The following is a 57,671-nucleotide window of genomic DNA, read 5'->3' on the forward strand; positions in this document are numbered from 1 at the left end:
TGCCCTGGCCCGTGCCTATGAAGTGGCGCTGGGCGAGTTGATCGATCATTGCCTGAACCACCCGAGCGGTGGTTTGACGCCCTCCGACGTGCCGCTGGCCGGGTTGTCCCAGGCGCATCTGGACAGCCTGCCGATTGCCGCGCAGCGGATCGAGGACCTTTATCCGCTGGCGCCGATGCAGCAGGGGATTTTGTTCCACAGCCTGTACGACGCCGATGCCAGTGCCTACGTCTATCAGATGCTGCTGGATATCGACGGTCTGGACGTCCCGCGCTTCCAGCAATCCTGGCAGCGCGTGGTGGATCGCCATGAAGTGCTGCGGGCCGGTTTTATCTGGGGCAGCGATGGCCTCGATACGCCGTTGCAGGTGATCTATCGCCAGTTGACCCTGGAAATGCCGGAAGTGGATGTGCGCGGCGAACCGGATCAGGCCGCCGCCCTTGAAGCGCGGGCGCGGGCTGACCTGGAGCGCGGTTTCGATCTGCAGAACCCGCCGTTGCTGCGCTTGTGTCTGTTGCGCACCGCGGATGATCGGCACCGGTTGATCTTCACCTGCCACCACATCCTGATGGATGGCTGGAGCAACTCGCGGATGTTCGGCGAAGTGCTGCAGGATTACGCCGGTCAACCGGTGCCCAGTGCCCAGGGCCGTTACCGCGACTTCCTGGCCTGGCTGCAACGCCAGGACAAAGACGCGGCGCAAGCCTTCTGGCGCGGGCAACTGGCGCAGCTGAGCGAACCGACCCGGTTGGCGTGCGCCTGTCACGGGCAGACCGTGCCGGGGCCGGGCAAGGGCGTGCATCGCCTGACGTTCGACGCGGCATTCACGCAACGGCTGAACGGTTTCTCCCGTCAGCAACAAGTGACGCTCAACAGCCTGGTGCAAGCGGCGTGGTTGCTGGTGTTGCAACGCTACACCGGTCAGGCCAGCGTCGCGTTCGGCGCCACGGTGTCTGGGCGTCCGGTGGATTTGCCGGGTATCGAGCAACAACTCGGGCTGTTCATCAACACCTTGCCGGTGATCGCCAGTCCGCAAGCCACCAGCAGCGTCCGCGACTGGGTGCGCAGCGTACAGGACAAGAACCTGCTGCTGCGCGACTACGAGCAGACGCCGTTGCAGGATATCCAGCGTCTGGCAGAACTCAGTGGCGAAGCCTTGTTCGACACGTTGCTGGTGTTCGAAAACTACCCGGTCTCGGAAACCCTCGAGGCGAATCCGGGCGGCTTGGGTTTTGGCAGCCTGGAACACCGCGAGCAAACCAACTATGCCTTGACCCTGATCGCCGGTGCCGGCGAGGTCTTGAGCCTGGACTTCAACTACCTCACAGCACACTTCGCCGAGCGCAGCATTGTCGGCCTGGCGGGGCATCTGCAAGCCGTGCTGCTTCAGTTCCTCGAAGCGCCGCAGCGTGTGCTGGGTGAAATCGGCCTGTTGTCGTCCAGCGAACTGCTCACCCTGGCGCAATGGAACGACCATCAAGCGCCATACCCGAGGCAGTCGCTGATTCATCACGGCTTCGAAGCCCAGGCGCAACGCCGGCCGCAGGCGCTGGCCTTGAGTCATGGCGGCGTGGCGCTGAGCTACGCCGAACTCAACCGCCAGGCCAACCAGTTGGCCCGGCGGCTGGTGCAGTTGGGCGTTGGCCCTGAAGTGCGCGTGGGCGTGGCGATGCCGCGCTCGGCGCAACTGGTGATTGCGCTGATGGCGGTGCTCAAGGCCGGTGGCACCTACGTGCCGCTGGACCCGGACTATCCGGCCGATCGCGTGGCGTACATGCTCGAGGACAGCCAGGCGAAAGTCCTGCTGACCCAGCAGGCGCTGCTCGCCCAATTGCCGTCTACCGAGGCCCATGTGGTGTTGGTGGAGGCGGGTGGCCTGGCGTTTGTTGACCTCGGCGCGGACAACCTGGAACCCCGGGGTGATTGCGCCAACCTCGCGTACGTGATCTACACCTCCGGTTCCACCGGCAAGCCCAAGGGCGTGGCCATCGCCCACCGTAATGTCCAGGCGCTGATTCACTGGTCCCTCGAGGTCTACAGCGATGAAGACCTGCAGGGCGTGCTGGCCTCGACATCGGTATGTTTCGACCTGTCGGTGTGGGAGATTTTCGTCACCCTGGCGCGCGGCGGCTCGATGATCGTCGCCCGCAATGCGCTGGAGCTGCCGGACCTGCCGGAGCGCGATCAGGTGCGCCTGATCAACACCGTGCCGTCAGCCATCGCGGCGTTGCATCGGACCGGGCAGATCCCGCCGGGTGTGCGGATCATCAACCTCGCCGGTGAACCGCTTAAGCAGACCCTCGTCGACAGCCTGTACCGCGTCACGTCGGTGCAGCACGTCTACGACCTGTACGGGCCGTCCGAAGACACCACCTATTCGACCTGGACCCGTCGCGACGCCGGCGGTTTGGCCAACATTGGCCGGCCGCTGGTCAACACCACGGCGTATTTGCTCGACGCGCAACTGCAGGCGGCGCCCATCGGCGTGGCGGCCGAACTGTACCTGGCTGGCGACGGCATTACCCGGGGCTACCTGTTCCGTCCAGGCCTGACCGCCGAACGATTCGTGCCTGACCCGTTGGCGAGCAACGGCGAGCGCATGTACCGCACCGGCGACCTGACTCGCTTGCAGGACGGTGGCGTGATCGAATACGTGGGACGCATCGACCATCAGGTCAAGGTCCGTGGTTTCCGTATCGAGCTGGGGGAAATCGAAACCCGAATGCTGGCTCATGCCAGCGTGCGTGAAGGCGTGGTACTGGCGGTGGAGGGCAACAATGGCCAGCGACTGGTGGCCTACGTGGTGCCCGTGCAGACCGACCTGAGCCTGCAGGAGCAAGACGAACTGAGCGAGGCCCTGAAAGCCGCGCTCAAGGCGCACTTGCCCGAGTACATGGTGCCGGCGCAGTGGCTGTTCCTCGACCAGTTGCCGCTGACTCCAAACGGCAAACTCGACCGCAAGGCCTTGCCGGCCCCGGACGCCAACCCCCTGTCGCGCGATTACGTGGCACCGCGCACGGCGCTGGAACAGCAATTGGTGCAGATCTGGCAAGACATCCTGAAAATCGACCGGGTCGGGGTGAGCGACAACTTCTTTAGCCTGGGCGGCGATTCGATCATTTCCATCCAGGTGGTCAGCCGTGCGCGCCAGGCGGGCATTCGCTTCACGCCCAAAGACCTGTTCCAGCAGCAGACCGTGGAGGGGCTGGCGACCGTGGTGTCCTTCGATCCGGCGCTGCTGTCGGCCGAACAAGGCGCCGTGATGGGCAGCACGCCGTTGCTGCCGTTGCAGCAATGGTACTTGCAGACCCCGCAAACACAGCGTCCGCGCCATTGCTCGATACGGCTTGAACCGCAGGTGCCGCTGACTCTGGCGTTGCTCGAACAGGCAATGCAAGCGTTGGTGGGTCAGCACGACAGCCTGCGCCTGACATTCGCCGACGGCGTTGCCCGTTATCAAGAGCCAGGTGCCGCGCGGGTGCGACAACAGCGGGTGAGCGATCTTGCGCAACTGCAACGCCTCGCTGAACAGGCGCAAGCGGAGCTGGATCCGGCACACGGCCCGCTGTTGAGCGCGGTGCTCTTCGAGCTGCCGCAGGGTCAACAACGCGTACTGGTGGTCGCTCATTGGCTGGCGGTGGACAACGCATCATGGTCGCTGCTGTTGCAGGACTTGCAGCGTGTTTGCCGGCAACTGCTGGCCGGTGACCGCGTGACGTTCCCGGTCAAGACCACCTCGTTCCAGCGCTGGAGCGAGCAACTGCTGGAGTTTGGCCGCAGCGATGCGTTGCTGACGCAAGTGCCGTTCTGGCAAGCGCAACACAGCGGCGATGCCATGCTGTTGCCGCTGGATTCGCCGCAAGGTCAATCCGCCGCGGCGACGCGGGTCACTGCGCTCGATCCAGCTGCCACCCAGCAACTGCTTACCAAAGCCCCAGACGCTTACCGCACCGGGCGCAATGAACTGCTGCTGGCCGCACTGACGCGGGTTATCTCGCGCTGGAGTGGTCAGCCGACGGTTGTCTTCGAGCTTGAGGCCGACGGGCGTCAGGCGTTGGGCGAGGCGCTGGACCTGAGCCGCACCGTCGGTGCTTTCCGTCATCGCTACCCGGTACGCTTGACGGCCGACGCGCTGATGGCGGACTCGATCAAACAGATCAAGGAACAACTGCGGGCGGTGCCGGATCAGGGCATTGGCCATGGCTTGTTGCAGGATCACCTGCACGGGCCGGTGCCTTGTATCGGTTTCACCTTCCACGACACCCTCGACTGGGTGGGCGATGGCGTGTTGGTGGCGGACGATGACGCCTTCGAGCACCTGTCGGCGCCTTCCAGTCAGTGCCTGAGCCTCGATGCACAGTTGCACAACGGTGCGTTGCAGCTGCGCTGGTCGTTCAACCCGCAGCAGTTCAATGCCTCGACCCTCCAGCGCCTGGCGCACGAGTATGTGCAGGAACTGCGTGCATTGACCGAGCACTGCTGCCAGCCGGATAGCCGTGGCCTGACACCATCGGACTTCCCGCTGGCGGGCCTCGATCAGGCCCAGCTCGACGCGCTGCCGGTGACGGCGCCGGACATCGAAGACATCTATCCGTTGTCGCCGATGCAGGAAGGCATGTTGTTCCACACCCTGTCCGACAACGGCAGTAGCCTGTACATGCAACAGGTCAGCCTGCCGGTCAAAGGGCTGGACGTGGAGCGCTTCCGTGGCGCCTGGGAATTCATCATCGAGCGCCAGGCCATTCTGCGCACCAGTTTCCACTGGCAGGACGGCTTGGCCAAACCGTTGCAGATCGTCCATTACCATGCGCCGTTGCAAATGGCAGTGCTCGACTGGCGTGATCGGGAGGTCAGCGAAGCGCAGATCGCCGAGTTTGCCACCGTGGACCGTGCGAACGCATTTGACTTGTCGAAGGCATGTCTTCAGCGGGTAACGTTGCTGCGCCTGAGTGACGAGCAGTTCCAGATGATCTGGACCAGCCACCACATTCTGATGGACGGCTGGAGCAGTTCGCGGCTGTTCGGTGAGGTGTTGCAGTACTACTCCAAAGGCCAGGTCAGTGGAGAGAACGGGCGTTACCGCGACTTCATCGGCTGGCTGCAAGCCCAGGACCAGAATGCCCAGGAGGTGTTCTGGAAAGCCCGTCTGGCGCCGGTCACCGAACCGACGGCGCTGAGCCAGGCGATGCACCCGCGCTTCTCGGCCGATGTGTCCGGGCACGATGCGATTTATTCAAACTGGAACACGTCGCAGACCGCGCGCTTGCAACAGTTCTGCCGCGACCTGCGGATCACCCCCAACACCTTGATCCAGGGCGCGTGGCTGTTGCTGTTGCAGCGTTACACCGGCCAGCGCACGGTCACCTTCGGCGCCACGGTGTCCGGGCGTCCCGAGAGCCTGCCGAATGTCGGCAACATGCTTGGGCTGTTCATCAACACCTTGCCGATCATCCAGACCCCGGAACCGGATCAGCGCCTGGCCGACTGGCTCAACCAGGTCCAGGCCTGCAACCTGGACATTCGCGATTATTCCCAGGTCCCGCTGGCTGATGTGCAGCGTTGGTCCAACCTGGGCGGCCAGGGCTTGTTCGACAGCATCATCGTGTTTGAGAACTTCCCGATCGATGACCGCTTGCAAGAGGAAAACGACACGGAGCTGACCTTCGGAAAATCCATCGGCCATGGAGTGACCAACGTGCCGATGGACCTAGCGGTGATGCTCGGCGACGAGTTGTCCATCGAGTACCTGTACCTGCGCAGCCACTTCAGCGCCGAGGCCGTGGAAGGCATTCGCCTGACAATGGAAAACACCCTTGAGGCGATGATGAGCGCGCCTTACGAACGCCTGGGTAACTTGCAGCGTTTGTCCTGCGAGCAGTGGCACGCGATGCAGGCCTGGAGCGCAGAACCGGCCGCTGATCATCAGGCGACGCTGTTGCCGCAACTGATCAGCCAGCATGCGCTGCACCAGCCCGAGGCGATCGCGCTGCAATGCGCCGGGTTGAGCCTCAGCTATGGCGAACTCGAACAGCGGGCCAATCGTCTGGCGCATTGCCTGATCGAACACGGCGCCGGCCCGGAAGTGGTCATCGGCGTGGCACTGCCGCGATCCCTGGAAATGGTGGTCAGCTTCCTCGCGGTGCTCAAGAGCGGGGCGGCCTATGTGCCACTGGACATCGATTATCCGCCGGAGCGCCTGGCGTTCATGATCGAAGATTCGCGGATGGCGCTGCTGTTGACTCAAAGCAGCCTGCGCGGCACGTTGCCGGCCCCCGAAGGCCTGCTGCGCCTGGAAATCGATCACCTCGACGAAACCCGTTACACCGATGCGGCCCCTGTTTGCCGCGTCCAGGAGCAGGGGTTGGCCTATCTGGTCTACACCTCCGGTTCCACCGGTCGGCCAAAAGGCGTCGCGGTGACCCAGGGTCCGTTGAGCATGCATTGCCAGGCGATCGCCAAGCTGTATGAAATGGACACCGACAGTTGCGAATTGCACTTCATGTCCTTCGCCTTCGACGGTGCCCATGAACGCTGGTTGAGTACGCTTTACAGCGGTGGTCGCCTGGTGATTCGTGACGGTTGCCTGTGGACCCCCGAACAGACTTATCAGGCCCTGCACGAGTACGGTGTGACGATTGCCTGCTTCCCGCCGGCCTACCTCAAGCAACTGGCCGAATACGCCGCCGCCAGTGGCATCGCGCCGCCGCCCGTGCGCATCTACTGCTTCGGTGGCGACGCGGTGCCGGATCAGACGTTCGAACAAGTGAAGGCGGCGCTGCGCCCCGAGTACTTCACCAACGGTTATGGCCCGACGGAAACGGTGGTCACGCCGATGCTGTGGAAAGTGCCGGTAAGCCAACACTGTGAAGCGGCTTATGCACCGATTGGCCGAGCCGTGGGTGGTCGCTCGCTGTATGTGCTGGACGAAGACCTGAATCCGCTGCCGCCCGGTTTTTCCGGCGAGTTGTACATTGGCGGCTACGGTATCGCCCGTGGTTATCACCATCGGCCGGACCTGACCGGGGAGCGCTTCGTGCCCAACCCGTTCGCGGCCGGCGAGCGGCTCTACCGCTCCGGCGACCTGGTGCGTCTGCGGCCTGACGGCGTGCTCGACTACGTCGGGCGTATCGACCATCAAGTCAAGGTGCGCGGGTTCCGTATCGAGCTGGGTGAAGTCGAGGCCAGCTTGCGGCTACTCGAGCAGGTCAGCGATGCGCTGGTCATCGCCCGGGACAATGCCAGTGGCAAGCAGTTGATCGGTTACGTCGTCACCCCTGACGGACAGGACCTGGGCGATGCGCTCAAGGCCGGTCTGCGGGCGACGCTGCCGGAGTACATGGTGCCGGCGCAGATTGTCTGCCTCGACGCTTTCCCGGTCACGCCCAACGGCAAACTGGACCGCAAGGCACTGCCGGAGCCGGAGTTCAAAAGCGAGGACTATGTCGCGCCGCGCAATCAACAGGAGCAACTGCTGGCCGAGATCTGGGCCCAGGTGCTGCAGGTGGAGCAGGTCGGTATCAGCGACAACTTCTTTGAACTGGGCGGTGATTCGATTCTCAGCCTGCAAGTGATTTCCCGGGTGCGCAACCACCCAACGTTGAAGATGGACCTGAAGCTGCGCGACCTGATGCGTCTGCAAACCATCGCCGGGATTGTCGAGCAGGACGGGGCGAAACCGGCCACGCAACAGCTGTCGGAGGACATCACCCATGTGGCCAGCGAAGGCCTGTTCAACCTGTTGCCGATCCAGGAGTGGTTCTTCGCCGAAGGCATGTCCGAGGCGCACCACTACAACCAGTCGCTGTTGTTGAGTGCGCGTCAGGCGTTGGATCTGGATGCACTGGAACACGCCTTGGGCTGGATCGAAAAACACCACGATTCGCTGCGCCTGCGCTTCTGCCAGGAAGGTGGGCGTTGGTTGCAGCGATACGCGGCGCCGACCGATCAACGCGAGCCGCTGCTGTGGCGGCGCGAGGCGCAGGACCGCGAGCAGGTTGAAGCCCTGGCGAACCTGACCCAGCGCAGCCTTAAACTCGATGACGGCCCGGCCTGGCGCGCGGTGCACATCGCGTTGCCGGACGGCCAGGCACGGCTGTTGATGGTCATTCACCATTTGGTGGTCGATACGGTGTCCTGGCGGATTCTGCTCGACGATCTGAAAGTGGCGTACGAGGCTTGCGTCATGGGCCTGGAACCCCAATTGCCGATTCGCACCAGCAGTTATCGTGCATTTGCCGAGGCCTTGCAGGCGCAGGCACCGGTGATTGCCGAGCAAGAACTCGGGTATTGGCTGGAGCAACTCGATCAGCCAGGCGTGGATCTGCCGTGCGACAACCTGCGAGGCAAGAACCAGGTGCGGCAGCAGGCGCAGGCGCGGCTCAAGTTGTCCCGCGAGCACACCGAACAGTTGCTCAAGCAGGCCCCGGCGGTCTATCGCACGCAGATCAACGATTTGCTGCTGACCGCACTCAGCCGTGCATTGTGCCGCTGGAGCGAACAGTCATCGGCGCTGATTCTGCTGGAAGGGCACGGTCGCGAAGACCTGTTCGAGCGCATCGATCTGAGCCGCAGCCTGGGCTGGTTCACCAGCATGTTCCCGGTGCGCCTGAACCCGAGCGAGGACATCGGTGCGTCGATCATCAATGTGCAGGCGCAACTGGCCGCGGTACCGCGCAAGGGCATTGGTTATGGCGTGTTGCGTCATCTCGCCGGTTCGCAACTGGCCACCCAGTTGGCCGGGCTGCCGCAGGCCCGCGTGACGTTCAACTACCTGGGGCAGTTTGACCAGAGCTTCGATGAACAGGCGCTGCTGGTGCCGGCACTGGAGGAAACCGGCGACAACTACAGCCTCAAGGCGAACCTGGGCAACTGGCTGGAAATCGTCGGCCAGGTCTATGACGGTCAGTTGGCATTGCGCTGCATCTACAGCACCCAGCGCTACCGGGCACAGACCATGGACGGCTTCATGCAGGGCTATCAGCACGAGCTGGAAGCGTTGATCGAGCATTGCATGGCGCGGGTCAATTGATCGGTCGTCAGCCGGCAATCTTGTGGGAGCAGGCTCGCTCCCTCCGTTTTTCTATTTTGTGGGTACGAGGATTTTATCGATGGCGTTACACCCTGATCTGGAAGCCTTCCTCGACCTGGCGCAAGACAGCCAGGACGCGGGCTTGCCGGCCATGCATCAACTGACCCCGGCCCAGGCCCGGGACACCTTCGAACAAACCACCGCGCAGTTGCGCTGGCCCGCACCCCAGGACCTTGAGGTGCTGGAGGTCAACACGCCGGCCCGCGATGGCGCACCTCTGGCTTTGCGTTTGTATCGGCCCAACGGTGCGCCGGCGTCGATGCCGGTGTTGGTGTACTTTCACGGCGGCGGGTTTGTGGTTGGCAGCCTGGACTCCCATGATGGCGTCTGCCGCGAGTTTTGCCGGCGCACGCCGTGTGCCGTGCTCTCGGTGGGGTATCGCCTGGCGCCGGAACACCGCTTCCCGACGGCGCTGGAGGATGGCGAGGACGCGTTATCGTGGTTGGCCGAGCACGCGCTCGCACTGGGTCTGAATGCCAGTCGTGTAGCGTTTGGCGGCGACAGCGCCGGGGCGACACTGGCCACCGTGCTGGCGTTACAGGCGGTGGTCCAGCCGCACACCGTGGCCATCGCGCCGAAAGCCCAATTGCTGTGTTACCCGGTCACCGATGCCTCGCGCACCCGTGATTCGCGGGCCTTGTTCAGCGAAGGTTATTTGCTGGAGGACGAGACGCTGAACTGGTTCTACCAGCACTACGCCCGCACGCCGGCAGACTACCTGGACTGGCGCTTCTCGCCGCTGCTGGCCGAGGATGTGCGCGGTGTGGCGCCGGCAATTGTGCTGCTGGCCGGCTTCGATCCGTTGCTGGACGAAGGCCAGGCGTATGTCGACAAACTGCGCGAGCAGGGCGTCAGTGTAGAGCTCGAACATTGCCCCGGCCTGACCCATGACTTGCTGCGCATGGCCTCGGTGATGCCGGATGTCCTGGCCGTGCACGAAACCTTGAGCCGTGCGCTGAGCCGGCATTTGCGGTAAACCGGAATTAACACCGCTTTGGCGAGCAAACCGGCTCCCTCATAAACGCTAAAAGCAGCGTTGGGTGGGTTCCAAGACACAGGCATAAAAAAACGCCCCGCAATGCGGGGCGTTTTTTATGGGGGGTATCAGAAGTCGGCTTTGACCGACATCACGAAGTTGCGCGGATCGCCATAGAAGTTACCGAAGCCTTCGGTACCGATGGTGGAGTAGTAGCGCTTGTCAAACAGGTTGTTGCCGTTGAGTGCCACCGACCAGGTGTCATCGATGCGGTAGCCGATGCGACCGTTCCAGACGGCATAGCCGGACTGAGTGATCTTTTTGCCGCTGGTTGGCGAGGTGCGGTAGTTATCGCTCTGGGCGTTGACGCCGGCGCCAATCGTTACACGATCCAGCGGACCGCTCAGGCTGTAGTCCCCCCATACGCGCAGCAGGTGGCGCGGCACATACGAGTTGTACGACAGGCCGTCCTGGCTGGCATCGGCGTCTTCCAGCACCTTGGTCTGGGTGTAGGTGTAGCCGGCCAGCAGTTGCAGGCGATCAATGACTTCACCGCTGACTTCCGCTTCGAAGCCTTGGGCGCGGACCTTGCCGGAGTTCATGGAGCAGCTGCCGTCTTCGCACGCCGGGTCGTCCTGGGCGGCGTCTTTCTGGATCGTGCGGAACAGGTTGAAGGAACTGTTGAGGCGACCGTCGTACCAGGCGCCCTTGATCCCCAGTTCATAGCTCTGGCCAATCAACGGCTTGAGGGTGCTGCCGTTGAGGGTCTTGTAGCCGCCCTGCGGGGTGAAGATGTCCGAGTAGCTGGCGTAGGCCGTCAGGTTGTCGTTGATGTCGAACAGTAACCCGGCAAACGGTGTGACTTGTCCGGTTTCAGTCGCCTTGGTGTTGACGGGCGTGCCTTCACCGCGGAAGAACTGAACGGAGTCGGTTTCGGATTTGTACCAGCTCACGCGGCTGCCCAATACGAAGGTCAGCGGTTCGGCGAGCTTCAGGCGAGCGGTGGAGTAGACGCCATATTGCTCGATGCGCATGTCCACCGGACCACCGCGGGACGCATTCGCCAGGTAATAGCTATCGTCGGGTTTCGGGAGGTGGTGATCAGGGTTCAGGACGTTCTGGCGCTGGGGCAGGGCGGCCACGGCGTAGAAGTCGTCCTTGTGGGAACGGCTGGCGTTGGCGCCGACGGTCAGTTCGTGCTCCAGGCCGAATGCCTCGAATTTGCCGTCTACGTACGTATCGAAACCGTAGTCGACCTGATCGTAGTCGTACGTGCTGCCCAGCATCAGAGTGTTGGAGCTGGTGGCGCCGACCGGCACCGAACCGCTCGGGAACGCATATTCCATGTCCTGGGTGTTGCGCGAGTAGACCCCGGCCACTTTCAGTGCCCAGTCGTCGTTGAAGCGGTGGGTCAGGTCGCCGAAGTAGGTGGCTCGCTTGCTGCGCTGGTTGTTCCAGGCGGTGTTCAGGCAAGTGGAACGCTTGAGGTGCAGGTCGCTGCCATCGGCGTAGCGCGGCAGACCGCCCCAGCACGGTGTGGCATCGACGTCTTCATATGAGATGCCCAGGCCCAGCGTGGTGTCGGGGCTGAGGTCGAAGTCCAGGGCGCCGTAGTAGATTTGATCCTTGCGGCTGGCGACGTCGTAGAAGTACTGGCGCGTCTGCTGGGTGACCACGGCGCGTCCACGGATGGTGCCGGAGTCATTCAGCGGGCCGCCGGTGTCAACCTGGGCGCGATAGTTGTCCCAGGTGCCCGCGGACAATTGCAGTTGAGTGTGCGGGGTATCCTGGCCGCGCTTGCGCACGAAATTGACGCCACCCGCTGTGCCACCGGCCCCTTTCATCATCCCGGCCGCGCCGCGCAGCACTTCGACGCGGTCGTAAATGGCCATGTCGCTGTTGAAGCTGTCGGCCTGCACATAGCTGCTGCCGATATCCAGAGGCACGCCGTCGTATTGGTACTGGCCGGTCATGCGGAAACCGCGGGAATAGAAATACTTGCCGCCCATCGGCGAGTCGTAGACGGTGATGCCCGGGGTCTTTTCCATGACCTGTTCGATGGTGTTCAGGTTCTGGTCATCGAGCATCTTGCGGGTCATCACCGTGACCGATTGCGGGGTTTCCTTAAGGGAGTGTTCACCCTTGCCGATGGTCACCGCACCCGTGGTGTAGGAGTTGCTGCCCTCGGTGGTGGCCGCCAGTTGCTGACCGGTGACGCTGGTCGGCGCCAGTTCCATCGCGTTGCCGGTTGCGGGTGCCAGCAAGGTCACGGAGTTACCATCGCGCTGGTGACGCAGGCCGGTGCCCTTGAGCAACGCACTGAGCGAATCATCGTCCTTATAACGACCGTTGAGCGCGCTGGAACGCAGGCCCTGGATGCTTTCAGGGCTGTAGATGATTTGCAGGCTGGTCTGCTGACCCAGCACTTGCAGGGCCTGGGCCAACGGCTGGGCCGGGATGTTCAAGGTCCATTCCTGGGCCTGAACATACGGCGTCATGGCCATGGACATCGCCAGGCCGAGGCCGGTGCTGGCCAGTCGGGAGCGCGTTGCGCCTTGCAGCAGCAAGGCTCGGGTCAGAGGGCGGAGCATGAAACGGGATGCGGACATGAGGTTAAGACCTTGGCAGGTATAGTTGTTAATGGTTCTTATTCATCTCATTAAGACGAGGACGCCGCGGTAAACCGGAAAACTATTTTTCCGGTTGATCCGCGGCGTCTTCAATCAAGCAGGTTGCAGTTCGCTTTTGACCTTGCCAGCCTCCATGCGTACGAGTTGATCGGCGACGTCGAAGTAGCGGTCATCGTGGGAAATCACGATGATGGTCTTGCCCAGACGCTTGAGGTCGGGCAGCAACTCGGTGTAGAAAATCCGTCGGAACGTCGGGTCCTGATCGGCCGCCCATTCATCGAACACCAGCACCGGGCGCTCCTCGAGCCAGGCATTGACCAGCGCCAGGCGCTTGCGTTGCCCGGTGGACAGGTCGATGGTGCTGAAGGCGCCGTCGCGGACGCTGACCTTGTGCGCGATCTCCAGGCGTTCGAGGTAGCGCGTGGCATCCTGCGGCACTTGTTGATCGCCCTGGATCAGGTCGTCGAACAGGTAGTAGTCGGCAAACACCGTGGTGAAGTTCTGTCGGTAATCGTCACGGTTCAACGCCGTGATCGGCTGGTCGTTGACGCGAATCTCACCCTCGGTCGGCGCATACAGGCCCAGCAGCAGTTTGATCAGGGTGGTCTTGCCGCAGCCGTTCTCGCCGACGATGAAGACGATATCGCCTTGTTCGATTCGCAGATTCACCGGGCCGAGACGGAACGGTTCGCTGCCTTCCACGGCTGGGAAGGCGTAGCGCACGTTGCTTAACTCCAGGCTGTTCACCGGCCCGGCCTTGCGGCCCTGGTCTTGCAGCAGCAGGTGCGGCTCAGGCGAGGAAAACTGCTCGCTCAGCTCGGCAATCCGGCGGAAGGCAATCTGCGCCCGGCTGATGATCGGCAGGGTGCTGACCAAGTGCTCCAGTGGCCCTTTCATGTACAGCAGCACCAGCACAAAACCGCTCATTACCGCTTTGTCGGAACTCGGCCAGAACGATTGAAGGGCCAGCGCGAGGCCGATCACCACGAAGAACAGCATCGAGCCGAACGACTTGGCGATCACGAACGTATTGATCGACTTGATCTGGGTGTCGCAGATTTTTTCCGAGGTTTTCTGGATGCCGGCCACGAACATGCGCTGGCGCCGCGGGCGATGGATACGCAGTTCCTTGGCGCCTTCGGCAATCGCGTTGTAATGCTTTTGCAGTTCATCCTCGGAGTCCCGCGCGGCATAAAAACCGCGCATGCCCTTGGCCCGGGCAATCGCCTGGATCGTGGTGCCGATGGCAATCGCCACCAGCATCATCAGGAACATCGGCCAGGACAGCATGGCCAGATAACCGAGACAACCGAAGGTTACGGTCAGTGAAATGGCCAGCGGTGCGAACGCGAAGGCGAAGTCGCTGATGGTGTCCACGTCATGGGTCAGCACCGGAATCAAGCGGTGGCTGCGGTAGCGCTCGATCTGGTCGATCGGCGCCGACAGCACTTTCTCCCCCAGTTCCTTGCGCAGCCTGGCAATGATGTGTTGGCCGACATAGTTGGTGCCGATGTCGGACAGGATCTGGGTCAGCAACGCCACGACGCACAGGCCGGCGAAGATCATGACCACGGTGCGGGTCAGGCCGTCGGCAGAGTGCAGGGCGTTGTTGATGGTCGCCAGCAACACGGTGACGCTCAGGCCTCCGATCATGCCGAGCACGATGGACACAGAGACGATCAGGCGGAAGGGCTTGAGCAGGGCGAACAATTCGTTGATCGCCCCACGCGTTGGCTTGGTCATGGAGGATTCCTGCTTCGATGCGGAGGGAGTGCCGGTACTTGGAAAAACGAACGATTGCGCTGTTTCTTTAAACGACCGCAGGCAAGGCTACGGTCGTCAGGCGTTGCATCAGAGATCGCGGACTACGCGAAAGCCCAGCCAGTCGCCTTTGCTGGTCGGCCAACTGCTGTTGCGATTGCCGGAACGGGAGAACACCGGGGCTTCGCCCCAATCGTTGCCGCGCATGACCTGGCGTTCACAGTTGGCCTGCACCCACGGGCTGCCGTCGGTGGGTACGCCGGAATAGTCCTTGTGGTAGCAATCGGCGGTCCATTCATAGACGTTGCCGTGCAGGTCGTACACGCCGAATGCGTTGGCCGGGAAGGTGCCTGCCGGCGAGGTGAAGTTGTAGCCATCGGCAGCGCCGTAGGTGTTGGCGTGTCTGGAAATCTGATAGTCGGCACCTTCATCGAACGGGAACGGGAATGAGCCCGTGCTGCCTGCACGGGCGGCGTATTCGCGGATCGATTCGCTCTGCAGGCGATAGGCCTGGCCGGTTTTCTTCGACAGCCAGTCAATGTAGCCCTGGGCTTCGGCAACGTTCATGCACACCGCCGGGTCCCGTGGTGTTTGCGCGAAGGTCGGTTTGCCGGCCGTGCAGCGGCGGCCCGGACGATCATCGAAATCGTAGGGTTTGTTCCCGGTGGCCTTGACGTAGGCGTCCCATTCGCTGACCAGCACCTGGAAGCGGCTGATGGCGAAGGGTTTGGTGAAGGTCACTTCGTGGCGCGGGCCTTCATCCGGCTCGCGTCCGACCTCATCGTCCGGCGTGCCCATGGTGTAGCTGCCGGTGGGCAGCACGACCATTTCCGGGCAGTCCTTGCAGTCCTTGAACACGTTGCCCGGTGCCGGCGGGGTGGAGGCCTGGGCGACAGCGGGCATGAGGTAGCCGAGCAGGGCCGTCAGCGCCAGGGCTGACAAGGTCTTGAGGGAGGATGACAGGAGGGGCTTTTTCATAAGTCGTCTCTAGTAAAGGAAGCTGTGTCTGCAAAGAGCGGGGCGCCACGCAACCCTGTGGCGGCGGTTCAGGCCTTCAGCTTTTTGCCGAGGATCGCCATGAACCGGTCCACTTCGTTCTCGGTGTTGAGCAGGCCAGGCGCGGTGCGTATCACCGGGCCGACGTCACGACTGACCGCGTCGCTGATGACGCGGTTTTCCATCAGGTACGCGGCCACTTCATCGCTGTCCTGGTTCTTGACCCGGAAGAAACTGAACCCTGCGGAAAACTGCGGATCGGCCGGGGTTACCAGTTCGATCTGAGGTTGCTCCTGCAGGCGTTGCTTCAAGTAGCTGTTGAGCTGATGGATGCGCGCCTGCACCTCGGCCGGGCCCAGTTCCAGGTGCAACTTGAAGGCTTCATCCACGGCCCAGCGGTGTTCGAAAGCGTGATAACCGCCCGGGGTCATGGTGTTGGAGAAATGCGTGGCTTCGGAGAACGTCGGCACGCTCGGGCTGACGTACTTCAGCTCTTCGCTGCGGCTGCACACCAGACCGGTGCCGCGTGGTCCGAACATCCATTTGTGGGTGCCGGCGATAAAAAAATCGCAGTTCATGGCCGGGAAACGCAGGTCTTCGACCCCAAAACCATGCACGCCGTCGACCACGTAGATGATCCGGTCCTTGTCGTCGCGTTGCCGATTGTGTTCATCCACCAGGCGCGAAATGTCGCTGATCGGCAGCTTCACGCCACTGCCCGAATGCACCCAGGTCATGCCGAGCACTCGGGTTTGCGGGCGGATATTGCGGTTGATGGTGTCGAGGACCTGATCCGTCGAAATACTCTGCGGGTTGTCGAACAGCGTGATCTTGCGCACCTGGGTGCCGTCGCGCTTATTGCGAAAATCGAGGATGTTGCGGGTCGAGTAATGCTCGTGAACCGTGGTCAGGATTTCCTGGTCGGGGCGCACGTGCACGCCACCATAAATCATCGCCAAGCCTTCGGTGGTGCTGCCAGTGAGGGCAATCTGCTTCGGTGTGGCCTGCAGGTATTTGCCGGCCCAGATCCGCACGTTTTCTTCACGCTGCTCGGTCACACCGAGCTCCCAGTCCATGGCCAGCCCCGGATTCAGGTCGAGCGCCGCGCGATGCCGGTCGATGGCCTCGCGCACAGGCCTTGGGTGCGAGGTCACCAGAAAGTTGGCGAAGTGAATGTAGTCCGGGTCCTGGTTGAACAGTTGACGCAATTGCGCCCACTTGTCCCGGGGCAGGGCTGGCTGGGGGGCGGCGAGCGCCGGGTGACCGAGGCTGGCGCCCAGCGGCAGGCCGGCGGCCAGAACGCCGGCCTGTTTCAGAAACGTGCGACGATCACTCATGGCTTGGCTGAATCCTGGCGAGATAACAGCGCTGGCTTCGCGGCTTTTTGTACCTGTTCCCAGACCCGCAGGAAGTTGCCGCCCCAGAGCTTGGCGATATCGGCTTCGGAGTAACCGCGCTGAATCAGCTCGGCGGTGACGTTGCGGATTTCGCCAACGTTTTCCCAACCCTTGATCCCGCCACCGTCGTTGAAGTCCGAGGCGATGCCAACATGGTCGATGCCGATCTTGCGCACCGTGTAGTCGATCGCATCGCCGAGGTCCTTGAGCGTCGCCTTGGGTTCTTCTTCGAGAATCGCGTACAGGCCGCTGGCGTACTGACCGAGTTTTTGTTCGGACCAGGCGGTGATAATCGGATCGCCCGGCATCAGCGCCATGGCCAGGTCAGGCAAGGGCGGCAGGTCGAAACGTGCGCGCAGGGCGTTGAGTTTGTCCTGGGTACTCTGGGTCAGCGGCTTGAGGTATTGCGAGAAGCCCACCACTTGAACCACGCCGCCGCTGTTCTTGATCAGCTGCAATTCCTTGTCGCTGAGGTTGCGCGGGATGTCCACCGACGCCCGGGGCGCCGAGTGCGAGGCGACCATCGGCGTGCGGCTCAATTGCGCCACTTGCTCCAGGCCTTTGGTCGACATCTGCGAGACGTCGATAATCACGCCCAGGTCGTTGAGCCGGTGCACCGCTTGCTTGCCGATGTCCGACAGACCGTCGAGGGCATCGGGCGAATCATTGAAGAACGGCAGCGGCCGGGAGGAGTCGGCCCAGCTGTTGTTGCCGATGTAGCTGAAGCCAAACATGCGCATGCCGCGGGCGGCCCACAGGTCCAGTTTGCTCAGGTCATTACCCAGCGGGTAGGCGTTGAGCATGCTGATGAAAATGGCGAACTTGCCTTCGCCGTGCAGGCGGCGGAAGTCGTCAGGGGTGTAGGCGATCGCGACCTGGTTTGGGAAGTCGCGCACCAGCCCGGAGATGATCCTGTAGCGCACCTCCTGCTGATTGCGAGCTTCTTCGACAAAACCCTCGGTGGGGCGGTGCGGGGCATTCGGACCGTTCCACATTTCCGGCCAGCCGAACACTGTGAGCGCGGCTCCGGACAGGCGCCCGCGGCTGGCCTTGACCAGGTCGAACTGGCCGGAGCCATCCTTGTCGGCCTCGTTGCCATGGGCGCCAAAGCTCAGCGGTACGGTGATGTGGCTGTCGAAAGAGAGGATCCGCTCCTGCAGTTCGCTGGCCTGTTTCATCACCTTGACCGGATAGCCGGGGTTGTCCCGGAACCAGTAATCCCAGGCCAGGAAGCCAGCACCTGCACCGAGGGCCAGGGCCAGTGGCAGGCCAAGGTACACAGCCTTTTTCGAACGAGTTTTTGTCATTGCCATCTCAGTCAGGTTCGCCGTCGAGGTACAGGCGCAGGGGCCTTTGCTATCTGGGAAGAACGAGCGGCTGGCGAGGGAATTTAGGTGCGCGCTGAAAACATCGCTGTGAGCGATGGGCACTCTCTTTCACGGCGGCCATAAATTTCCCCCGCGAACAAACGTTCTAGCTTGGATAAAGCCTGCTTCATGGCTGACACAGGTAGGGCAATGACGATTTCTCGACGCTGGTTCATGGCGGGCCTGGCACTCACGGGCGCTGCGCTGCCTGCCGCTTTTTATGCACATCGTGAGCTAACCCGCGAGGAAGAGCCCATTACCCCGGGGGAGGCCACGGTCGATCTGGCGGACACTGCCGGTCAACACCTGGCTGACAGCCTGCGCGGGGTCTGGGACATCCGTTTCAGCGGCACCGACGGCGGGCTCGAAAGCCTGCCGCACGAGGGGCTGGAGCTGTTTATTGACATCGCCCACCGCGGGCGCGGTATGCGCGGCTACCTCGACACCGGTACCCGGCTGCGCGCTGAACAGGCGCCGGTTTATCAAGTGATCGGTGATCTGGCGCCGGGCAATGGCGCCGAGTTGTACTGGCGGCTGATACGCACCGACACGCCGATGGCGCCGCCCGTTTATGAATTCAAAGTCAAACTCGACGAGGTCTGGGCGGCGTTCGGCAATGCCGGTAGCGGCACGTTCAGCGGTCAGGTCATGCGTCTTGATCGGCCGCTTGCGTTGCCGGAACTCGACAACCGTTTTATCGCGATCAAGCGGAGGTTTCCCGAGGCGCGGGAGCGAACCGGCCTGAACCCGGAGCTGCTGGCGTGGCTGGTGGCGCCCGAGCACCGTTTGTTTCATCAGTTGTGGCATGCGTCCCGGGACAAATGGCACAAGCTCTCGGAAAAAAAGCGCGACGCGTTGCGCGGCATCGGCTGGCAACCCGGACCACGAGACAAGGAACGCGATGCCCGCGGCCCGCGCAAGGATCGCAACGGCTCCGGCATCGACTTTTTCTTCATGCACCGGCGCATGCTGGGGCTGGCTCGTTCCAAACAGGATCTACCGTCGTGGTCGGCCTTCCCGATGCCGCAACCCGAGCTGGAGCGCGACCGCCAGGGTTTCGCCCGTTATTTCGACAACCACGATGGCAACGCGTTGCCGCCAACCTGGTTGACGGAGGGCGACGACGAATACACCAAGTGGGTCAGCGACATCAAAGCCGCCGAGACCTACCACAGCAACTTCCAGGTCTGGGAGTCGCAGTACCGTGACCCGCGTTATCTATCGAAGCTGACCCTGGGCCAGTTCGGTTCGGAAGTCGAACTGGGCTTGCACGACTGGCTGCACATGCGCTGGGCGTCGGTGGCGCGTGACCCCTCCAACGACATCGCGGTGCCAATGGCCCGAGATCAGGCGGACTTCGCCGCCCGCTGGTACGCCCCGGAAAACGACTTTCTCGGCGATCCGTTTTCGTCTCATGTGAACCCGGTGTTCTGGCGTTTCCACGGCTGGATCGATGATCGCATCGAGGATTGGTTCCGCGCCCATGAACGCTTTCATCCGGGCGAGCTGAATCGCCTGGAAGTCAACGGCGTGCCGTGGTTTGCGCCGGGGCGTTGGGTGGAAGTCGATGACCCGTGGCTCGGGCCGGATACCCATGGCTGCAGTACCGTTGCGGGATTGCAGATCGGGCGCTCGGTGGAGATGGACCCGGAGACCATGAAGCTGGCGCTGCGCATTACCTTTGGCGACGAAGACAACATGACCGACCTGTTCCGCAAGGTGCCGCAACGGCCGTGGTATGCGCGACATCTGAAGGTCAAGGGCTGGAGGGTTTAATCCTCCAGTCCGCGTTATCGTTCAATCGCGAGCCGGCTCGCGAAAGGGGTATCAGGATTCACCCCGTCAGATAACCTGCCAACCCCCACCCAGCGCCTTGTACAGCGCAATGCTCGCCTGCAGCCGCGACAACCGCAGTTGCACATTCATGTCTTGGGCGGCATACAGCGTGCGCTGGGTCTGCAGCACGGTAAGCAAGTCTTCGGCGCCTGCCTGGTAACGACTCTGGGCGATGTCGAAAGCGGTTTGTGCCTGGATCAGTTCTTCGGTTTGCCACTGACGTTGTTCGTCGAGGCCGCGAATGCTGGTGAGGGCTTTTTCGACATCGGCGAACCCGTTAATGATTGCACCGCGATACGTTTCCAGCAGCTCTTGCTGGCGCGCCGTGGCCTTGTCGCGCTCGGCGCTCAAGCGGCCATTGTTGAACACCGGCGCCACCAGCCCCGAGGACAGGTTGTAGAACGTCGTGCGCAGCAGGTCCGAGGCCATATCGGCACCGGTGCCGAGGCTGGCAGTGAGGGTGACCTTGGGCAGCATCGCCGCGCGGGCGACCGTCACGTCCGCCTGGGCCGCGGCGAGTCTGGCTTCGGCACTGGCGATGTCCGGGCGGCGGCGTAGCAGCTCGCTGGGCACGCCGCTGGCGATTTCTGGCCATTGCAGTTGCTCGAACGGTTGCGGCGATAGTGCCAACCCTTGCACCGGTTGGCCGAGCAACGCGGCCAGCGTGATCAGGGCTTCCCGCGCCTGTTGGTGCACCCGTGGCAATGTGCGTTGCCGTTCGGCGACCAGGCTTTTTTGCTGGGCCAGTTCCAGTGCGGTGGCGCTGCCGGCGTCGTAGCGGGTTTGCACCAGGTGCAGGACGTTCTGCGCGTTCGCCAGGTTCAGCTCGGCGATCCGCGCCTGTTCGCGCAGCGACAGGGTCTGGGTGTAGCTGTTGGCGACACCGCTTTGCAAGGTCAGCTCCACGGTGGCGCGCTCGAATTCACTGGCCTGCACACCGAATACGGCGCTGTCCCGGGCGGCCTGTTTGCCGCCCCAGAAATCGATTTCGTAACTGGCGCTGAGTTCGGCGTCGTAGTAATCGAGTGAGCGATTGTTCGGGTTGACGTCCAGTTGGCTGTAGCCCTTGCCGTGCAGCAGGCGTTGGCGATTGCCATTGAGTCCGGCCTTGACCTCGGGCAGCAGGGGCGCACCGGCAATGGTCGCGCTGGCCTGGGCTTGCCGGACGCGGGCAACTGCGGCAGCGAGGTCATAGCTGCCCAATCGCGCTTGTTCGATCAGGCGATCCAGCTCCGGGCTGCCGAAGTGGGTCCACCATTGCCGATTGCCGTGCGCGGCCTCGGCGTTATTCGGCGACTGCCACGCAGCGGGGGGTTGCAAGCCGCTGTCGGGACGCGGCGCAGGGTTGCTGCAGGCCGCCAGCAAAAGGCTGGCGGCCAGGAGGGTCAAGTGGGCTTTCATAGGTCGATCATTCACTGGTAAGGGCCGTGACCGGGTCGAGCCGGGCAGCCTTGCGGGCAGGCATGAAGCCGAAAATGACACCGGTGACCAGCGCGCAACCGAAGGCGCCGAACACGGCGATCCACTCGAATGCCACAGCCACATCGCTGAGTAGCAGCACGCCGCCGACCAGCAACGCCAGGCCGATCCCGGCGAGTCCGCCGATCACCGAGAGCATCACCGCTTCGGTGAGGAACTGGCGCAGGATGTCGCGCTGACGGGCGCCGGTGGCCATGCGAATACCGATCTCGCGGGTCCGTTCGCGCACGGTCATGAGCATGATGTTCATCACACCAATACCGCCCACCAACAGCGAAATCGCCGCGATGGAACCGAGCATCAGCGACAGCGTGCCCTGGGTCCGGGCCTCGGCCTGGATCATCGCGGCGTTGTTGGTCAGCTCGAAGTCCTTTTTGTCCTTGTGCCGGTGCAGCATCGTTTGTTCGATGGCCTGCTCGGCCTCCTTGACCTTGCGGGCATCCTTGGCAGCAATCACCACGTATTCGGGATTACGGTTGCCGAACAGGCGCACGCTGGCAGCCGAATAGGGCACGGCGATGCGGTTGTCACTGTCGGAGTCGCCGGAGCTGGAGCCTTTTTCGGCGAGGACGCCAAGCACCTGGAATGGCACGTTTTCAATCAGGATGTATTGGCCAATGGGGTCGGCGACGTCCTTGAGCAGCTTGTCGCGGACCTTTTTGCCGATCACCGCAACTGCGGCGCCAGTGTCCTCATCGGCCTGGGTGAAGTAACGGCCCTCGACCACCGGCCAGTTGAAAATGACCGGGAAATTGGTGTCGTTACCTCCCACATAGCTGGTGTGGTCGACGTTGCCGAAACGCACGCCGGCCGTCGCGCCGTTGACCGGCATGATGCGTTGCACTTGCGGCAACGCCGCCAGCGCGGCGACGTCGTCGAGGGTGATGATCCCTGGCGGCGTGCGCGGATTGGGTGCGGCGCCGCTGAGATAAATAATGTTGGAGCCGAAGGCGCCCATTTGCGCCATGACCTGACGTTTGCTGCCTTCGCCCACCGCCAGCATCACCACCACCGAGGCGACCCCGATGACGATCCCCAGCAGGGTCAGCGCGGTGCGGAAGCGATTGATCCACATCACCCGCCAGGCCGCTTGCACGGCATCCACCAGTTCACCTTTCCAGGCCCCGGTGTTCTCGCTGCCGACACTCAGGCGCTGGCGCAGGTCCACGGCTTGCAAGGCGCCCGGCCTGGCGCTGCGCGGCGGTGCCGAGGGGGCGTCGGCGGTGTCGCTGATGATCAGGCCGTCGCGAATTTCGATGAGGCGGTTGGCGCGTTGAGCGACGTCCCTGTCGTGGGTGATCAGGATCACCACATGGCCCTGGCTGGCGAGCTCGTCGAGCAGGGTCATGACCTCGGCACCGCTGTGGCTGTCGAGGGCGCCGGTGGGTTCATCGGCGAGGATGATGTGGCCGCCGTTCATCAGTGCCCGGGCAATCGAGACCCTTTGCTGCTGGCCACCGGACAGCTGATGCGGGCGGTTGCCGGTGCGGCTGGCCAGGCCCAGGCGGTCCAGCAGGGCGGCGGCGCGGGCGTGACGTTCGGCCGCCGGGGTACCCGCATAGATGGCCGGCATTTCAACGTTTTCCTGGGCCGAGCCGGAAGGGATCAAGTGATAGCCCTGGAACACGAAGCCGAACGCTTCGCGGCGCAGCCAGGCCAGTTCATCGCTGTCGAGGCGGGCGACGTTTTCGCCGGCGAATAGGTATTCGCCGCTGGTGGGGCGGTCGAGGCAGCCGAGAATGTTCATCAGCGTCGATTTGCCGGAGCCGGAGGCCCCGACAATCGCCACAAATTCCCCGGCGTGAATCGACAGGTCAATGCCCCGCAGCACTTCCACCAGGGGACTGTCATTGCCGCCGTAAGCTTTGCGGATACCGCGCAGGTCAATCAGGGGCGTTTGCATTCAGCCTCCACTGCCGGTGACCGGGGCGCTCAGCACGTGATCGCCTTCGGCCAGGCCATTGAGGATCTGCGTGCGCAGTCGGTCACTGATGCCGGTGCGCACTTGTCGCGGCTGCACATCGCCGTTGGCCGCGACCACATGTGCCACCTGCGTGTCGGTCTCGGAGCCTCTCTGCAGTGCGGCGGTCGGTACGGTCAGGACGTTTTGCGCCTGTTGCGCGACGAAGAAAACCTGGGCGGTCATGTCGGTCATCAACGCGTTGTCGGCGTTGTCGACGTCGAGCAGCACGGTATAAAGCACCACCCGTTCGGCGCCGCTGCGTCCACTGGTGGGACTGCCGCCCTGGGATTGTTCGAGCGGGCGCGGTGGCACCGGGAGGATCTGTCGTACGGTGCTGCTCCAGCGGCGGGTGCCGCCACTAAGCGTGGTGAAATAAGCCGTCATGCCCGCTTTGACCTGGCCGATATCGGCTTCGGAGACTTCCGCCCACACGGTCATCGGTGACAAACGGGCGATGCGCAGGATCAGCGGGGTTTGTTGTTGTGCGTTCAGTGTCTGGCCTTCCCGGGCACCTACTGCCACCACCGTGCCGGTCATCGGCGCAAAGATCCGCGTGTAGCCGAGTTCGGCTTCGTCGCTGCGCAGGCTCGCCTGGGCCTGGCGAATCTGCGCCTGGAACATGTCGATGCGGGCCTGGGTGGCGCGCACTTCGGCGCGCGCGGTCTGCACGTCTTCTTCGCGCGTGGCGCCCCCGGCGGCCAGATTCTGCTGGCGTTGGTATTTTTGCTGCGCCAGGTCGTGCTGGGCGCGCTGCTCTTGCAGTTGGGCCTTGAGGTTGTCGATGGAAAAACGCCCGGCATCGAGCTTGGCTTTCTGCGTCGATGGATCGATCTCGACCAGCAACTGGCCTTCCTTGACCTCATCGCCAGCCTCGACGTGGATTTTCTGGATCTGCCCCGAAGCCTGGGCACCCACATCGACATAACGACGGGGTTGCAGGGTGCCGAGGGCGGTCACGCTGGTTTCGATGGTGGCGCGGGTGACCTGGGCCGTGGCCAGTTTTTCGCGCCCGGGGGGCAGCACTTGCCAGGCGGCGACCGCGATCGCGGGGATCAGGCAGAGTGCTACAAGCAGGGCGCGTCGGGTCGGACGGGGACGTTTCATGCAGGGTTCCAGCCAGAGTAAATCGGCCCGTCGTGCGGCGGCGCACACCGTTTGGCGCGCAACTGGACGCTGTCGGTCGGCCGACAGACACGGGAAGCTGTCCTGTAAACGAGAACCCTGGCCGGGAATTTAAGCCTTGATACAGGGGGGTTACAGCTGCGCTGCCAGGCTATTTCTCCGGCAAATGGATCAAGTGCTTTAAATCTATATGAGAATTACTATAAATTACGCGACTCAAATTGCCACCATCGTGCTACTGCTCATTTGGCGGTCGCCGATCTGGCTCAAGGATAGAAACCGCCTGCGTGCGGCCGGGAGTCATGTTGGAAAACTACTATCGCGAGCTGGTGTGCTTTCTGAACGCCAAGCTGGGCAACCGTCAGGTGGCCGAAGATGTGGTGCATGACGCTTATCTGCGGGTACTGGAGCGTTCCAGCGACACGCCGATCGAGCAGCCCCGGGCCTTCCTTTATCGCACCGCGCTCAACCTGGTGATCGACGACCATCGGCGCAATGCCCTGCGGCAAGTCGAATCCCTGGAAGTGCTCGATACCGAAGAGCGCTACTTCACCCCGTCACCGCATACCAGCCTCGATCACGGGCAACGCCTGGCCATGCTCCAGCGCGCCCTGGCGGAATTGCCCAAGCTGTGCCGCGAGAGTTTTCTGCTGCGCAAGATCGATGGCCTGTCGCACCCCGAGATCGCCGAACACTTGGGGATTTCCCGGGCGCTGGTGGAAAAACACATCGTCAACGCCATGAAACATTGCCGGGTGCGTATCAAGCAATGGGACGCCCATTGATCCCCACCCATTAAATTTTTTTTCATTGTCCTCGTTCCTACTCAACAGACGATCTGCTGTCCCCCCAAGGCCGGTCAGGTCACCCAGGCTTTATCCCCGCTGCTCCGGGGTTCATCCAGAGGACACTGGAAATGACACAGGCAATTGCATCGCCCATCGTTCACGACCTGATCGGCATCGGTTTCGGCCCTTCGAACCTGGCCCTGGCCATCGCCCTGCAAGAGCGCGGGCCGAGCCAGGGTGAACTGGATGTACTGTTTCTCGACAAGCAGGCCACGTACAGCTGGCACGGCAACACGCTGTCGACCCAGAGCGAGTTGCAGATTTCCTTTCTCAAGGACCTGGTGACCCTGCGCAACCCGACCAGCCCGTACTCGTTCGTCAACTACCTCAAGCACCACGGGCGCCTGGTGGACTTCATCAACCTGGGCACCTTCTACCCGTGCCGCATGGAGTACAACGACTACCTGCGCTGGGTCGCCGGGCAGTTCACCGAGCAGAGCCGCTACGGCGAAGAAGTGCTGGCCATCGAGCCGGTGCTGCACAACCAGCACGTCGAAGCGCTGCGCGTGATCTCCCGCGATACCCAGGGCCAGCAACACGTGCGCACCACCCGTTCAGTGGTGGTCAGCGCTGGCGGAACCCCGCGTATTCCGGAGGCGTTCAAAGCGCTGAAGGATGATGGCCGCGTGTTCCACCACTCGCAGTACCTGGCGCAGATGGCCAAGCAGCCGTGCGTGGACAACCAACCGATGAGCATCGCGATCATCGGCGGCGGGCAGAGTGCGGCGGAAGCCTTTATCGACCTGAACGACAGCTTCCCGTCGGTGCAGGTGGACATGATCCTGCGCGGCTCGGCCTTGAAGCCGGCGGACGACAGCCCGTTCGTCAATGAAGTGTTCTCGCCGGAGTTCACCGACCTGGTGTTCCAGCAAGCCAGCAGTGAGCGCGAGCGCCTGGTCAACGAGTACCACAACACCAACTACTCGGTGGTGGACATCGACCTGATCGAACGCATCTACGGCATCTTCTATCGCCAGAAGGTTTCCGGGATTGCGCGCCATGCGTTCCGCACCCTGACCACGATTGAAAAAGCCACCGCCACCGAGCAAGGTATCGAGCTGGCGGTACGCAACAATGCCACGGGCGAAGTCACGGTTCGACATTACGACGCGGTGGTGCTGGCCACCGGTTACGAGCGGCAGATGCACCGCAAGCTGCTGGCGCCGCTGGAGGCGTACCTGGGCGACTTCGAAGTCGACCGCCATTACAAACTGATCACCGACGAGCGCTGCAAGGCCGGCATCTACATGCAGGGCTTCTGCCAGGCCAGCCACGGCTTGAGCGATACCTTGCTGTCGATCCTGCCGATTCGCGCCGATGAGATTGCCGGGTCGCTGTATGACCATGGCAAGTCCCGTGGGCATACTCGTTCGGTGATGGATTTGTTACTCGCGACTGCCAGCTAACCCTTCTCCCTGATTGTTCCCACGCTCCGCGTGGGAATGCAGCCCGGGACGCTCCGCGTCCCATTGGAACGCAGAGCGTCCCTGGAGGCATTCCCACGCGGAGCGTGGGAACGATCAAGCCCCCTCGCCACAGTTTTTTGATCATCCTGAACCCTTCCTGAAGAACCTGCCGATTCTCCCGGCACTCGCCCAAGCATCGTTTACTCTCCAGAAATCGGGGCGTAAGCTTCGCGCGTTTTCATCAATAGCGGAGACCCACAGTGGGTACTTGTTCGAGTGACAGTCGTCGGCCGGTTTCAGTGACCGGCATTTTCTCGGCAAGCTAACGCGCAATTTTTTTGTGCCGTTACCTTGCTGACAAGCGAGTAGCGGCATCCCGATCGCGGCCAGTGGCGGCGCGATACCCGAGGTCCCTCTCATCGACGCTGAACCGTGCGTGATGTTCGACTTGCCTGTCGTCATCGCGGCGACTCGACGCGCCTGCTCGACGGTTTCCCGGCTGACCCTGGGGGCAACTGCCATGAACCTGACCTTGCTCAAGGAATTCTTCGCCGGATTCCTGCGCACCCGCCACATCGCCCGGCACTTCCGTCGCCTGGCCTTGCTGGAAAGCATCAACGACACCACGGTCAGCCGTGAAGTACCGCCGACCCTGGCGCAGACGTTGGTGTCCGCCGCCAACAGCGACACCGGCCATCTGCTGGACAGCCTCGGCAGTCACAGCGATGGTTTGAGCGAACTCGAAGCCGACACCCTGCGCGAGCAATTCGGCCTCAACGAAGTCGAGCACGAACAGCCGCTGCCGTGGTGGGTGCACCTGTGGCACTGCTACAAAAACCCGTTCAACCTGCTGCTGACCTTGTTGGCGGCGGTGTCGTGGTTCACCGAAGACATCAAGGCCGCCGTGGTGATTTTCTCCATGGTGGTGCTCTCGACCTTGCTGCGGTTCTGGCAGGAAGCCAAGTCGAACCAGGCCGCCGACGCGCTCAAGGCCATGGTGAGCAACACTGCCACCGTGCTGCGCCAGGGCGCGCAGCGCATCGAGTTGCCGATCAAGCAATTGGTGCCCGGGGACCTGATCGTGCTTTCGGCCGGCGACATGATCCCCGCCGATTGCCGGGTACTCAGCGCCAAGGACCTGTTCGTCAGCCAGGCGGCGATGACCGGCGAATCCATGCCCGTGGAAAAATTCCCGCGCCAGCAGGACCGCGACACCGCCAACCCGCTGGACCTGGACAACATTCTGTTCATGGGCACCAACGTGGTCTCGGGTTCAGCCATTGCGGTGATCCTGACCACCGGCAACAGCACCTATTTCGGTGCCCTGGCCCAGCGGGTCAGCGCCACCGACCGGGCGCCGACTTCGTTCCAGAATGGCGTGAACAAGGTCAGTTGGCTGCTGATCCGCTTTATGTTCGTGATGGCGCCGCTGGTGTTGTTCATCAACGGCTTCACCAAGGGCGACTGGATGCAGGCGCTGCTGTTCGCGCTGTCGATTGCCGTGGGCCTGACCCCGGAAATGCTGCCGATGATCGTCACCTCGACGTTGGCCAAGGGCGCGGTGTTCCTGTCGCGCAAGAAAGTCATCGTCAAGCGCCTGGACGCGATCCAGAACTTCGGCGCCATGGACGTGCTGTGCACCGACAAGACCGGGACCCTGACCCAGGACAAAATCTTCCTCGCCCGGCATGTGGACGTCTGGGGCGAAGAGTCCGATGACGTACTGGAAATGGCCTACCTCAACAGCTACTACCAGACGGGCCTGAAAAACCTGCTGGACGTGGCGGTGTTGCAACACGTCGAAGTGCACCGGGAACTGGAAGTGGCCACGGCGTTTGCCAAGGTCGATGAGGTGCCGTTCGACTTCACCCGCCGACGCATGTCGGTGGTGGTGGCCGAGCATGATCAACAGCACCATTTGCTGGTGTGCAAAGGCGCGGTGGAAGAAATCCTCGCCGGTTGCACCCGGGTTCGCCACGGCGACAACGACGAACCGTTGACCGATGAGCTGCTGGCGCGGATCCGTGAAGTGACCGCGTCTTTCAACGAAGAAGGCTTGCGCGTGGTGGCCGTGGCGGCGCGGCACACGCCCAAGGATCAGGCGGTCTACAGCATCTCCGATGAACAACAGATGACCCTGATCGGCTACGTCGCCTTCCTCGATCCACCGAAGGAAAGCACCGCGCCGGCCCTGCGGGCGCTGGCCGAACATGGCATCGCGGTGAAAGTGCTGACCGGCGATAACGAACTGGTCACCGCCAAGATCTGCCGCGAAGTCGGCCTGGAGCAACAAGGCCTGTTGATGGGCAACGATGTCGAACGCATGAGCGACGCCGAACTGGCGCTGGCGGTGGAAACCACCAATGTCTTCGCCAAACTGACACCGTCGCACAAGGAACGCATTGTGCGTCTGCTCAAAGGCAACGGCCACGTGGTCGGCTTCATGGGCGACGGCATCAACGACGCCCCGGCGTTGCGCGCAGCGGACATCGGTATTTCGGTGGACAGCGCGGTGGACATCGCCAAGGAAGCGGCCGACATCATCCTCCTGGAAAAAAGCCTGATGGTGCTGGAGGAGGGCGTGCTGGAAGGACGACGGACCTTCGCCAACATGCTCAAGTACATCAAAATGACCGCCAGTTCGAACTTCGGCAACGTGTTCTCGGTGCTGGTGGCCAGTGCGTTTATCCCGTTCCTGCCCATGCTGCCGATGCACCTGCTGGTGCAAAACCTGCTGTATGACATTTCGCAGATTGCCATCCCGTTCGATAACGTCGATGCCGAGATGCTGAAGAAACCCCAACGCTGGCAACCGGCGGACGTCGGGCGCTTCATGCTGTTCTTCGGGCCGATCAGCTCGATCTTCGACATCACCACGTTTGCCTTGATGTGGTACGTGTTCGACGCCAACACCCCGGATCACCAGACGTTGTTCCAGTCCGGCTGGTTTGTGGTGGGGCTGCTGACCCAGACCCTGATCGTGCACATGATCCGCACACCGAAGATCCCGTTCCTGCAAAGCCGCGCGGCCATGCCGTTGATGATCATGACCGGGGTCATCATGGCCATCGGTATCTTCCTGCCGATGGGGCCGTTCGCGCACTACTTCAAACTGCAGGCGCTGCCGTCGCTGTACTTCGTGTTTTTGCCGGTGATTCTGCTGGCGTACATGGGCCTGACCCAGGCGGTGAAGGGCTTCTACATTCGCCGGTTTGGCTGGCAATAAAACGCTGTTGTGGCGAGGGAGCTTGCTCCCGTTCGGCGGCGAAGCCGTCGTCGAAGGGGGCCGCTTCGCAGCCCAGCGGGAGCAAGCTCCCTCGCCACAGGTGTTGCGCCAACGCCACATCGGTGTTGGACCTGCTGAAGACACATTTCAGAAGCGTCCTACATCGGTTTCAAGGTGTTTCGTCTAGCGTTAGGAAAACCCCGAACCAGTCGAAACCCATGTCGCTTCAACCCCTGCACATCCTGATCGCCGAACCCCAGCCACTTCTGCAACAACGCATGGCCAGACACCTCAACGAACTGGGCTATCGACGCATCACCCAGGTGACCTCCCTGCGCGAACTTCTGGACTTGACCCACTATTCCTACGAACCCTTCGAGGCATTCGACCTGCTGATCATCAACGGCGAGTTACTGAGCAGCGCCGGTGCCGATCCTCACCGGTTTTTCATGCGCAATGCCCAGGTCCGCCACGGTTTGATCCATGACGCACGTCGCGGCCAGGAAAAGCCCGAGCTGCTGTTTACCTCGTGCCGACGACAACTGAGCCTCATTCGTACGCCGGATCGGCAAACGCTCCAGGCTTTTATGCAAAGCCTTGAGTGGTGATCCAGTTCTACCGGCACTAGAAGGTTTATGGGACGTTTCCTACAGAGTTTCAGACGTTTCCTAATTAGCTTGCCCCGTGGTTCCTGGACAATCGTCGCACCCCAACCGACGAGTCGACGCCTTCCATGCCTAACCTGCCTCTGCGTGTCCTGGTGCTCGAAGATCACACCTTTCAGCGTTCCGTCGCCGTGAACATGTTGCGCACGCTGGGTTGCCACGAGGTATTCGAAGCCAGCGACGGCGCCGAAGCGCTGGAGGTCCTGGACGCGGTCGGCGCGGTGGATATCGCCCTGTGCGACTTGCAGATGGAAGGCATGGACGGCCTGGCCTTTTTGCAGCGGGTCGGCGCTTCGGGGCAGGTGAAGTCGATCATCATCAGCAGTGTGTTGTCGGCGGATTTGCGTCGGGCGGTGCATCAGATGGTGTCGCTGTCGGGCCTGGCGCTGCTCGGCGATGTCGGCAAACCGTTGCATGGTGAGGTGCTGGCGCAATTGTTGAACAATTACCTCAACAGCCCGGTTGCCAAGCCTTGGTCGATGCAAATCCCGGAGCTGGCCACCGAGCAGGAAGTGCGTGGGGCGCTGGCCGCCCGGCAATTGCAGGCCTGGTATCAACCCAAGTTCAACCTGCAAACCGGTGGCGTGTGTGGGGTCGAGGTGCTATGTCGCTGGTTGCATCCGCTCAAGGGTGTGTTGTCGCCTGCGGTGTTCATGCCGGTGCTGGAGCGATGCGGGTTGATGGATGAGTTGCTGTTTGCCCAACTGGATCAGGCGTTGAGCCTGCAACAACAGGCCAGGCAACATGGCTTCACGCTGAACATGGCGTTCAACCTGCAAACCTCGCAACTGGCCAATAGCGAGCTGACGTTCACCATCAAGGACATCCTGGCCCGGCACGCCACAGTGGGCGCGAGCCTGACGTTTGAACTCACCGAAAGCGGTCTGCTGGAGGCCCCGGCCACCAGCCTCGAAAGCCTGGTGCGTTTGCGGATGATGGGCTGTCGGTTGTCCATCGACGATTTCGGTGCCGGGTTTTCCTCGCTGCAACGCCTGTGTCAGTTGCCGTTCAACGAGATCAAGCTCGATGCCGAATTTGTCCGCACCCTGGAACACGAACCTCGTTGCCGCGCCGTGATCAGCAGCACCCTGGCGTTAGGTGAGGCGTTGGGGATGTCGGTGGTCATCGAAGGCATCGAAACCGAGGCGCAACGCCAGCAATTGTTGGCGCTGGGTTGCACCCAAGGGCAGGGCTACTGGTACGCGCGACCCATGAGCAGTGAGGATTTGCTGCAATGGTTGCCTTTGCGTGGGGCGGTGAGAAGTGATTTTTAGGAAAGGTCCTACAGAAAATTCAACAGGTGTTCCGTAGCCTTGCGCGACATGAATCTCTCACTCTCCCGAGGCAATGATGCCGAATAAAGCCTTACGAATACTGATCGCCGACGAGCAGCATTTCCATCGGATGAAAGTCGAGCGGCTGTTCAATCAACTCGATTACTTCCGTGTTGCACCCGCGCAAAATCTCGAAGAACTGCTGACCCTGGTGGAGTACGGTTGCGAGCCGTTCGATCTGGTGGTGGTCAATGCCGCCATGGCGCACGGGGCGCTGGACTGGTTGGGATTCTTTCTGAACAACCCGCAAGTTCATTACGCCTTGATCTATGACGGTGAGCGGGCCCAATTGCCGCCGATTCCGGGATGTGCGCAACAAAAGGTTCAGGTCAGCCATGGGGTACTGCCCGATCTGGGCACCCTGGTGCAGTTGATGACGGTGGTCGATCCGCCGATGCCGGCTGAAGACCAACCCTGGTTGACCCGCTTGTACAAGCAACAGCAGGGTTGACCGTTCGTCGGAACTGTCAGATCTGACAGGTGGTTTTGCCTGATCTCCCATGCAAAAGTCATTGCGCAGCCGTTGCGTCTACACCGGGCTAATCCCGGTGGTATTCGGTGTGCAGTCGTCATGTCTTTGCACAAGGAGTTGCCATGAAGTCAGCGTTGATTGTGGACGATCATCCGGTGGTACGGGCCGCAGTCAAAATTGTCCTTGAGCAGAAGGGCTTCAGACGCATTTTTGAGGCGTCGAACGGTAGCGAGGTGATGTCGCTGTTGCGCGAGCATTCGCCGGAGCTGTTGGTGCTCGATCTGGTCATGCCGTCCCTCGACGGGCTTGATGTGCTGGAGCGAATCAGGGCCAGTGATCAGTCGTGCCGGGTGCTGGTTTTCTCGTCCCTGGACCCGCAGCATTTTCAAGAGCGTTGCATGCGTGCCGGGGCCCTGGCCTATGTCTCCAAAACCAACGACTTGAGGCATTTGCACGAAGCGGTGCACGCGCTCATGGCCGGCTACACCTATTTCACCCAGTTGCCAGCGGTATCGCGGGACAGTCTGCAAAGTACCGAAAAACAACTGATCGACTTACTCTCCAATCGCGAACTGACCATCTGCCAGCACCTGGCTCGCGGCATGAGCAACAAGGATATCGCCAGGGTCATGCACCTGAGCCACAAGACCGTCAGCACCTACAAGACGCGCCTGACTGAAAAACTCAGAGTGCCTTCGTCGGTGTACTTGCGTGAATTTGCCAAACGCAACCATCTGATCTGAACGAGCCAGACCATGCGTGCCTGTCTTTTGCTGCTGATGCTGTTGACCATGACGCATGCAGCGGCCGAGCCGGTCAGCCAGCATCTGCTCGGACGCTCCACCGTGGACGGCTTCGATGTGCGCCTCGATGACAAAGACTGGGAATGGCTGCGCAACAAGCGGGTCTTGCGTCTCGGTGTAACGGGCCCGGACTACCCGCCGTTCGAGGTGACGCGCAATCACGATGAACTGGAAGGCATCACCGCCGACTACGCCGATCTGCTGGCCCAACTGCTGCACGTCAAGATCGAGGTCCGGCGTTACGCCACGCGCGACGCCGCCATGCAGGCACTCAAGGTCGATGAGCTGGATCTGCTCGGGACGTCGAACAACTTCGAGGCGGCCGATCCCGAACTGATGAGTTCGCGGGCCTATGCCGAAGATCAACCCATGCTGGTCACCCGGCTGGACGAGCAAATGCCCGAGGACCTCGCCGGCAAGCGCATCGCCATGGTCGATGACTATCTGCCCGCCGCAAGCATCACTGCGTTCTATCCCGAGGCGAGTCTGCACCTTTATCCCTCGACGCTTGAAGCCATCGGCGCCGTAGCGTTCGGCCAGGATGACGTCTACCTGGGCGACTTCATCAGCGCCAATTACCTGATCAACAATAACTACCTGAACAACGTTCACCTGGCGGGGCCCTCCGGGCTGGACGCCAATCCGTTTGGCTTTGCCCTGGCCCGCAGCAATGCGCGGCTGACGAGGATTGTCGATCAGGCACTGGCCGCGATTCCCATGGACCGGCGCGATGCCATCGAGCGGCGCTGGAGTGCGGACCGGGCCAACATTTCCGGCCAGCAACGTGTTCGATTGAGCCCCAGCGAACAACACTGGCTGGCTCTGCACCCGACGTTGACCGTGGGCGTTGTCGAAGACTTTGCGCCACTGACATTTTTCGATGCCCAGGGGCGCTTCAGCGGCTTGACCGCGCAATTACTCACCTTGATCAGCCAGCGCAGCGGCTTGACCTTCAAGGTCCTGCGCAGCCGTTCACTGGATCAGCAGGTCCAGCAACTCAAGGCCGGGGAGATTGATCTGTTGCCGGCGATTATTCCCAGCCGCGAATGGGAAGGCGAGTTGCGCTTCACCCGCGCGTACCTGAGCAACCCGTTCGTGCTGGTCAGCAGCGCGACCCCGGGCAGCCCGAAAACCCTGGATGATCTGGCCGGAAAACGCCTGGCGATCTACCACAGTCATCCGTTGCGCGAGTACATTCGGGCGCGCGCGCCGGACATTCGCCTGGTGGAGGTGCAAGGCCCGGCCCAGGGCCTGGAGTCGGTGATCAAAGGGCAGGCTGATGCGGCCCTCAGTTCACTGATCCTGACCCGTTACCTGATTGCCCGGCATTACCGCGAGCGCTTGCGGATCAACAGTACCGTGGGCGACGAACCGGCGCGCATCACCCTGGCCACCGAACGCGGTGCGCTTGAGCTGCACTCGATTCTGAACAAGGCCTTGCTGAGCATTCCGCCCCAGGAACTGGACGAACTGGTGGCGCGCTGGAGCAACAACGAGGTGGTGGACGACAGTTATTGGCTGCGTCATCGCCGCGCCATTTTTCAAGGTTTTGCCGCTGTCGGCGCCTTGCTGTTACTGGCGTTAGGCTGGATCGCCTGGCAGCGCCGACAGATTCGCCAACGCCAACAATGGTTGCAGCAGTTGCAGGACGCCAAGGATGCCGCCGACGACGCCAACCGGGCAAAAACCACGTTTCTGGCGACCATGAGCCATGAAATCCGCACGCCGATGAACGCCCTGATCGGCATGCTCGAACTGGCCCTCAAACGCTCCGAAGAGGGCATCACCGACCGTTTCGCCATTGAGGTGGCGTCCGGTTCCGCGCAGCAGTTGCTGGCGTTGATCGGCGACATTCTGGACATCGCCCGCATCGAGTCCGGGCATTTGTCGCTGACGCCGGAACGGGCCAATCTGCACGAATTGACGGCATCGGTGTGCCGGGTTTTCGAAGGGCTGGCGCGGCAGAAAGGGCTGGATTGGCGGGTCGAACTGGACGAGCACAGTGACTGCGATGTGTTGATCGACCCCCTGCGTTTCAAGCAAGTGCTGTCCAATCTGTTGAGCAATGCCATCAAGTTCACTGAAGAAGGTCAGGTAAGCCTGACCTTGCGCGCCGAGCCCGGGATCTCCGGCCATCGGTTGGTGAGCGTGGTGATTGAAGACAGTGGCATCGGCATCAGCGCCGCCGACCAGCAGCGGCTGTTCAGCCCGTTCGTCCAGGCGGGCAAGACGCCGCAATCCGGCCGCAGCGGTTCAGGGCTGGGCTTGGTGATCAGCCGTTCCTTGTGCGAAATGATGGGCGGGCGATTGCAGCTTCACAGCACGCTGGGTGGGGGCACGCAGGTTGAGGTCAGTCTGGATGTGCCAGTCCTTCAACCCTTGGTTGGCGACGTTGTGCCGCCCAATGGATTGTTACTGCCGACCCGGCAGTTAACGATTCTGGTGGTCGATGATTACCCGGCCAATCGGCTGTTGCTGTCGCGACAACTGAGTTATCTGGGGCACCGGGTGCTGGAGGCCGAGGACGGCGAACAGGGGCTGGGGCAATGGCGCCGCCAGCCGCTCGATGTGCTCATCACCGACTGCAACATGCCGGTGCTCAGTGGGTATGAACTGGCGATGGCGATTCGTGATGAAGAACGCGCCCAAGGCTTGCCCGCCACGCTGATCCTGGGCTTTACCGCCAATGCCCAGCCCGAGGAAAAGCGCCGTTGCCTTGAGGCCGGCATGGATGATTGCCTGTTCAAACCGATTCGTCTGGGGGATCTGAGCGCGTGGCTGGCGGCCAGGTTTCCAGGCGAATTGAACGCTGCGGATATTCCGTCACCACCGGCATCAGAGATTGACTTGAGTGGCCTTGAGCAATACGTCGGCAGCGACCGCACCTTGATCAATCGCCTGGTGCACGATCTGGCGGTGACCAATCGTGAGGATCGTCAACACCTGCTTCAGGCGCACGCGGCGGGCAATCGCCAGGACCTCCAGGACCTGGCGCACCGCATCAAGGGCGGTGCGCGCATGGTCCGGGCGATCCGGCTGGTCGAGTGTTGCGAGCAACTGGAAATGGCTTGCGCCGAAGGCCGTGCGGTGTTGATCGACGAGGCCGTCGAACGCTTGCAGCAGAGCATGGCGCGCCTCGACCAGAGTCTTGGCTAGCGCACGATCAATCCCACTGCGGCGCGATGCCTTTAGGGCTGGTCAAGCGCTGACCGCGATCCAGACCGGCGATCAGCGCCATGTCGGCGTCGCTCAAGGTCAAGGCGCAGGCCTGCAGGTTGCTTTCCAGGTTGGCGCGTTTGGTGGAGGAGGGGATCACCGCGTAACCCAACTGCATGGCCCAGGCCAGGGTGACGTGTGCCGGGGTCGCTTGCAGGCGCTCGGCGATCTGCTGGATCACCGGGTCCTTCAACACTTCGCCGTAGGCCAGGGTCATGTAAGAGGTGATCTGGATGCCTTGGCTCTGGGCGAATTCGACGACCTTGCGGTTTTGCAGGTACGGGTGCAGCTCGATCTGGTTGGTGGCGATGTTCTCGGCGCCGACCGCGGCGATCGCCTGTTTCATCAGGTCGACGGTGAAGTTGGACACGCCGATCTGGCGGGTCAGGCCTATGTTTTTGGCTTCAAGCAGTGCGCCCATGAATTCTTCGACGGGCACCTGGTCTTCCGGGGACGGCCAGTGGATCAGCGTCAGGTCCAGGTAGTCGGTCTGCAGGTTGCGCAGGCTCTGTTTGAGGCTGTCGATCAAGCGGTCCTTGGCGAAGTTGGCGACCCAGATCTTGCTGGTGATGAACAACTCTTGACGCGGGACACCGCTGGCGGCGATGGCCTGGCCGACTTCGGCTTCGTTCTCGTAGATTTGCGCGGTGTCGATGACCCGGTAGCCCAGTTCAAGACCGGTGCTCACCGAATCGATGACCACCTGGCCTTGCAGGCGAAACGTACCAAGACCGAATGCGGGAATAGACATCAATGACTCCAGGGTTGCAGTGGGAATGGCCACCAGTATCCGCGCCGATGCCCTCGAGAAAAACCGCAGGTAGGTCAAGTCAATGTTGACGGGAAGTCATGAATGGGTGGCTGGTCGATGAAATTGTGGGTGTTTGGTCTGGCCTGTTCGCGGGCAAGCCTCGCTCCTACAGGTTTGAGATTTTCCGCGAAATATCGGCACGACACACATCCTGTAGGAGCAAGGCTTGCCCGCGATAGCCGTAACGCGGTTTCGGAGCCTTACCCCCGCGCCTCAAGAATCATGCAAGTCGTCGACCCGGTCGCCTACAACCGCCCATCCACGTCATAAATCCGCCCCTCGGCCAGCGCCGTAGAACGTCCCGGATGCACAATCTTACCCTCGGCCCGCCCCGGTCTGCTGGCGCCGGTCAACGCGCGGACATAACTGATGCGCAAATCCAGCCTCGTGTAGCCCTGGCCTTTCTTCAATGGCGTGCATTGTCCTACTGGTGGAACGCTGAGGCTGGTTGTTGCCCTCTAGTGCTGAATTGAGCGCAGATTTAAGCTGGGTTCATGTTTCACCCACCTTTTTCGGAGGCACGATGAAAAACATCATCGGTATCTACACCAGTCCACGGGCCCATTGGGTCGGCGACGGTTTTCCGGTTCGCACGCTGTTTTCCTACGACACCCTGGGCAAACACATCAGCCCGTTCCTGCTGCTCGATCACGCCGGCCCCGCCGAATTCACCCCGACCACTGAGCGCCGTGGTGTGGGCCAGCATCCGCACCGCGGTTTTGAAACCGTGACCATCGTCTACGACGGCGAAGTGCAACACCGGGACTCCACCGGCAGTGGCGGCACCATCGGCCCTGGCGACGTGCAATGGATGACGGCGGCCTCGGGGATTCTTCATGAAGAATTCCACTCGGAAAACTTCGCCAAAACGGGCGGCAAACTGGAAATGGTGCAACTGTGGGTCAACCTGCCGGCCAAGGACAAAATGGCCGACGCCGGTTACCAGACGATCCTCGACCGCGACATCCCGAGCATCCCGCTGCCGGACAACGCGGGCAGCCTGCGCCTGATTGCCGGTGAGTTCGACGGCCACACTGGCCCATCCCGCACCTTTACGCCCATCGACGTCTGGGATATTCGCCTGAACGCCGGCAAGTTTCTGACCCTTGATCTGCACGAAGGTCGCAACACCGCGCTGGTGGTGCTGCGCGGCACGGTGCAGGTCAATGGCCTGGAACTGGCGCGGGAAGGGCAGTTGGCGCTGTTCGAGCGCGACGGTGCTCAGCTCACCCTCGAAGCCAATGGCGACGCGGTGGTGTTGCTGCTGAGCGGCGAACCGATCGATGAACCCATCGTCGGTCACGGGCCGTTCGTGATGAACACCGAGCAGGAAATCCACCAGGCCTTTGCCGACTTCCAGTCGGGGCGGTTTGGGCGGATGCAAGGGTAACCACCCAACGAGCTGCCGAAGGCTGCGATCTTTGATCCGGCCTTTGGTTTCGGCTATCTCAAAAAGATCAGGATCAAAAGATCGCAGGCTTCGCCAGCTCCTACAATGTGTGAGATCTTCGCGCTATTGGCCCTCGCTGGAGTTGCTTGATGCTGTCACTGCTCACCAATCACCCACTGCTCGTCGCCGTAGCCTTGATCCTCATCGATCTGGGGCTGTGGCGCTTGATCAGCACCAATGGCAGCAACTGGAAACTGGTCGTACGGCTGGTGATTTTCGGCTTGTTCAGCGTCCTGCTGTTCAACGAAGGCCTGAACCCGATGGAGCCGGCGCCCTGGGCCGACAACGTGCCGCTGCACCTGGCGGCCACCGGTTTGCAGATCGGCTGGTGGCTATTCGGTGCGCGGACCCTGACGGTGCTGATCGGCGCGGTGATGATGCAACGGGTCGGGCACACCGGGCGTTTGCTCCAGGATTTGCTGGGCGCGGTGATTTTCCTGATCGCCATCATCGCGGCCATGGCCTACGTGCTCGACCTGCCGGTCAAGGGCGTGCTCGCCACGTCCGGCGCGGTGGCGATCATCGTCGGCCTGGCGCTGCAAAGCACCCTCAGCGACGTGTTCTCCGGCATCGTTTTGAACACCACCAAGCCTTATCAAATCGATGACTGGATTTCCATCGACGGCACCGAGGGCCGGGTCACCGACATCGACTGGCGCGCCACGCGCATGCAAACCGCCCAAGGCAGCCTGGCCGTGATCCCCAACTCCCTGGCGGCCAAGGCCAAGATCATCAATTTCAGTCGGCCGAGCGACATATTCGGCGTGTCCATCAGCCTGCAACTGAGCCCGCACGCGCGGCCCAACACCGTGGTCGAAGCCCTTGAACGGGCGATGCAGGGTTGCCGCCTGCTGCTGGATCACCCGGCGCCGAGTGTTGCGCTAAAAAGCTCCAGCAGCACCGGCGTGGAATACGAAATCAGTGGGTTTGTGGTCTCGATGGACCAGAAGCGCGCGGTGCGCAATCTGTTGTTTGACCTGGCGTACCGGCACTTGCAGGCCTCCGGCATCAATATGCTGTCGAGCGTGGAACCCCTGGCGCCGAACAGTTTCTCCCGACCACGGGCGCTGTTGGAAAGCTCGGCGATTTTCTCGACCCTGCGCCAGGAAGAGAAAGAGACCTTCAGCCAGAACATGACCCTGCAAACCTTCCGTGCCGGCGAGACGATTCTGGCGGCGGGGGAGGTCAGCGATCATTTGTTCATCATTGAATCCGGGGTTATTTCGGTGACCCTGACCCGTCACGGCACCCCGTTCGAATCCGGACGCATGGGCCCTGGCGAGGTGATTGGCGAGGCCGGCATCCTGTCCGATACCTCGGTACCCGCCGCGTTTACCGCCAAGACCTTTTGCGCCCTGTACCGCATCGAAAAGGCCTACCTCAAACCGTGCCTGGACGCTCGTCACGACATCAACGATGCCATGAAAGCCTTGCTGGATTTCCGCTTGCACAAGGCGCGGACCTTGACCCAGGACGAACCGGTGGTGGTGCCGAAGAAGGGGTTTTTGCAGTGGTTGCGTCATCGCGCGTGAGTGGGATTTGCGGTGGATGGCCGCTGCGCGGTTCGCGGGCAAGCCTCGCTCCTACGGGGTTTGAGGTTTGCCGCGACATGTTTGGATGACACAAATCCTGTAGGAACGTTGTCCGATGTCTTTTTGGGTGGCCTCGCAATGGCCTCCTCGTCTTCTCGAATATTGGCTATTTGTCGAAACCACGGGCGGGATTAACTTAACGCCACACCCCCTTGTGACGGAGCCCTGCCATGAAACCTCGTATCGATTTCTACACCGCTTCCCCGGACGCCCTCAAAGCCATGATCGCCCTGGAAACCGCGGTGTCGAAACTGCCACTGGAAAAGAACCTGATTGAACTGGTCAAGCTGCGCACCTCGCAAATCAACGGCTGCGCCTTCTGCCTCGACATGCACAGCGCCGATGCCCGCAAGGGCGGCGAAGACGAGCGTCGTCTGGCCACCTTGTCGGCCTGGCGCGAAACGCCGTTCTTCACCCCGCGTGAACGTGCGGCGATGGCCTGGACTGAATCCCTGACCCTGATCAGCCAGACCCACGCTTCGGACGAAGACTACGAACTGGCCACCTCCGAGTTCAGCCCCAAGGAAATGGTCGACCTGACCGTGGCCATTACCACCATCAACGCCTGGAACCGCCTGGCGATTGGTTTCCGCAAAATGCCACAAGCCTGATCAATGCGCGTCTGCTGACGGCGCGGCCGGTGGTTGCACCTTGCGCATCAAGGGCACCATCAGCGTCGCGATAATGAAGCAGACCATGATCATCAAAAACGCGTCGCCATAGGTTTGGGTCTGGGCTTCGCGGTAGGTCAGCAACCACAGCTGATGCAGGCTGGCGGTGACACCCGCGTCACCGCTTTGGCCGAGGGCGGCGAAGTTGTTGCCAACCTGGGACAGCCACTGGTTGAGCGCTTCGTTGGTGCTGTTCAAATGCTCCGCCAGGCGCGTGAAGTGCAGGTTGGTGCGGTCGTTGAGGATGGTGGCGCACGCTGCGATGCCAATCGCGCCGCCCAGGTTGCGCATCAGGTTGAACAACCCCGACGCATGTTTGAGCCGCGACGGCGCCAGGCCGCCCAAGGTCAGGGTCACCGCCGGTGGCACCGCCAGTTGCTGGGCAATCCCGCGCAGCGCTTGCGGCAGCATCAATTCCTTGGCCCCCCAGTCATGGGTGATCGGGCTGAAATCCCACATCGACAACGCGAACAACCCCAGGCCGGTCATCATGATCCAGCGCAGGTCGATGCGATTGGCCATAAAGGCGTACAGCGGAATCGCCATGATCTGGAACACCCCGGTGGAGAAAACCGCCAGGCCAATGTCCAGCGCGCTGTAGCCACGCACCCGACCGAGAAACAGCGGCGTCAGGTAAATCGTGGCGAACAGGCCGATCCCGGTGACGAACGAAAAGAAGCAACCGAGGGCGAAGTTGCGGTCCTTCAGAGCGCGCAGATCGACGATCGGATTGGCCACGTACAACGTGCGGCTGATGAAGGCCAGGCCGGCGAGGCCGCTGATCCACGCAGTGATCAAAATGGTGCTGTCGCTGAACCAGTTCCAGCGTGGGCCTTCTTCGAGGGTGTATTCCAGGCAGCCGAGAAACAGCGCCATGAACACCATGCTGAGGTAGTCGGCGCCCTTGAGCAGCGACAATTCCGGCTGGTCGATCTTGACCAGCATCGGCACCGCCACCGCGACGAAAATCCCCGGTACCAGGTTGATGTAGAACAGCCAGTGCCAGGACGAAATGTCGGTGATCCAGCCACCGATTACCGGGCCCAAGGTCGGTGCCAGCGAAGCCACCGCACCGATGGTCGCGGCGGCGATCACCCGTTGTTTGCCGGTGAAGAAAAAGAACGCGGTGGTGAACACCAACGGGATCATCGAGCCGCCGAGAAACCCCTGCAGGGCACGGAACGCGATCATGCTCTGGATGTTCCAGGCCACGCCGCAGAGCAGGCTGGCCAGGGTGAAGCCCACCGCCGAGGCGCAGAACAGCCAACGGGTCGAGAACACCCGGGACAACCAGCCCGACAGCGGAATCACGATGATTTCAGCGATCAGGTAACTGGTCTGCACCCACGCGGTTTCGTCGGTGCCCGCCGAGAGTCCGCCGCCGATGTCACGCAACGAGGCGGAGACAATCTGGATGTCGAGCAGCGCAATGAACATGCCGATGCACATGCTGGCGAAGGCGAAGACCTTGGTCGCCGTCGCCATGTTGGCAACATTGAACGGCCGCGCGGGAGCGGCGACGGTGCTCATGGTGCGCTGGCCACGGCGGGGGTTTTATCGTCGGCGCGGGTGTCCACTTCAGCGGTCACCGACAGCCCCGGGCGCAAATGGCCGAGCACGCCATCCGCCGGATCGAGGACGATGCGCACCGGTACCCGCTGCACGATTTTGGTGAAGTTGCCGGTGGCGTTTTCCGGCGGCAAGACGCTGAACTGCGCGCCACTGGCCGGGGCGAGGCTGTCCAGGTGGCCATGGAATACCTGGCCTGAAAGCACGTCGGCCCGGATGATCACCCGTTGGCCGGAGGTCATCCGCGCCAGTTGATCTTCCTTGAAATTGGCATCGACCCACAGCCCACTGGACGGCACCACCGACAGCAATTGCGAACCGGCCTGGGCATAAGCGCCCACCCGCGCCCGACGATTACCGACCACGCCGTCCACCGGTGCCTTGAGTTCGGTGTAGCCGACGTTCAACTGCGCCAGATCCCGTTCAGCCTTGGCTTGCATCAGTGCGGCGCGGGCTTGCTGTTTCTGGGTTTCGATCACGTCCAGCTGACGTTGACTGGCCAGCCATTCCGCCTGGGCCCGGGCGCTGATCGCCTGGGCCGTCTTGAAGGTCGCATTGGCGCGTTGCGCGCTTTCCACCGAGACCGCATTGCTGCCCACCAGTTTTTTGTAGCGCGCATCGTCATCCCGGGATCGGGCGGTCTCGGCGCCAGCGGCATCGATCCCGGCGCGGGCCTGGCCGATCACCGCGTGTTGCAATTGTTCGGTGGCGTTGAGGTTGGCGAGCAGGGCTTCTTCGGCGGCGACTGCACCCTCGGCCTTGGCCAGGTTGGCGCGGTAGTCGCGCGAGTCCAGGCGCACCAGCACGTCGCCGGCCTTGACCTTCTGGTTGTCGGTGACCAGCACCTCTTCGATATAACCCGCGACTTTTGGCCCGATCACCGTCACGTCGCCGCCAATGTAGGCATCGTCGGTTTCTTCAAGGAAACGCCCGGCGCTCCACCAGTGGGCGCCGTACAGCCCAAGACCGACCAGCGCCGCGATGGCCACGGTCAGCAGCATCAAACGCTTGAGCACGGGTGGCTTGGTGTTCACCGGGACAGCCAGGTCGGGTTCAACGGTGGGCATGCTGGTCATGGGGGATACCTGTGGGAATCGGGTGTTTATTACGAATGTAATATGACGCAGGTAATATATTGTGGCAATTTATTTTTGCTGCCGGTCGTCAGTTGATTATTTAAGCCAGGTGCCGGGCGTCACGCCGGTCATGTCCTTGAAGAAGGCGATGAACGCGCTGTCGCTGGCAAACCCCAGTTCAAAAGCGGTGTAACCGAGGCTGCGACCGGTGGCGAGCAGTTCCATGGCGCGCATCAATCGCCATTGCTGGCGCCACTGCTGATAACTCATGCCGGTTTCGCGCTGGAAGATGCGGCCGATGGTCCGCCCGCTGGCGCCGATCTGTTGTTCCAGCACCTGAAGTTCCGGTGGCAGGCGGTCGAGTGTCGTCAGCAACGGCGCCAGGCGTTTATCCCGGGGCAGGGGCAGGAGCATCGGTTGTTGCGCGGCCTCGCGAATTTCGCTCAGGCACAGGCCCAGCAGATGGACGAATTTGCCCTGCTGCCAATCGGTGGCGAAATCTGCCAGCGCAATCGGTTCCAGCACGGCGCGCAGCAAGGGGCTGACTTCCATCACGCAGACCTGTTGCGGCAGGTCGACACACAACGCTGGCGTCAGGTAAATGGATCGGTAATCCACGCTGCGTTGCATCACCGCGCGGTGGGTCACGCCGGAGGGAATCCACGCGGCGCGGGAGGGTGGCAGCAAGCACAACTGCTGGGCGAGGGTGATGCGCATGCACCCCCGGCGGGTGAACAGCAGTTGCCCGCGCTGATGTTGATGCAGGCCGGAATCGTGGTCGCCGAGGTGGGAGGCGATGCCGATGACACTCGCCGGGTAGTGATCGGGGTCGAACGTTGCGTGGGAATCCAGCCAGGCCATGAAGATGTCCGATTTCATCGATAACGTGTCAGGGTTCGGATAATACGTCAGTCAGTGCTTCTTAAACTCCTCGCCAGTTTTTATTGAAGAGTGACGCTGTGATGAATTCCCGAAACCTGTTGGTGCTGGCGATTGCGTTATTGATGTTCCCGCAGATCGCCCAAACCCTCTACAGCCCGGCGTTGGCGGATATCGGCCAGGCCTTCGGCGTTGGCCCGCAAGCGGCGGGGCAAACCCTGTCGGTGTATTTCCTGGCCTTTGCGTTCGGCGTGGTGGTGTGGGGGCGGGTGTGCGACCGCATCGGGCGGCGGCCGACGATGCTTGTCGGTTTGGCGTTGTACGTTGGCGCGTCGATGTTGGCGTTGCAGGTCAGCACCTTCAACGGACTGTTGATGGCCCAGGCGCTGGCGGCATTCGGCGCTGCGGTGGGCTCGGTGGTGACGCAAACCCTATTGCGCGATCGCTTCCAGGGCACCGAACTGGCTCAGGTATTTTCCCTGATGGGCATTGCGCTGGCGGCCAGTCCCGCACTCGGCCTGTTCAGCGGGGCGAGCCTGGTGCACGCCTTCGGCTATCGAGGTGTGCTTGGGTGTCTGTTGCTGTTGTCCTTGGGGTTGTGGCTGTGGTGCTGGGGAACCCTGCCGGAAACCCGACCGCAACACCTGACCAACGCCAGCCTGTTCGAGACCCTGAGGCACATGCTGCAAGATCGGGACATCTGGCGTTCGACGTTGCTGGTCGCGCTGTTCAACATCGCCTTGTTCAGTTACTACAGCCTCGGTCCTTTTATGTTTGAGCGGCTGGGATTGAGTGGGCAACTGTTCGGCTACAGCGGTGTGATCCTGGCCCTGGGCTCCGGTCTTGGCGCCTGGCTCAATAGACGGTTGCTGCGCAGAGGGTTCACGGGATTGGGCCTGATCCGTCTCGCGGCGGGCGTGGCATGGCTCGGCGGCATCGGTGTGTGGCTGCTGCAAGACAGCGGATTGTTTGTGTTATCGATGCTGCTGGTGGTACTGGCGTTCGGCATGGCGATCCCGAACATCCTCGGCTCGGCCCTGGCCAATTACGCTGATCGACTGGGCACGGCCGGCGCGCTGTTTGGCTTGATGTATTACCTGTTGATCGGCGCTGGGCTGATGCTGGTCGGCTGGTCCCAGGCATTGGGCGAAACCTTGATGCTGTGCGGCGCATTGGCCTTGCTGCTGTCCTGGTGGAAAAACTGAACAATTGTTTAAGAAATGTAAGCGTTGTAGGACACGTCTTGCATTTGCGTGGGATGGATCTGACTATCACGCAAATTGATGAAATGGCATTAAGCCATTTGATGATCGCAAGGATGTTGAGTGCCGTATTCGTTTTGCGCTGTGCTGCGTCGTATGTGGGTGCCGGCTCTGCTGGCGAGTCTGGGTGTTTCGTCACTTCAGGCCGCAGAGCCCGCTGCGCCAGGCCAGGAAGTGTTGCGCCAGCAGCAACAGCAGCAGCGCGACCTGCAACAGCTGCAACTGGAACAACGCCGCCGGCAACTCGAACGCGGCAGCTTCGGTGCGCCGCCAGTCACGCCAGCGCTGCCCGCCCAAGTCACTCCGGATGAACGCTGCTGGCCCCTGAGCGGAACGCGCATCGGCGGCGTTACCCTGATCAGCAACAAAAAGCTCAACGAACAGATCAAGCCGCAACTGTCGGCGTGCATGGGCGTCGGCCAGATCAATCATCTGCTGGCGACCATCACCGCGCTGTACGTGGACGCTGGTTATATCGCCAGCCGTCCATCGCTCAGCAGCGCGCCAGCGGCGGGGCAGTCGCTGGATATCGTGGTCGATGAAGGTTATATCGAGTCCATCGAACTGGCCGACCAGAGCCTGCCGGTGTCCCTCGGCGGCGCCTTCCCCGGGATGCTTGGCAAACCGCTGAACCTGCGGGATCTGGAGCAGGGCCTGGACCAGTTGAACCGCCTGCGTTCGATAGACCTGACCGCCGACATCGCCCCCGGCAGCCAGCCCGGCGCCTCGCGGATCATTCTGCGTTCTCGCACCAACGGCCAATCGCGCTGGGCCCTGGGCCTGGGGGTGGACAACCTGGGCAGCGCCAGCACCGGGCGTGATCGCGACACGTTGAGCCTGAGCCTCGACAGCCCGCTGGAACTCAACGACTCCCTCAACCTCAGCGCCAGCGACACCCTCAATCAGGGCGATCGCTACAGCCGCAACGCCAGCCTGTATTACGCGATCCCCTACGGCTATTGGACCTGGAGCGTGTTCGCCAGCCACGCCGAATACCGTGCGCCGTTCAAACTCCCTAGCGTGACGTTTCACAGCACCGGCATCACCGACCAACTCAGCCTGCGCGCCGATCGGGTGTTGTGGCGCGACCAGAGCCGTCAGCTCAGTGCAAACCTGCAACTGGCGCACAAGGACGTCGACAGTTATCTGGAGAGCGTGCGCCTCGGCATCCAGAGCCCGACCCTGACCGTGGCCGAAGCCGGGTTGAACCTGTTCTGGCTCAACAGCGCGGTGTGGAACCTCGACGTGAATGTGGCCCAGGGCCTGCGCTGGCTCGGTGCCGATGACGACGCCAATCGCCAGGTCAACAACCAGCCCAAGTCACAGTTTCGCAAGTACCGCGCCGGCCTCAGCCAATGGCGCAATGGCCAGTTCGGCCGGCAGGCGTGGCAATGGCAGAGCCAGCTCAACGTGCAATACAGCCCCGATCCGCTGCCGGCCATCGAGCAACTGCTGGGCACCGACGATTCGGCGGTGCGCGGTTACCGGGTCAACAGCGCGTCCGGCGCCAGCGGCGCGATCTGGCGCAACACCTTGCGCCTGCCGTTACGCAACGATCTTGCGCTGCAAATCACCCCGCGCCTGGGCCTGGACAACGGCTGGATCAAGGCCGACCACGGCGCCCAGGGCCAACGCCTGAGCGGGGCCAGCGCCGGGGTCAACCTGGGCTGGAAAAACCTGCAAGTGGACGTCGATTACCAACACAGCCTCAACACCCCCCGCGGTTTGCAGCATGAGCCCGAGACCTGGCTGATGCGCGTGGGGTTGCAACTATGAATACCAGCAAACAGCCGTCGGACCTGTGCGCCACAACCACGGCCAACAACTCGGCGCGCCACGTGATGCCGCACTTTTATCGAGAGGTTTTTATGCCTGCACAGACATTTGCGTTCCATCTGTCCCCTCGGGGCAAACTGCGCTGGGCGATTGCCAGCCTGTTCCTGATTGCCCACCTGCCGAGTGCCCTCGCCGGTGGCGTGGTGGTCGCGCCAGGTCCCGGCGGCACCGCGCAACTGCAAACCCAGGGTGGCGTGCCCATCGTCAATATCGTTGCGCCCAATGGTTCGGGCCTGTCGCATAACCAGTTTCTCGACTACAACGTCGACCGCCAGGGCCTGGTGTTGAACAACGCCTTGCAGGCCGGGCAATCCCAGCTCGCCGGGCAACTGGCGGCCAACCCGCAACTCCAGGGCCAGGCCGCGAGCGTGATCCTCAACGAAGTGATCAGCCGCAACGCCTCGACCCTCAATGGCGCCCAGGAAATCTTCGGCAAGTCCGCCGATTACGTGTTGGCCAACCCCAACGGTATTTCGGTGAATGGCGGCAGCTTCATCAACACGCCGAACGCCAATCTGGTGGTCGGTCGCCCCGAGTTGAACGACGGCAAGCTGCAAGCCCTGAGCACCCGCGATGCCACGGGACAGTTGCAGATACAAGGTGCGGGCCTGCAAAACCGCGAAGGCTCGATCAACCTGATCGCTCCGCGCATCGACAGCCAGGGCAGCCTTACGGCCCGTGATCAACTCAATCTCACGGTGGGGCGCAATCAGGTGGATTACGCCAGCGGCCAGGTGAATACCGTGGACCCGGCCGGCAACACCACCGACCAACGCATCGACGCCAGCCTGTTTGGCGCCATGCAGGCCGGGCGCATCAACATCGTCAGCACCGCCGAAGGCGCGGGTGTGCGGGTCGGCCCGGTGCAAGTGGCGGGTCGCGACGGCGTGCAGATTCGTTCTGCCGGTGACCTGAGCATCAGTGGCCAAGCGGTTCCGGACAGCCTCGACGTGGTGCGTGCCGGCGTGCGCAGCAGCCAGGGCGATGTCGCCCTGCACAGCGGCAAGGACTTGACCCTGGCCGCTGCCGACGTCAGCGGCCGCGACGTCAAGCTCGACGCCAAACGCAACCTGACCCTGAGCACCGTCGAAAGCCGCAAGCTACAGCAGACCCGCGAAAACTGGAACAACAGCACCATCGGCATCACCTGGGAAACCTACGATCGGACCCAGACTGACAGCGATTCGCGTCAACATGGCAGCCAGGTTCTCGCCAGTCGCGACGCAGTGTTGTCGTCCGGTGGCGACACCGAACTCAAAGCCGCCAAACTTGAAGCGGCGAACAATCTGAGCGTCCAGAGCGGCGGCGATCTGCGCCTGAACGCCGCCACTGAAAGCCACACCACAACCGACCAGGGCAACCACCGCAAACACCTGTGGAAAGCCGACTGGAACAGCAGCAGCGAAGAGCAACGCGGTGTCACCAGCCAGTTGAAGGGCGGCAATATCGCCCTGGCCTCGGCGGCGTTGCTGCGTTCCGAAGGCGCGGCGTTGACCAGCAAGGGCGACATTAACCTCGCTGGCAAACAGGTCGAGATCACCAGCGCCAGCCGCACCCAGCGCACGAGTGACAACCGTTATTCCGGCGATCTGGTCGGTGGCGGTTTCTTCGGCAAGACCGGCGACGCCGATCAGGGCAAGACGCAGAATCAGGGCAGCAAGGTCAATGCCGCCGGCAAACTGATCGTCAAGGCCGACGACGTGCGCATCAGCGGCAGCCAGGTGCGCGGCGGCACCGAGGCCAGTGTGATCAGCGACAAGGGTTCGCTGGTCATCGATGGCGTGCAGGACACCTCCCACGCCAACAGCCACGACAAGGACAGCAAGTTCTTCGGCATCACCAAGGACGAATCCCGGCAGAACACGAAGGACAGCACCACGGTGCGCAGTGAACTGACCTCGGACAGCAACCTCAAGCTCAAGAGCGCCAAGGACATCGAAGTGGCCGGCGCCACGGTCAAGGCTGACGGCACCCTGAGCGCGGAAGCGGCGGGGAATGTGACAGTGCATTCCACCCAGAACACCAGTGAGACCCGCAAGACCACCCAGACCCGTGGCTTCGACGCCTATGCCAGGGAAAATGCCCCGGACGCCGGCCAGTACCGCGCCGGTGTGCATTACGAGGACAAGCAGCAAACCGTGACCCGCAACGATGTGAATCAGCAGGGCTCCAGCCTCGGCGGCGCCACGGTGCAACTGGCGGCGGGCGGTGACCTGACGCTCAAAGGCGCCGAGGTCAAAGCCACTCATGGCGACACAACCCTGACCGGCAAAAACGTCTCGCTGCTGGCCGAGCAGGACAGCCACAAAACTACGACCGATAAAACCAGCACCGGCGGCGGCTTTTACTACACCGGTGGCCTCGATCGTGCGGGCAGTGGCATCGACTTCGCCCACACCACTTCGCAAGACACCACCGGTAAAACCACGGCGCAAACCACCGGTGTACAGAGCAGCGGCAACCTCAACATCAATACCGGCAAACTCACCACCGAGGGCGCACGCGTCGATGCCGGCAAAGGGCTGAATGTCGCGGCGGTCGAGGTCGATAATCGGGCTGCGAGCAACACCGACAGCAGCATGCATACAGAGAGCAACTGGTCCGCCGATATCGGCGCCAATGTCGAATACAAAGACATCGCCCGACCGATTGCTGGCGTGATCAAAGACGTGCTCAACGCCAAGGTGCCGGACAAGAATGCACTGGCCAATCTTGGGCAGCCGAATCTCGGCATCGACGTCGCCATCGGTCATCAGGAGGCCAGCCACACCGAGCAGAACACCAACGCCGTGGTCAGCCAGTTCAAGGGCGGCACCGTGGACGTGAAGGTCGACGGCACGTTGCAGGACCAAGGCACGCAGTACCAGGCGAGCGCGGGCAAGGTGAACATCAGCGCCGATTCCTTGGTGGCGAACGCCGCAAGCAACACTCACAGCAGCAGTGATCAGGCGCTGGACGCCAAGGCTGATGTGCGGGTCTACACCAAGACCAGTGAGGACGTGAACGTGGCCGCCAGCGGCGCGGGCGGCAGCATCCAGACCCGCAAGGACAGCTCCACCGCTGTGGTCGGCGGCTATGCCGGCAGCGAAGGGGTGAACATCAACCTGCGTGGGAACGGTCAGTTCGAAGGCAGCCATTTCGATGGCGGGCAGGGCGGTGTTTCGATCAAGACTGGCGGTGAGCTGGCGTTGAACCAGGCCAACGACCGGCAGAGCAGCGACACCTCCAGCCTGCGTGGAAACGGCTCGCTGAATGTCGGTACGGCGCCCGGCACCAACGGCACCAATGTCGATCTGGGTGCGGGCTTCCAGCTTGATCACACTGGCAAGCAGACTCAGGACAGCCAGGCTCAGGTGGCGAGCATTCAGGGCAAGGGGCCGGTGCTGTTGAGCAGCGGCGGCGATCAAGTCCTGCAAGGGACAAAGGTCGACACCGTCGGCGGCATCGACCTGAAGGCCGGTGGCAAACTCGACCTGCAAGCGGCGACCGACACCCATACCGCCACAGGCAGCAATCTTGGCGGCGGGCTGAAGGCCGGTGGCAGCAAAACCAGCACTGAGAAAAGTGCTGATCAGGGCGGCAACCTCAGCGCCAATTTCAACATCGGCCGGGTCAACGAAAACACCCAGACCTTGACCGGTGGCCAGCTCAACAGCCAGGACAAGATCGCCCTCAGTGGCGATGCGATCCATCTGCAAGGCACCCAGGTCAGCGCCCCGAGCGTGAGCCTTGATACGCAGAAGGGCGGGATCCATCAGGAGTCGGCGCAGTCCACGCAGAACCGTACTAACTGGAATCTCGCGCTCAATGCTGGCGGTAACCTGAGCAACAGCACACCGACGGTCGTGGATGAAAAGAACGTCGCCACGAGTGATCACGGCTTCAATGCCGGGGCCAAGGTTGGCATTGATTACTTGCAAGGCACCACTCAGCAGAACAGCCTGATCAAGGCTGACAGCGTGGCATTGAACAGCGCTGGGGATGTGCATCTGGCAGGCGCGCGGATTGATGCGGCGAAGGTCAGTGGCAAGGTTGGCGGTGACTTGAGCATGGAAAGTCGTCAGGACAGCCAGACCCGCGCCAAGGTGGATATCGACCTGGGCGTGACTGGCAAGAAAGCAGCGCCTGCGGAGAAGGAAAACGTTGCCAAGGGCGGGACTGACTACAAGCCAACACTGAAGATCGACGGCAGTTACGAGCATAAAGACAGTGTCAGTCAGGCTTCCGGTATCAGTGGCACGCAAGGCGTTAACCTCAACGTCGGTGGCGCCACGCAGCTGACCGGTGCACGGATTGCTTCGACAGAAGGCCGGGTCGATCTGGGGGGCTCGAAAGTCAGTTCCACCGACCTGAGCAATCGCGACTACGGCGTAACGGCCGGTCTCGATCTGCCGGAGAAACCGAAAGCCGAGGGCAGCACACCCGAGGTTTCGCTTGTGGGTGAACACAGCGTCAAACTCGGTCCCGTGACAATCGGCGGTCATTACGACAGCCAGTCGCTACAGGCCGGGATTGACGAGGAAAATATCTAAGCACCACATCGCCTGCGGCGACGCTCAAGCTCGGCTCACCTGGTTCGGTGGGTCGAGCTTTTCCTGCGCCCACAATCAGGTTACTTAGAAATAACGCGAGGGCGCGGTTCGCCGTTACGAAGTCTCTTCCAGTGAAGGCCTTGTCAATTTGATTTTTTGAATATTGACTTATCCAGAAGCAAATGCGAAAGAGTGGCACTTCTGGGGTTTGCCCTTGATTCAGATCTGATTTATCCAACAAGGTCATATGGAAATGAAAATAAACTTCATTGCTTTACTGGGAGTTTTATTACTTGTTCAAGCATCACAATCCTTTGCAGATAATCTCAATGGGAAGAATCTCTATTTACAGAGATGTTCCGTGTGCCATGGCGCAGATATCAAGGGGACAGGACCATTGGCTAATAAAAGCAACCCACCAACACCTGATCTTACAACCTCCGTTTTCAAGAAACGGCTAAATGATTATCCGGGCGTTATTGTGTCCTCGGTAATACTCCGCCCCAATGGAAACTTGATTCCAAAAACGTTGCGGGAGAATGGGGTAAAGATACCGCCGCACGCCTGGAGCGTTAATGATCTGCGCGATTTACATGAATACATGAGTGGTTTTATTTCGCAAAAACGATGATCTGAGATGAGAGACGAGCACCGGCATCGACCCCCTGCGTTACGACGTCGATCGCTGGGCCTACAACATCGACGGTGTCGCCCAGTCCAAGCAGCACTCGCCGGGCGCCGGGGTGAAGAACGTGTTCGATTACCCGTACTTCACCCGTTCCAGCGACAACAATTCGGGCATATACGTGGGTGCGCCGCGCACATTCTTTGTGCAGGCCAGCGTCGGGTTCTAGTTCCCTGTGGCGAGGGGGCTTGCCCCCGTTCGGCTGCGAAGCAGTCGTAATTTCAGGGCCGCTGCGCGACCCAACGGGGGCAAGCCCCCTCGCCACAATTCAAACCTTCAGCACCTTCCCGCCAATCGCCACCGCCACCAGCAACACCGCCATCAACCCAAACGCAAAACTCAAACTGCTGCCATGGGCGATAAACCCGATCAGCGCAGGCCCGGCGAGGATCCCCGCATAACCGAGGGTAGTAATGGCCGGCACGGCGATGCTTTCCGGCATGACGGTCTGTTTGCCCACCGCCGTGTACAGCACCGGCACGATGTTCGAACACCCAGCGCCCACCAGCGCATAGCCCACCAGCGCCGCCTCCCAGGTCGGTGCAAACGTCGCCAGCGCCAGGCCCACAGCGGCCGTCAGCCCGCCAAAGACCATCACCTTCGTCGCGCCCAGGCGCCGCACAATTGCATCCCCGGTCAAACGCCCGGCGGTCATGGTCAGGGCAAATGCCGCATAGCCGAGCCCGGCATACGCCGTATCGATCCCGCGCTCGGATGCCAGGAACACCGCGCTCCAGTCGAGCACCGCGCCTTCGGTGAGGAACACGATGAAACACATCATGCCGATAAACAGCACGATGCCATGGGGCACGGCGAACGCCGGGCCGGAACTTTCACTGCCATAAGGCAAGAGATGCGGTACGGCTTTGAGCAAGGCCACGATCAGCATCACGACGACCACCAGCGTCGCGCCAAGCGGCGAAACCCCGAGGCCGAGCAAAGCGCTGACACCCGCCGCACCGACGATCCCGCCGAGGCTGAACAAGCCATGGAAGCCCGACATCATGGTCTTGCCGCTGGCCCGCTCGACGATCACCGCTTGCAGGTTGACCGTCGAATCCACCGTGCCCAGCCCCGCGCCAAACATGAACAGCGCCGCGATCAACGCCGGAATCGACGACACCGTTGCCAACAAGGGCAGCGCCGCGCAGATCAGCAACACCCCGGCACTGACCACCCGGCGACAGCCAAACCGCGTGGCCAGAATCCCCGCCACCGGCATCGCAATAATCGACCCCACCCCCAGGCACAACAGCAGCAAACCGAGGGTCCCTTCATCCAGCCCGGCCCGCGCCTTGGCATACGGCACCAACGGCGCCCACGCGGCGATGCCGAAACCGGCGATGAAAAAGGCGATGCGGGTGGACATCTGTTCCAGGCGTCCGGGAACAAAGGCGGCTTGCGTGTTGAGGTTGGTCATATCGATCCTTGGCAAAAAACGTCGCGTACCCAAGGGACAGTGACTTACCGGTCAGGTTCGATCAGCGTCCGCAGCGGTTCGCGGTCAGGCAGGGCGACATCCTTGCACAGCCCGGCCCTCCATCGCGAGTGCGGGGGTCACTGGCCCTCGCACAATCGGCGCAGGTGTTCGTCGCGCACTTGCAGGATTTCGAACAATCCCAGCGCTTTTAGCGCGGGCAAAGCCTCGACGATGTCCTGCCTGGCCTGGCGCTGCTGTTCATCGCTGGCACGCGGATCGGCGAGCATTCGCGCATTGATCAGAAACGCCCCGACCGTGCCTTTGCGCACCGTGGTGCCGTTGAATTGGCCTTGGTCGAGATCGTCGGGAAGCAGGTCTTCGGCGCGCATATCGGTGACTCCTGTTGAGTGAGTGTTCAGCCTAAAGTGTTGAACCTGGCTAAACTGCGTCATCCAGGTCATTCAATAACGTGAAACTGCCAATGGTTAAACCGCTGATCTCCACCGAACTGGCGCAGTCCTCGACCGCTGCGCGGGTGATTGCCGTCACGCTGGACAGCCCGGTCGAACGCCAAAGCGCCTTGCACCAACATGCCCGTGGCCAATTGCTCGGCGCGCGGCGTGGTTTGTTGTCGGTGGATGCGGCGGATCATCATTGGGTGGTGCCGGCCACCCATGCGGTGTGGATTCCGCCGGGCTGCCTGCACGGCTTGCACTCCCATGGTCCGTTCCATGGCTGGAGCGTTTATGTGGCGGCGCCTGACTGCTTCGGGTTACCGCAGCAACCTTGCATCATCGCCACTTCGGGATTGCTGCGCGAAGCCGTGGACCGCGCCGCGACGTGGGATGAGGGCGTACGGGATCAACGCCAGGAACGGATCGGCCAACTCATCCTCGACGAAATCGCCGTCTCACCCGCCGAACCGTTTGGCCTGCCGCTGCCCCACGACCCGCGACTGCTGAGGATCACCCAGGCACTGGTCGACGACCTGGCCGACAACCGCTCACTGGAACAATGGGCGCAGTGGGGCGGATTATCGGCACGAACCCTGGCCCGACGCTTCGTCAGCGAAACCGGCTTCACCTTCAGCCAATGGCGCCAGCGCGCGCGGTTGTTGCGGGCGCTGGAGTTGCTGGCGGCAGGGGCGGCGGTGACGACAGTTGCGCTGGAGTTGGGATATGACAATGTCAGCGCGTTTATTGCGATGTTTCGCCGTACGTTTGGGGTGACGCCGGGGCGGTATTTCATCGACGGGCTTTGACGCCTACAGTACAGGCACTTTTCACGCTGACTTCAGGACCGATCCATGACGCCGTTTTACGATGCCCGGGGCAATATCTACGCGGTTGTAACGCCTGACGCGGTGCGTCACAGCGGTATCGATCTACCCGGACAGGCCAGCCGTGCCGCACAAACCCGCGAGCATTGGGCGTTATCGGCCATCGAGGCGTTCTGCGGCTGGGCGCCCGGCACACAGCCGCCTGGCAGCAAGGACCATCGCTGCGACGGCCTGCTGATCGGCCCGTTTCAAGCAGCACCGCCCTTTGACCTGCTGATCGTCAACACCGACGGCACCCTCGCCGAGCGCAGTGGCAACGGCTTGACGATTTTCTCTCAGTCGCTCAGTGAGCAAGGGTTGCTGCCGAGTGAAGAGGCCTGCGTGCTGCGGGTTCATCACGACAAAAACGATGCTGTTTCACCCGTAGAAACGTCGGTGAAACCTGCCGAGATTGATGGCGTTCACGGGTTTTGGCTCGACCTCGGCAAACCCTCGTTCGGGCCGCAAGCGGTGGGCGCCCAAGGGGTTGAAAGTGTGACGTTGAACGGGCGCGACCTTAACCATGTGCAGCCATTGTCGGCGCTCAATCCAGCCTGGGCGCGCAGCCAGTTTGTGCGAATCGGCAATCCCCATTGCGTGACCTTGGTCGCTGAAGCCGAAGCACTGCCGAGCAACGCGCAAATGCGTGAGCCGGCATTGGCCGAAGGACTGACCCGCATCGCCTACGCCACGCCGACCGGCGCCGGGCAGCCCTGTGCGGCGGGGGTGAATCTGCAATGGGCGGTGCTCGAATCCGAAGGACAAATCGTGGCCCGAGTGTTCGAACGCGGGGAAGGGCCGACCGCATCATCAGGCACCAGCGCCAGTGCGGTGGCTTGCGCGGCGTGGCGGGTGGGTTGGGTGAAGGCGGGCGAGGTGAAGGTGGTCATGCCCGGCGGCACAGCGCCGATTTTGTTGAAAGAGCAGGGCGGTGAATTGAGTCGGGTGAGTTTGTTCGGCGCGGCGCGGTTGATGGGGTGAGTTCAAGATCGCCTTCGCGGGCAAGCCTCGCTCCTACAAGTACAGCGTGATCCCCGTAGGAGCGAGGCTTGCCCGCGAAGAGGCCCGCCCAGTCAGCGAACATTCAGACCTGTTGCGGCCACTCCACCACCGGCATCTGCCGCTTCATCAACACCTCGCCCCCGCGAATCGAATACAGCGGCAGACCCTGGCTGCGAATCACTTCGTAATCGCTGTCCGCCGACAGGATCAGCAAGTTCGCCGGCCGCCCGCGCTCCAGTCCGTAGCGATCCCCCAGGGCCATGGCTTTGGCGCTGTTATCCGTCACTAAATCCAACGCACTTTGCAGGTTGCGATAACCCAGCATGTGGCAGATGTGCAGACCGGCTTCGAGGACGCGCAGGATGTTGCCGTTGCCCAGTGGGTACCACGGGTCGACGATCGAGTCCTGGCCGAAACACACGTTCATGCCCGCTTCGAGCAACTCGTTGACCCGGGTGACGCCGCGGCGTTTCGGGAAGTTGTCGAAGCGGCCTTGCAGGTGAATGCTTTCGGTGGGGCAGGAGACGAAGCTGATGCCGGAATGCCCGAGCAGGCGGAACAGTTTGGCGCAATACGCGTTGTCGTAAGAGCCCATGGCCGTGGTGTGGCTGGCCGTGACGCGCGAACCCATGTCGCGGCTGCGGGCTTCTTCGGCCAGGACTTCGAGGAAGCGTGAGTGCGGGTCGTCGGTTTCGTCGCAATGCACGTCCACCAGGCAACCGGTGCGTTCGGCCAGGTCCATCAGGAACTTCACCGAGCTGACGCCTTGATCGCGGGTGTATTCGAAGTGCGGAATGCCGCCGACCACATCGGCGCCCATGCGAATCGCTTCCTCCATCAGCTCGCGGCCGTTGCGGTAGGACTCGATGCCTTCCTGGGGGAACGCGACGATTTGCAGGTCGATCAGGTGCCGGCTTTCCTCGCGCACTTCGAGCATCGCCTTGAGCGCGGTCAGGGTCGGGTCGGTGACGTCGACGTGGGTG

General features: G+C 62.0%; 35 protein-coding genes and 2 pseudogenes (2 of these 37 cut by a window edge). 21 read left to right on the forward strand and 16 right to left on the reverse strand.

The window, feature by feature from the left end; all coding sequences use genetic code 11:
• Positions 1 to 9,028, forward strand: the 3' portion of a protein-coding gene (locus tag FQ192_RS27270; RefSeq protein ID WP_149661293.1) for a non-ribosomal peptide synthase/polyketide synthase. It extends 4,550 nt beyond the left edge of the window; the window shows 9,028 of its 13,578 coding nt (coding positions 4,551-13,578); its start codon lies off the left edge, out of view; its stop codon occupies positions 9,026 to 9,028.
• A gap of 79 nt (positions 9,029 to 9,107) precedes the next feature.
• Positions 9,108 to 10,064, forward strand: a complete 957-nt coding sequence (locus tag FQ192_RS27275) for an alpha/beta hydrolase (protein WP_149661294.1) — start codon at positions 9,108 to 9,110, stop codon at positions 10,062 to 10,064.
• A 128-nt stretch (positions 10,065 to 10,192) separates the two neighbouring features.
• On the opposite strand, the gene FQ192_RS27280 is transcribed toward FQ192_RS27275, so the two are convergent.
• The 5 genes from FQ192_RS27280 to pvdM form a co-directional block, all read right to left on the reverse strand.
• Positions 10,193 to 12,673, reverse strand: a complete 2,481-nt coding sequence (locus FQ192_RS27280; RefSeq protein WP_149661295.1) for a TonB-dependent receptor — start codon at positions 12,671 to 12,673, stop codon at positions 10,193 to 10,195.
• A 114-nt stretch (positions 12,674 to 12,787) separates the two neighbouring features.
• Entirely contained in the window at positions 12,788 to 14,437 is a 1,650-nt protein-coding gene (locus FQ192_RS27285) for a cyclic peptide export ABC transporter (RefSeq protein ID WP_149661296.1), read from the reverse strand.
• 108 nt (positions 14,438 to 14,545) lie between these two features.
• Entirely contained in the window at positions 14,546 to 15,433 is an 888-nt protein-coding gene (locus FQ192_RS27290; RefSeq protein ID WP_149661297.1) for a formylglycine-generating enzyme family protein, read from the reverse strand.
• 68 nt (positions 15,434 to 15,501) lie between these two features.
• Entirely contained in the window at positions 15,502 to 16,788 is a 1,287-nt protein-coding gene (locus tag FQ192_RS27295) for an aminotransferase class V-fold PLP-dependent enzyme (RefSeq protein ID WP_149661298.1), read from the reverse strand.
• A complete protein-coding gene (pvdM, locus tag FQ192_RS27300; RefSeq protein WP_149661299.1) occupies positions 16,785 to 18,155 on the reverse strand; it encodes a pyoverdine-tailoring dipeptidase-like protein PvdM in 1,371 nt (456 codons plus the stop codon). The genes FQ192_RS27295 and pvdM overlap by 4 nt, the downstream gene beginning before the upstream one ends.
• Before the next feature lie 210 nt (positions 18,156 to 18,365).
• Here pvdM and FQ192_RS27305 point away from each other — a divergent pair, with 210 nt between their 5' ends.
• Positions 18,366 to 19,991: a PvdJ/PvdD/PvdP-like protein gene (locus tag FQ192_RS27305; RefSeq protein ID WP_149661300.1), complete on the forward strand. Its 1,626-nt coding sequence runs from the start codon at positions 18,366 to 18,368 to the stop codon at positions 19,989 to 19,991.
• Between the two features lie 66 nt (positions 19,992 to 20,057).
• On the opposite strand, the gene FQ192_RS27310 is transcribed toward FQ192_RS27305, so the two are convergent.
• Genes FQ192_RS27310 through FQ192_RS27320 form a run of 3 tightly spaced genes read right to left on the reverse strand, consistent with a single transcriptional unit; the run spans position 20,058 to position 24,597 of the window.
• Complete coding sequence (locus FQ192_RS27310) at positions 20,058 to 21,452, reverse strand: efflux transporter outer membrane subunit (protein WP_149661301.1); 1,395 nt, start codon at positions 21,450 to 21,452, stop codon at positions 20,058 to 20,060.
• Positions 21,453 to 21,459: 7 nt separating this feature from the next.
• Positions 21,460 to 23,433, reverse strand: a complete 1,974-nt coding sequence (locus FQ192_RS27315; protein WP_149661302.1) for a MacB family efflux pump subunit — start codon at positions 23,431 to 23,433, stop codon at positions 21,460 to 21,462.
• Complete coding sequence (locus FQ192_RS27320) at positions 23,434 to 24,597, reverse strand: efflux RND transporter periplasmic adaptor subunit (protein WP_149661303.1); 1,164 nt, start codon at positions 24,595 to 24,597, stop codon at positions 23,434 to 23,436.
• 320 nt (positions 24,598 to 24,917) lie between these two features.
• Here FQ192_RS27320 and FQ192_RS27325 point away from each other — a divergent pair, with 320 nt between their 5' ends.
• The 8 genes from FQ192_RS27325 to FQ192_RS27360 all read left to right on the forward strand — a co-directional run bounded on the left by FQ192_RS27325 (position 24,918) and on the right by FQ192_RS27360 (position 36,525).
• Entirely contained in the window at positions 24,918 to 25,400 is a 483-nt protein-coding gene (locus tag FQ192_RS27325; RefSeq protein WP_149661304.1) for a sigma-70 family RNA polymerase sigma factor, read from the forward strand.
• Between the two features lie 131 nt (positions 25,401 to 25,531).
• Positions 25,532 to 26,869: a lysine N(6)-hydroxylase/L-ornithine N(5)-oxygenase family protein gene (locus tag FQ192_RS27330; RefSeq protein WP_149661305.1), complete on the forward strand. Its 1,338-nt coding sequence runs from the start codon at positions 25,532 to 25,534 to the stop codon at positions 26,867 to 26,869.
• A 520-nt stretch (positions 26,870 to 27,389) separates the two neighbouring features.
• A complete protein-coding gene (gene mgtA / locus FQ192_RS27335; protein ID WP_149661306.1) occupies positions 27,390 to 30,095 on the forward strand; it encodes a magnesium-translocating P-type ATPase in 2,706 nt (901 codons plus the stop codon).
• A gap of 218 nt (positions 30,096 to 30,313) precedes the next feature.
• A complete protein-coding gene (locus FQ192_RS27340) occupies positions 30,314 to 30,703 on the forward strand; it encodes a hypothetical protein (protein ID WP_149661307.1) in 390 nt (129 codons plus the stop codon).
• Positions 30,704 to 30,828: 125 nt separating this feature from the next.
• Positions 30,829 to 32,034: an EAL domain-containing protein gene (locus FQ192_RS27345; protein ID WP_149661308.1), complete on the forward strand. Its 1,206-nt coding sequence runs from the start codon at positions 30,829 to 30,831 to the stop codon at positions 32,032 to 32,034.
• Positions 32,035 to 32,110: 76 nt separating this feature from the next.
• Entirely contained in the window at positions 32,111 to 32,545 is a 435-nt protein-coding gene (locus tag FQ192_RS27350) for a response regulator (RefSeq protein ID WP_149661309.1), read from the forward strand.
• Between the two features lie 143 nt (positions 32,546 to 32,688).
• Entirely contained in the window at positions 32,689 to 33,309 is a 621-nt protein-coding gene (locus tag FQ192_RS27355) for a response regulator transcription factor (protein ID WP_149661310.1), read from the forward strand.
• 12 nt (positions 33,310 to 33,321) lie between these two features.
• Positions 33,322 to 36,525, forward strand: coding sequence for an ATP-binding protein (locus FQ192_RS27360; RefSeq protein WP_149661311.1), 3,204 nt, complete (start codon positions 33,322 to 33,324; stop codon positions 36,523 to 36,525).
• 7 nt (positions 36,526 to 36,532) lie between these two features.
• Here FQ192_RS27360 and dkgB read toward each other — a convergent pair whose 3' ends face one another.
• Positions 36,533 to 37,336: a 2,5-didehydrogluconate reductase DkgB gene (gene dkgB / locus FQ192_RS27365; protein ID WP_149661312.1), complete on the reverse strand. Its 804-nt coding sequence runs from the start codon at positions 37,334 to 37,336 to the stop codon at positions 36,533 to 36,535.
• Between the two features lie 305 nt (positions 37,337 to 37,641).
• A pseudogene (locus tag FQ192_RS34655) lies at positions 37,642 to 37,812 on the reverse strand (PaaI family thioesterase); the annotation flags it as partial.
• Between the two features lie 107 nt (positions 37,813 to 37,919).
• On the opposite strand from FQ192_RS34655, the gene FQ192_RS27375 reads away from it, so the two are divergent.
• The 3 genes from FQ192_RS27375 (at position 37,920) to FQ192_RS27385 (ending at position 41,049) form a co-directional block, all read left to right on the forward strand.
• On the forward strand, positions 37,920 to 38,786 hold the full coding sequence (locus FQ192_RS27375; RefSeq protein ID WP_149661313.1) for a pirin family protein: 867 nt from the start codon (positions 37,920 to 37,922) through the stop codon (positions 38,784 to 38,786).
• 149 nt (positions 38,787 to 38,935) lie between these two features.
• A complete protein-coding gene (locus FQ192_RS27380) occupies positions 38,936 to 40,378 on the forward strand; it encodes a mechanosensitive ion channel family protein (RefSeq protein ID WP_149661314.1) in 1,443 nt (480 codons plus the stop codon).
• Between the two features lie 230 nt (positions 40,379 to 40,608).
• Positions 40,609 to 41,049, forward strand: a complete 441-nt coding sequence (locus tag FQ192_RS27385) for a carboxymuconolactone decarboxylase family protein (protein WP_149661315.1) — start codon at positions 40,609 to 40,611, stop codon at positions 41,047 to 41,049.
• Here the strand turns inward: FQ192_RS27385 and FQ192_RS27390 are convergent, their stop codons facing one another.
• From FQ192_RS27390 to FQ192_RS27400, 3 genes are all read right to left on the reverse strand, one after another.
• Positions 41,050 to 42,639 (reverse strand): DHA2 family efflux MFS transporter permease subunit, encoded by a 1,590-nt coding sequence (locus FQ192_RS27390; RefSeq protein WP_149661316.1) that lies wholly within the window; start codon positions 42,637 to 42,639, stop codon positions 41,050 to 41,052.
• Positions 42,636 to 43,754, reverse strand: coding sequence for an HlyD family secretion protein (locus FQ192_RS27395; protein WP_149661317.1), 1,119 nt, complete (start codon positions 43,752 to 43,754; stop codon positions 42,636 to 42,638). Before FQ192_RS27395 ends, FQ192_RS27390 begins: the two co-directional genes overlap by 4 nt.
• 96 nt (positions 43,755 to 43,850) lie before the next feature.
• Positions 43,851 to 44,615, reverse strand: coding sequence for a helix-turn-helix transcriptional regulator (locus FQ192_RS27400; protein ID WP_149661329.1), 765 nt, complete (start codon positions 44,613 to 44,615; stop codon positions 43,851 to 43,853).
• Positions 44,616 to 44,716: 101 nt separating this feature from the next.
• Between FQ192_RS27400 and FQ192_RS27405 the strand changes: the two genes are divergently transcribed.
• From FQ192_RS27405 to FQ192_RS27425, 5 genes and pseudogenes are all read left to right on the forward strand, one after another.
• Positions 44,717 to 45,838: an MFS transporter gene (locus FQ192_RS27405; RefSeq protein WP_149661318.1), complete on the forward strand. Its 1,122-nt coding sequence runs from the start codon at positions 44,717 to 44,719 to the stop codon at positions 45,836 to 45,838.
• 120 nt (positions 45,839 to 45,958) lie between these two features.
• The gene (locus tag FQ192_RS27410; RefSeq protein WP_149661319.1) at positions 45,959 to 47,671 is read left to right on the forward strand and encodes a ShlB/FhaC/HecB family hemolysin secretion/activation protein; all 1,713 of its coding nucleotides are present in this window, start codon (positions 45,959 to 45,961) and stop codon (positions 47,669 to 47,671) included.
• A 92-nt stretch (positions 47,672 to 47,763) separates the two neighbouring features.
• Complete coding sequence (locus FQ192_RS27415; protein WP_149661330.1) at positions 47,764 to 52,263, forward strand: hemagglutinin repeat-containing protein; 4,500 nt, start codon at positions 47,764 to 47,766, stop codon at positions 52,261 to 52,263.
• A gap of 253 nt (positions 52,264 to 52,516) precedes the next feature.
• Complete coding sequence (locus FQ192_RS27420) at positions 52,517 to 52,894, forward strand: c-type cytochrome (RefSeq protein ID WP_149661320.1); 378 nt, start codon at positions 52,517 to 52,519, stop codon at positions 52,892 to 52,894.
• Between the two features lie 34 nt (positions 52,895 to 52,928).
• Positions 52,929 to 53,117 (forward strand): annotated as a pseudogene (locus FQ192_RS27425) (hypothetical protein); the annotation flags it as partial.
• 99 nt (positions 53,118 to 53,216) lie between these two features.
• Here FQ192_RS27425 and FQ192_RS27430 read toward each other — a convergent pair.
• Both FQ192_RS27430 and FQ192_RS27435 read right to left on the reverse strand, forming a co-directional pair.
• Positions 53,217 to 54,368 (reverse strand): MFS transporter, encoded by a 1,152-nt coding sequence (locus FQ192_RS27430; protein ID WP_149661321.1) that lies wholly within the window; start codon positions 54,366 to 54,368, stop codon positions 53,217 to 53,219.
• Between the two features lie 137 nt (positions 54,369 to 54,505).
• Positions 54,506 to 54,757 (reverse strand): hypothetical protein, encoded by a 252-nt coding sequence (locus FQ192_RS27435; protein WP_149661322.1) that lies wholly within the window; start codon positions 54,755 to 54,757, stop codon positions 54,506 to 54,508.
• A gap of 92 nt (positions 54,758 to 54,849) precedes the next feature.
• On the opposite strand from FQ192_RS27435, the gene FQ192_RS27440 reads away from it, so the two are divergent.
• Both FQ192_RS27440 and FQ192_RS27445 read left to right on the forward strand, forming a co-directional pair.
• Positions 54,850 to 55,629: a helix-turn-helix domain-containing protein gene (locus FQ192_RS27440; RefSeq protein WP_149661331.1), complete on the forward strand. Its 780-nt coding sequence runs from the start codon at positions 54,850 to 54,852 to the stop codon at positions 55,627 to 55,629.
• A 45-nt stretch (positions 55,630 to 55,674) separates the two neighbouring features.
• Positions 55,675 to 56,667 (forward strand): diaminopimelate epimerase, encoded by a 993-nt coding sequence (locus tag FQ192_RS27445; RefSeq protein WP_149661323.1) that lies wholly within the window; start codon positions 55,675 to 55,677, stop codon positions 56,665 to 56,667.
• Positions 56,668 to 56,770: 103 nt separating this feature from the next.
• Here the strand turns inward: FQ192_RS27445 and codA are convergent, their stop codons facing one another.
• Positions 56,771 to 57,671, reverse strand: partial view of a cytosine deaminase gene (gene codA / locus FQ192_RS27455; RefSeq protein WP_149661325.1) — the 3' portion only. The gene runs 344 nt beyond the window's last position; the window shows 901 of its 1,245 coding nt (coding positions 345-1,245); its start codon lies beyond the right edge, outside the window; the stop codon is at positions 56,771 to 56,773.

Source organism: Pseudomonas sp. ANT_J12, assembly GCF_008370045.1.
Classification (GTDB): Bacteria; Pseudomonadota; Gammaproteobacteria; order Pseudomonadales; family Pseudomonadaceae; genus Aquipseudomonas.

What these genes read in the sequence shown, in the direction of transcription:
- dkgB (WP_149661312.1), bottom strand. Translation starts at nt 37,336, where the DNA reads ATGTCTATTCCCGCATTCGGTCTTGGTACGTTTCGCCTGCAAGGCCAG.
- FQ192_RS27400 (WP_149661329.1), bottom strand. Translation starts at nt 44,615, where the DNA reads ATGGCCTGGCTGGATTCCCACGCAACGTTCGACCCCGATCACTACCCG.
- FQ192_RS27355 (WP_149661310.1), top strand. Translation starts at nt 32,689, where the DNA reads ATGAAGTCAGCGTTGATTGTGGACGATCATCCGGTGGTACGGGCCGCA.
- FQ192_RS27440 (WP_149661331.1), top strand. Translation starts at nt 54,850, where the DNA reads ATGGTTAAACCGCTGATCTCCACCGAACTGGCGCAGTCCTCGACCGCT.
- FQ192_RS27290 (WP_149661297.1), bottom strand. Translation starts at nt 15,433, where the DNA reads ATGAAAAAGCCCCTCCTGTCATCCTCCCTCAAGACCTTGTCAGCCCTG.
- FQ192_RS27345 (WP_149661308.1), top strand. Translation starts at nt 30,829, where the DNA reads ATGCCTAACCTGCCTCTGCGTGTCCTGGTGCTCGAAGATCACACCTTT.
- FQ192_RS27405 (WP_149661318.1), top strand. Translation starts at nt 44,717, where the DNA reads ATGAATTCCCGAAACCTGTTGGTGCTGGCGATTGCGTTATTGATGTTC.
- FQ192_RS27295 (WP_149661298.1), bottom strand. Translation starts at nt 16,788, where the DNA reads ATGAGTGATCGTCGCACGTTTCTGAAACAGGCCGGCGTTCTGGCCGCC.
- FQ192_RS27280 (WP_149661295.1), bottom strand. Translation starts at nt 12,673, where the DNA reads ATGTCCGCATCCCGTTTCATGCTCCGCCCTCTGACCCGAGCCTTGCTG.
- pvdM (WP_149661299.1), bottom strand. Translation starts at nt 18,155, where the DNA reads ATGACAAAAACTCGTTCGAAAAAGGCTGTGTACCTTGGCCTGCCACTG.
- FQ192_RS27350 (WP_149661309.1), top strand. Translation starts at nt 32,111, where the DNA reads ATGCCGAATAAAGCCTTACGAATACTGATCGCCGACGAGCAGCATTTC.
- FQ192_RS27340 (WP_149661307.1), top strand. Translation starts at nt 30,314, where the DNA reads ATGTCGCTTCAACCCCTGCACATCCTGATCGCCGAACCCCAGCCACTT.
- FQ192_RS27420 (WP_149661320.1), top strand. Translation starts at nt 52,517, where the DNA reads ATGAAAATAAACTTCATTGCTTTACTGGGAGTTTTATTACTTGTTCAA.
- FQ192_RS27275 (WP_149661294.1), top strand. Translation starts at nt 9,108, where the DNA reads ATGGCGTTACACCCTGATCTGGAAGCCTTCCTCGACCTGGCGCAAGAC.
- FQ192_RS27430 (WP_149661321.1), bottom strand. Translation starts at nt 54,368, where the DNA reads ATGACCAACCTCAACACGCAAGCCGCCTTTGTTCCCGGACGCCTGGAA.
- FQ192_RS27445 (WP_149661323.1), top strand. Translation starts at nt 55,675, where the DNA reads ATGACGCCGTTTTACGATGCCCGGGGCAATATCTACGCGGTTGTAACG.
- FQ192_RS27285 (WP_149661296.1), bottom strand. Translation starts at nt 14,437, where the DNA reads ATGACCAAGCCAACGCGTGGGGCGATCAACGAATTGTTCGCCCTGCTC.
- FQ192_RS27415 (WP_149661330.1), top strand. Translation starts at nt 47,764, where the DNA reads ATGCCTGCACAGACATTTGCGTTCCATCTGTCCCCTCGGGGCAAACTG.
- FQ192_RS27380 (WP_149661314.1), top strand. Translation starts at nt 38,936, where the DNA reads ATGCTGTCACTGCTCACCAATCACCCACTGCTCGTCGCCGTAGCCTTG.
- FQ192_RS27320 (WP_149661303.1), bottom strand. Translation starts at nt 24,597, where the DNA reads ATGAAACGTCCCCGTCCGACCCGACGCGCCCTGCTTGTAGCACTCTGC.
- FQ192_RS27385 (WP_149661315.1), top strand. Translation starts at nt 40,609, where the DNA reads ATGAAACCTCGTATCGATTTCTACACCGCTTCCCCGGACGCCCTCAAA.
- FQ192_RS27395 (WP_149661317.1), bottom strand. Translation starts at nt 43,754, where the DNA reads ATGACCAGCATGCCCACCGTTGAACCCGACCTGGCTGTCCCGGTGAAC.
- FQ192_RS27310 (WP_149661301.1), bottom strand. Translation starts at nt 21,452, where the DNA reads ATGAAAGCCCACTTGACCCTCCTGGCCGCCAGCCTTTTGCTGGCGGCC.
- mgtA (WP_149661306.1), top strand. Translation starts at nt 27,390, where the DNA reads ATGAACCTGACCTTGCTCAAGGAATTCTTCGCCGGATTCCTGCGCACC.
- FQ192_RS27360 (WP_149661311.1), top strand. Translation starts at nt 33,322, where the DNA reads ATGCGTGCCTGTCTTTTGCTGCTGATGCTGTTGACCATGACGCATGCA.
- FQ192_RS27325 (WP_149661304.1), top strand. Translation starts at nt 24,918, where the DNA reads ATGTTGGAAAACTACTATCGCGAGCTGGTGTGCTTTCTGAACGCCAAG.
- FQ192_RS27305 (WP_149661300.1), top strand. Translation starts at nt 18,366, where the DNA reads ATGACGATTTCTCGACGCTGGTTCATGGCGGGCCTGGCACTCACGGGC.
- FQ192_RS27390 (WP_149661316.1), bottom strand. Translation starts at nt 42,639, where the DNA reads ATGAGCACCGTCGCCGCTCCCGCGCGGCCGTTCAATGTTGCCAACATG.
- FQ192_RS27330 (WP_149661305.1), top strand. Translation starts at nt 25,532, where the DNA reads ATGACACAGGCAATTGCATCGCCCATCGTTCACGACCTGATCGGCATC.
- FQ192_RS27315 (WP_149661302.1), bottom strand. Translation starts at nt 23,433, where the DNA reads ATGCAAACGCCCCTGATTGACCTGCGCGGTATCCGCAAAGCTTACGGC.
- FQ192_RS27375 (WP_149661313.1), top strand. Translation starts at nt 37,920, where the DNA reads ATGAAAAACATCATCGGTATCTACACCAGTCCACGGGCCCATTGGGTC.
- FQ192_RS27435 (WP_149661322.1), bottom strand. Translation starts at nt 54,757, where the DNA reads ATGCGCGCCGAAGACCTGCTTCCCGACGATCTCGACCAAGGCCAATTC.